Raw genomic sequence first — 57,121 nt, 5'->3', positions numbered from 1 at the left:
GGCGAACTCGGCGCCGACCAGGCCCTGACGTTCCTGCGCGAGGTCGACTCCATCAACATGCGGCGCCGGGCCCACATGGTCGAACTGGCCCGCGAGGCCTGCGGCAGCGGCGGCTTCCTCGGCAAGCGCGTCGCGGTACTGGGCGCGGCCTTCAAGCCGGACTCGGACGACGTACGGGACTCCCCCGCGCTCAACGTCGCCGGGCAGATCCACCTCCAGGGCGGCCAGGTCACCGTCTACGACCCCAAGGCGATGGACAACGCCCGCCGCCTCTTCCCCACGCTCGGCTACGCATCCAGCGCGCTGGAGGCGGTACGCGGCGCCCAGGTCGTGCTGCACCTGACCGAGTGGCAGGAGTTCCGCGAGCTTGACACGGGGGCGCTGGGGGCCGTGGCGGGGCAGCGGCACATCATCGACGGGCGCAACGCGTTGAACGCTGCCGTGTGGCGGGCGGCGGGGTGGACGTTCCGGGCGATGGGCCGCCCCAACGCGTAGCCCTGGCGGGCGGCATGCGGGCCCCTGTCGCTTCCGGTCCGGCGTTCCCTTTTCCCCCGCCCTCCCGCCCGTGTGCCCTGTGAAGTCAGGGCGCCCCGACGCCAGTTGTGGGGGGGGCCGGGTTCGGGGCCTCCGGGGCTGCCATTCTGGACAGCACATTTAGGTGCCTCAGGCACCCTCGGCTGCGTGCCCCCGGGTTGTGCACCCAAATATGCTCCACAGTCCAGAACGCCACCCCTCCGACCCCGCCCCCTCTGTTTCGTATCGCGCCTGATCCCCGGTGGGTGGGTAGAGACGGCACCGTGTCCGGGCACCCATTGGCGCAGCGCCAACAAAGTGCGCAGCCGTCACCGCCAACAGACACCCCACCGGCCGTAAGTCGCCCCAACGACCCCGGGAGGGGGTGCGCCGGGGTCCGCCCGCAGGCGACGAGCGGCGACCGCGCTGCACAGCACGTTGGCGTAGACCGCGAGCGCCGAGGACGGACTCCGGAGCGGCGCCGACCCCACAACGCACGCAGCGCGGGGCCCGCACATACCGCGCCGGGCAATCGGGCGGGCGGGTGGGGGAAAAACCCAGGCGGCCAGCGCAGCGGAACCGCTAGTGCACGTCGCCCATCAGGGCGACCACCCGCTTGCGGTACAGCACGAACGCGACACCCGCCGCCAGCGCCACGCCGCCCTGGATCGCGAAGGCCGTCTCCGACAGGAACCCCTCCCCGATGACCAGCTGAAGGATCGCCGCCACGCAGTCGCCCGCCGTCACGGCGAGGAACCACAGGCCCATCATCTGGCTGGCGTACTTGACCGGGGCCAGCTTCGTGGTCACCGACAGGCCCACCGGGGACAGGCACAGCTCCGCGGCGGTCTGGATGAGGTAGACCACGGCGAGCCACAGCGGGGTGACCCGGGTGTCGCCGGAGGCGGCGGCCTGGGCCAGCATCATCACGACGAACGAGGCGCCGATGCCGACGAGGCCGAGCGCGAACTTCACGGTGGTGCTGGGGTTCTTCCGGCCCAGCTTCATCCACAGCAGGGCGAAGACCGGGGCCAGGGCCATCACGAAGAGCGGGTTCAGCGACTGGAACCAGCTCTCGGGGAAGTGGAAGCCCCAGAGCTTCGACGCGGTGTGGTCGGAGGCGAAGACCGTCAGGGTCGAGCCGGACTGGTCGTAGATCATCCAGAAGACGGCGGCGACGACGAAGAACCAGATGTAGCCGGTCACCTTGGTCTTCTCGTCCGAGGTGAGCTCCTGGTCGCGGCGGATGCGCATGAAGTAGTACGCCGGCAGCGCCAGGCCCAGCAGTGAGAGCGGCCACAGCACCCAGTTGATCGTGAAGTGGCCGGTGAAGGTGACCACGCCGTAGAAGACGACCGCGGCGGCGAGCCAGAGCAGGGCCTTCTTCATCAGTCCGGCGCGCTCGGCGGTGTCCAGGGGGGTGGGGACCACGCTGGAGACCGGCGCGAGGTGCTTGGTGCCCAGCAGGAACTGGCCGAGGCCGAGGCCCATGCCGACGCCGGCGAGGGCGAAGCCCAGGTGCCAGTCGACGTTCTGGCCGACGGTGCCGATGACCAGCGGCGCGAGGAAGGCGCCGAGGTTGATCCCGATGTAGAAGATCGTGAAGCCGCCGTCGCGGCGGGGGTCGTTCCGGTCCGGGTAGAGCTGGCCGACCATCGTGGAGATGTTGGACTTCAGCAGGCCGGAGCCGACGGCGATGAAGACCAGGCCGACGAAGAACGAGGCCCGGACGGGCACCGCCAGGAGGAAGTGGCCGATCATGATGATCGTGCCGCCGATGGCGACCGTGCGGCGCGGGCCCCACAGGCGGTCGGCGAACCAGCCGCCGGGCATGGCCAGCAGGTACACGGTGGCGGTGTAGACGCTGTAGATGGCGCCGGCGGTGGCGGCCTTCATGCCGAGGCCGCCGTCCGCGACCGAGGCCGTCAGGTAGAGGACGAGCAACGCCCTCATGCCGTAGTAGCTGAACCGCTCCCACGTCTCGGTCATGAAGAGTGTGGCCAGGCCGCGGGGGTGGCCGAGGAAGCTGCCGCCGGAACTGCTGTTCCGTGCGGCGAGGCCCTCAGTCAGGCTGGACGCCATGGGCTTTCCTTGCTGCTCGGGACGCGCCGCGCGAGGGGGGCGCGCCCGGGTGGGGGGTGACCGGCACCGGCGCACGCGAAGGCGCGCCAGGATCCACGGCCACCGCCTTCCCAGGCGGCGGCCCCGGCCTACAGGTCGATGACTGATGCTGGTGGGGACCAGCCCCGCAGCAGTAGGGCCCATCGACGCCACATGAACGTCAAAGGTCCCACGGGGGAACTGATGCGGGCTTTTCGTTACTTTATGACAGCTTCACATGTGTTATATGGGGCGACTTGAGACGCGTCTCACAGCACGCACGGCCCGCCCGGCGTGCGGTTTCTCCGAGCGGACTACCATCAGCGCATGACCCGCGTACTGCTCGCCGAGGACGACGCATCCATCTCGGAACCGCTCGCACGCGCGCTGCGCCGCGAAGGGTACGAGGTCGAGGTGCGTGAGGACGGACCGGCGGCGCTCGAAGCCGCCCTGCTCGGCTCCTTCGATCTGTTGGTGCTCGATCTGGGGCTGCCCGGAATGGACGGGCTCGAGGTGTGCAGGAGGCTGCGCACCGAGGGCCATGGATTCCCGGTGCTGGTGCTGACCGCCCGCGCCGACGAGGTGGACACGGTGGTCGGCCTGGACGCCGGCGCCGACGACTATGTGACCAAGCCCTTCCGGCTGGCCGAGCTGCTGGCCCGCGTGCGGGCCCTGCTGCGGCGCGGCACGGCGGAGGCCCAGCATCCCTCGACCCAGGGGGTGCGGATCGACGTCGAGTCGCACCGCGCCTGGATGGGCGACGAGGAGCTGCAGCTCACGGCGAAGGAGTTCGACCTGCTGCGTGTGCTGGTGCGGGACGCCGGGCGGGTGGTCACCCGTGAGCAGCTGATGCGCGAGGTGTGGGACACCACGTGGTGGTCGTCGACCAAGACGCTCGACATGCACATCTCGTGGCTGCGCAAGAAGCTGGGCGACGACGCGGCCGCCCCGCGCTACATCTCCACCGTCCGCGGTGTCGGGTTCCGGTTCGAGAAGAACTGAGCGAACCGAACACGATGCCCGCGGACCTGTCCGCCCCGGAAAGCTGAGACGCTTCAACCATGCGCCGCCGTCTCATCCAGTCCACGCTCGCCGTGGTGCTCGTCGTCATCGCCGTCTTCGGCGTCTCCCTGGTCATCGTGGAGACCCGGACGATCGAGAACAGCGCCAGGGAGAGCGTGGACTCGGAGGCGGTACGGCTGATCGGCATCGTCGAGAGCCGGATCATCGGCGACGAGCGGATCAGCCGCGCGGTGCTGTCCCAGCAGATCGCGCCGGACCGCTACGCGCGGGTGACGATCCCGGGCGAGACCCCGATCGTCATCGGCACGCGCCCGACGGGCAAGGTGATCTCCTCCCGGCAGACGGGCGAGCACGGCGAGACCGTCGTCGTCCAGGAGTCACGGAGCAAGGTCAGCCAGGAGATCGGCCGCACCCTGCTGATCATCCTCGCGGTGGCGCTGCTGGCGGTGCTGGCCGCCGTGGTGCTGGCGGTGCGGCAGGCGCGGCGGCTCGGCAGTCCGCTGACCGATCTGGCCGAGACCGCGGAACGGCTGGGTTCGGGCGACCCGCGGCCCCGGCACCGCCGCTACGGGGTGCCGGAGCTGGACCGGGTCGCCGACGTGCTGGACCGCAGCGCCGAGCGGATCGCCCGCATGCTGACCGCGGAACGGCGGCTGGCCGCGGACGCCTCGCACCAGCTGCGGACCCCGCTGACCGCGCTGTCGATGCGGCTGGAGGAGATCATCGCCACCGCCGACGACCAGGAGACGGTCAAGGAGGAGGCGACGATCGCGCTCGGCCAGGTCGAGCGGCTGACCGATGTCGTGCAGCGGCTGCTCACCAACGCGCGCGACCCGCGGACCGGTTCCGCGGTGGTCTTCGACATCGACGACGTGATCAAGCAGCAGGTCGAGGAGTGGCGCCCGGCCTACCGCAGCGCGGGGCGGGTCATCACCACGGGTTCCGACCGGATGCGGGCGGTGGGCACGCCGGGCGCGGTCGCGCAGGTGCTGGCCACCCTGCTGGAGAACGGGCTGATGCACGGCGCGGGCACGGTGGCGATCTCCACCCGCGTCACCGGAAACCAGGTGGTGGTGGAGGTGACGGACGAGGGCCAGGGCGTGCCGCCGGAGCTGGGGGCCCGGGTCTTCGAGCGCACGGTCAGCGGGCGCAACTCCACGGGCATCGGTCTGGCCGTCGCGCGGGACCTGGCCGAGGCGGACGGCGGCCGGCTGGAACTGCTCCAGCAGCGTCCGCCGGTCTTCGCGCTCTTCCTGGCCCGCCAGGAACCGCCGCTGTGACGTCAGGGGCGGCGGTCAGCCCGCGCGTCCGACCGGGGCGCCGGGCGCCTCGCCGACGGTCTCGCCCTCGGCTTCGACCAGGAACGATTCTGCCTGCCGTACGGCGCCGTGGCTCGGCAGGGCCTTGAAGACCCAGCTGCGGTAGGACCAGAAGCGGAAGAGGGTGGCGACCCCGATGCCGAGGAACTTGAAGACGTTGCTCTGCAGCGGGCTGTCCCAGTGGAAGCCGTAGGTCGCCATGTAGAGCAGGCCGTTCTCGATCACCAGCCCGATCGCGCTGAAGAGCAGGAAGAGCCCCAGCTCGCGGGTGCGGCCGCCCTTGTCGCGGTCGCGGTAGGTGAAGTAGCGGAAGCCGACGTAGTTGAAGACGATGGCCACGACGGTCGCGATGACGCTGGCACGCACCACCTGGAGGTCCGTGAGGTGCCGGACGAGGTTGAAGACGCCGATGTTGACCAGCACACCCGCGCCGCCGACCGCGCCGAACTTGGCGACCTCGCGCGCTATCCCCCACAGGCGGTCGGTGAGCACCGCCGGCCGGCCGGTGTGCCCCGTCGCTTCGCCCATGTGATCGCCCGGTCCCGTCTGTCTTCGGTCAGAGGCCTTCATGCTAGCCGGGGGGCCGCTGGGACAGGGGTCGGGGCGTCATTCGTACCCAGATATCCTGGTGACTGTGACATTCCCGGTAGTCGGCATGATCGGCGGCGGCCAGCTCGCCCGTATGACCCATGAGGCGGGCATCCCGCTCGGCATCAGATTCAAGCTCCTCAGTGACACGCCCGTGGACTCCGCGGCCCTGGTGGCGGGAGACGTCGTCGTCGGCGACTACCGCGACCTGGGGACGCTGCGCGCGTTCGCGGCGGGCTGCGACGTGATCACCTTCGACCACGAGCACGTACCCACCGAGCACCTGCGGGCCCTGGAGGCCGACGGCATCGCCGTCCGCCCGGGGCCGGACGCCCTGGTGCACGCCCAGGACAAGGGCGTCATGCGGGCGAAGCTGGACTCCATCGGCGTGCCGTGCCCGCGGCACCGCATCGTGGCCGACCCGGCGGACGTGACGCGCTTCGCGGCGGAGGGCGCCGGTTACCCGGTGGTGCTCAAGACCGTGCGCGGCGGCTACGACGGCAAGGGCGTGTGGGTGGTCCGCGACGAGGCGGGCGCCGCCGAGCCGTTCCGGGCCGGGGTGCCGGTGCTCGCGGAGGAGAAGGTCGACTTCGCGCGGGAGCTGGCGGCGAACGTCGTGCGGTCCCCGCACGGGCAGGCGGTGGCCTACCCGGTGGTGGAGTCGATCCAGGTCGACGGCGTGTGCGACACCGTGATCGCGCCCGCCCCGGACCTGCCCGAGGCGCTGTCGGCGCAGGCGCAGCAACTGGCCCTGACCATCGCCAGGGAACTCGGTGTCGTCGGCCACCTGGCGGTCGAGCTGTTCGAGACCCGGGACGGCCGGATCCTGGTCAACGAGCTGGCGATGCGCCCGCACAACAGCGGCCACTGGACCCAGGACGGCGCCGTGACCTCGCAGTTCGCCAACCACCTGCGGGCGGTGCTGGACCTGCCGCTGGGCGACCCGCGCCCGCGGCAGCCGTGGACGGTGATGGCGAACGTCCTCGGCGGCGACTACCCCGACATGTACCAGGGCTATCTGCACTGCATGGCCCGGGACCCGCAGCTGAAGATCCACATGTACGGCAAGGACGTGAAGCCCGGCCGCAAGGTCGGTCACGTCAACACCTACGGCGCCGACCTGGCCGACGTGCGCGAGCGCGCCCGGCACGCCGCCGACTACCTGCGAGGGACGATCACCGAATGAGCAGCAGCCCCCTGGTCGGCATCGTGATGGGTTCCGACTCCGACTGGCCGGTCATGGAGGCCGCCGCCCAGGCACTCGACGAGTTCGAGGTGCGCTACGAGGTCGACGTCGTCTCCGCGCACCGCATGCCGCGCGAGATGGTCGCGTACGGCGAGCAAGCCGCCGGGCGCGGCCTCAAGGCGATCATCGCGGGCGCCGGCGGTGCCGCCCACCTGCCGGGCATGCTCGCCTCGGTGACGCCGCTTCCGGTGATCGGCGTGCCGGTGCCGCTGAAGTACCTGGACGGCATGGACTCGCTGCTGTCCATCGTCCAGATGCCGGCCGGGGTGCCGGTCGCCACGGTCTCGGTGGCCGGTGCGCGCAACGCGGGCCTGCTGGCGGTGCGGATGCTCGCCGCGCACGACACCGAACTGCTGGAGCGGATGCGGCACTTCCAGGAGGAGCTGAACCAGCAGGCGACCGACAAGGGCAAGCGCCTGCGTGCCAAGGTGGAGGGGGCGGCCGGCTTCGGGTTCGGAGGCAAGTAGATGAGCGCGGAGGACGAACTGCTCGCGCGGGCACGGGAACTGCTCGACGCCCATCCCGTCGTGGACGGGCACAACGACCTCCCCTGGCGGCTGCGCGAGCAGGTGCGCTACGACCTCGATCTGCGGGACATCGCCGCGGACCAGTCGGCGCACCTGCACACCGACCTCCCGCGGCTGCGGGCCGGGCGGGTCGGCGCCCAGTTCTGGTCGGTGTACGTGCGCAGCGGCCTGGCCGGCGGGGACGCCGTCGCCGCCGTGCTGGAGCAGATCGACTGCGTCCGGCGCCTGATCGGGCGCCACCCCGGCGACCTGCGGGCCGCGTTCACCGCCGACGACATGGAGTCCGCCCGCACCGAGGGCCGCATCGCCTCGCTGATGGGCGCCGAGGGCGGGCACTCCATCGCCAACTCCCTCGGTGTGCTGCGGACGTTGTACGCGCTGGGTGTGCGCTACATGACGCTCACCCACAACGACACCATCGACTGGGCGGACTCGGCCACCGACGCGCCCCGGCACGGCGGTCTGACCCCCTTCGGCGAGGAGGTCGTCCGCGAGATGAACCGCCTCGGCATGCTCGTCGACCTCTCGCACGTCTCGCCCGACACGATGCGCGCAGCACTGCGGGCGTCGCGGGCACCGGTGCTGTTCTCGCACTCCTCCGCGCGGGCGGTCTGCGACCACGTGCGCAACGTGCCCGACGACGTCCTGGAGCGCCTGCCCGGCAACGGCGGGGTCGCCATGGCGACCTTCGTGCCGCAGTTCGTGCTGCCCGCAGCCGCCGAGTGGATCGTCGGAGCCAACGCCGAGATGACCGCGCACGGTCTGCACCCGCTGGACCAGACGCCGCAGGCGCTGGCGGTCCAGCGGGCCTACGAGCAGGCCAACCCCCGGCCGGTCGCGACCATCGGCACCGTCGCCGACCACCTGGACCACATGCGTGAGGCCGCCGGTGCCGACCACATCGGGCTCGGCGGCGACTACGACGGCGTCTCCTACCTGCCCGAGGGCCTGGGCGACGTGTCCGGCTACCCGCGGCTCTTCGCCGAACTGCTGCGCCGCGGCTGGTCGCGGGAGGACCTGGCGAAGCTGGCGTGGCGGAACGCGGTGCGCGTCCTGCGGGACGCGGAGTCGGTGGCGGCGGACCTGCGGGACGAGCGGCCGTCCAACGCCTCCATCGAGGAACTGGACGCCTCCGCCGCCCACGACGGGGAATGACCACCGGACCTGACGGATGGTCAGGCAGGCGGGGGCGCACGAAAACCGACGCACCGTGGGATGCGCCGGGACAGCAGCGGTGGAGGCCGGGGGACCGGCTACGCGGGAGCCGCGACCTCGGCCCAGACCGTCTTGCCGGGCTGCCCGTCCATGCCGCGCAGCACACCCCAGTCCAGGCAGAGCCGCTGCACGATGAACATGCCGTGCCCGCCCGGCCGGCCGGCGCGGTGCGGGGTCCGCGGGGCGGGGTCGCCCACGCCGCCGTCGGCGACCTCCAGACGGAGCGACTTGGGCTGCCGGTGCAGCCGCAGTTCCTCGGGGCCGCCCGCGTGCAGGCAGGCATTCGTCACCAGCTCGGAGACGACCAGCAGGACGTCCTCGGCGGCGGCCCGCCGGTCCGCGGAGTCGGCCGGGAGCCAGCCCCAGTCGTTCAGTGCCTGCCGCGTGAAGTCACGTGCCATGGGCACGGCACCCGCGACACCCGACAGATGGAGCCTGCGCACCTGGGCCTCCCCCGGTCCGGAGGGCAGCGCGTCCGCGCCGCCCGGGTCGCGGTCGTCCGCCGCAGGGGGCCGCGTGGTGCTCATCAGCGCCTCCACTCACCGATGTCCGCCAGTGTCAGATGTGATCCCGAGGTGTCTCCTGCCCTGCCCTCCCCGCGGGACACATCCCGATTGCCGGACGATCAGGGCACACCTCACGGGCCCCGCGCGGGGCCCGCCGGAGGATCACTCCTTGAGCGCGTCGTCCAGCGTGTCGTGCACGGTGAACACGGCCTCGGCACCGGTGATCGAGAAGACCTTGGCCACGGCCGGCCGCATCCCCGCCAGGTGGACGGAACCTCCGGCCGCCTCCGCCTTCAGACGGGCGCCGAGCAGGACGTTCAGTCCGGTGGAGTCGCAGAACTCCAGACCGGTGCAGTCCACGACGAGCGTGCTGTGACCGTCCTCGACGAGCTGGTCCAGCGGCTCCCGCAGCAGGTCTGCCGTGTGGTGATCGAGCTCACCGGTGGGCGCGACGACCGCGCTCGTGCCCGAGCGGCTCACAGCGACACGCAGCCGGTCACGGCCGGTCGTCCCGACCATCTCGCGGTCCATGCGCACTCCTCCCGGATGAATCGGCCATGCGCATCTCGCACCCTACGCGCTTTCCTGACCTCGGTGGTAGTCGCTCCGGGAGACCCGCGGCCCCTGCCGGGACCGCGCCAGGACCGGACCGGTCCGAGTTGCAATATCCGCGCCAAACGGGGTAGGCGTGGAGTGTGGGCTGAATTCCTGGTTCCGCATGCCCCCGTCACCGCACCGAGGGAGGAGAGCATGGCATCCCGGCTCGACGCGCGCGACGCGTCGGCGACTACGGAGACCACCGTTCACAAGGAGTACGGGACCCCGGAGGGCCTGGAGGACCTGCCGGAGATCCCGCCTTACGACGAGGTGGGGCCGGTGGACGCACGGGCGCTGTCCAAAACGCTCTTCCAGCGGCTGGAGACGCTGGAGGAGGGCACCCACGAGTACAGCTATGTGCGCAACACCCTGGTCGAGCTCAATCTCGCCCTGGTGAAGTTCGCGGCGTCCCGGTTCCGCTCCCGCAGCGAACCGGTCGAGGACATCGTCCAGGTCGGCACGATCGGGCTGATCAAGGCCATCGACCGCTTCGAGATGAGCCGCGGCGTCGAGTTCCCCACCTTCGCCATGCCGACGATCATCGGTGAGATCAAGCGGTTCTTCCGCGACACCTCCTGGTCCGTGCGCGTCCCGCGCCGGCTGCAGGAACTCCGCCTGGACCTGGCCAAGGCCGGTGACGAGCTGGCCCAGAAGCTGGACCGCGCGCCCACCGTGGCGGAACTCGCCGAGCGGCTTCAGATCAGCGAGACCGAGGTCGTCGAGGGCATGAGCGCCAGCAACGCGTACACCGCGAGCTCGCTGGACGCCCAGCCCGAGGAGGACGACTCCGAGGGCGCGCTCGCCGACCGGATCGGCTACGAGGACCACGGTCTGGAGGGGATCGAGTACGTGGAGTCCCTCAAGCCGCTGATCGCCGAGCTCCCCTACCGCGACCGGCAGATCCTGTCGCTGCGCTTCGTGGGCAACATGACACAGTCCGAGATCGGCCAGGAGCTGGGCATCTCGCAGATGCACGTGTCCCGGCTGCTGACCCGCACCCTCGGACGGCTCAGGCGCGGCCTCCTCGTAGAGGACTGACCCCCTCCGCCTCTCCCCTCCGAAACGGCCCCCGCCCCTCTCACCAGGCGCGGGGGCCGTTCTGCGCCATGACCGCCGGTAGGGCTTCAGCGCGGCCTTTGCGCCCGCCCGGACCGCCCTCACACCCCCCACCGGGGATCAGGCGCATGACGAAACGGAGGGGGCGGGGTCGCAGGGGTGGCGTTCTGGACACTGGAGCATATTTGGGTGCGTGACCCGGGGTGCTCAACGAAAAGCGCCTGAGGCACCTAAATGTGCTGTCCAGAATGGCAGCCCCGGAGGCCCCGAACCCGGCCCCCCAACAACGCGCGTCGGGGCGCGTGACCTCGCCGGGCACACGGGCGGGAGGGCGGGGGAAAAACCCGGTGCAGCGGAGCGCAGCGCTACGCCGGGACCCGCACCCCCCGCCGCCACACGCCGGCCACCAGCGGCACCCCGGGCCGGTAGGCCAGGTGCACGTGCGAGGGCGCGTCCAGCAGCACCAAGTCCGCCCGCGCCCCCGGTGCCAGGTGCCCGACGTCCTCGCGCCGCAGCGCCCGCGCCCCGCCCCACGTGGCCGCCCGCACCGCCTCGTCCGGGGTCATCCGCATGTCGCGCACGGCCACGGCCACGCAGAAGGGCATCGAGCTGGTGAAGGAGGAGCCGGGGTTGCAGTCCGTGGACAACGCGACCGTGACGCCCGCGTCGATCAGCCGCCGCGCGTCGGGATAGACCGCGCGGGTGGAGAACTCGGCGCCTGGCAGCAGCGTGGCCACCGTGCGGCCGCTCGCCAGGGCATCGACGTCGGCGTCGGTGAGGTGCGTGCAGTGGTCCGCCGAGGCGGCGTCCAGCTCCACGGCGAGCTGCACACCGGGGCCGTGGCCGAGCTGGTTGGCGTGGACGCGCGGGACCAGGCCGCGGGCGGCGCCGGCGGTGAGGATCGCGCGGGCCTGGTCGCCGTCGAAGGCGCCGCGCTCGCAGAAGACGTCGACCCAGCGGGCGTACGGGGCGCAGGCGTCGAGCATCGGGCCGGTGACGAGGTCGACGTAGCCGGCGGGGTCGTCGGCGTACTCGGGGGCGACGATGTGCGCGCCGAGGTAGGTGACCTCGTCGGCGTGCGCGCCCGCGATCCGCAGTCCGCGGGCCTCGTCGTGCGGGGTGAGGCCGTAGCCGGACTTGGTCTCGATGGTCGTGGTGCCCTGGCGCAGCGCCTCGGCGACGTAGCGGGCGACGTTGGCGTGCAGTTCCTCGTCGCTCGCGGCCCGGGTGGCGGCGACGGTGGTGCGGATGCCGCCCGCGGTGTAGGCCTGGCCGGACATGCGGGCGTTGAACTCGCGGGTGCGGTCGCCGGCGAAGACCAGGTGGGAGTGGGAGTCGACGAAGCCGGGGACGACCGCCCGTCCCGCCGCGTCGTACGCCTCGTCGGCGGCGGGCGCCTGCGCGCTGGGGCCGACCCAGGCGACGTGCTCCCCGTCGATGACGACGGCGGCGTCCTCCAGCAGGCCGAGCGGGCCCTCGCCGAGTGCCGGGTCGTTGGTGACCAGGCTGCCGATGCCGGTGATGACACTGCTGCTCATGAGGGGTTTCCTTCTGCGGCGGAGACTTCGGCGATCGCGGCGGCGAGCGCCCCGCCCACGTCGCGCACGAACTGGTGGGCCCCGTCGCGCACGATGTGGCGCCCGCCGACCACGGTGTGCCGGACATCGGCGTTGGTGGCGGCGAAGACCGCCGTCTCCACGCCCAGCCGGGGCGGCGGTCCCGCGGTGCGGACGGAGTCCAGCGCGACGGTGGTGAAGTCGGCGAGGGCGCCCGGCTCCAGCCGGCCGCCGTCCGCCCAGCCGAGCGAGGCGTGGCCGTCGGCGGTGGCGGCGCCCAGCAGGGCGGCGGCCGTCCAGTGGCCGCGGGTGCGGGTGCGCAGGCGCTCGTCGAGCTCCATCGCGCGCGCCTCCTCGAACAGGTCGATCACCGCATGGCTGTCGCTGCCCAGGCTGAGCGGGCTGCCCGCCTCCTGGAGCGCCCGGGCGGGGCCGATGCCGTCGGCGAGGTCGCGTTCGGTCGTGGGGCACATGCAGATCGTCGTGGCGGAGCCGCCGAGCAGTGCGATGTCCTCGTCGGTGAGGTGCGTGGCGTGCACGGCCGAGGTGCGCGGGCCGAGCACGCCGTGGTCGGCGAGCAGCCGTGTGGGGGTGACGCCGTGCGCGGCCAGGCAGGCCTCGTTCTCCGCGGGCTGCTCCGACAGGTGCACGTGCAACGGGGCCTGCCGGTCCCGCGCCCAGCGCACGACGGTGCCCAGCTCCCCGGCGGGAACGGCCCGCACCGAGTGCACGGCGGCGCCGATCCGCACCTGCGGGCCGTCGCGCAGCACGGCGGCGCGCTCGGCCCAGGACTCGGCGTCGCCGTCGCTGAACCGCAGTTGGTGCGGCTCGGGGGCGGCGCCGAAGCCCGAGGAGAGGTAGACGGTGTCCAGCAGCGTGATGCGGATGCCGGCCTCGTGAGCGGCGGCGATCAGGGCCTGACCCATCGCGTTGGGGTCGGCGTAGGGGGCGCCGCCGGGCCGGTGGTGCACGTAGTGGAACTCGCCGACGCAGGTGATGCCGGCCAGCGCCATCTCCGCGTACGCGGCCTTGGCGAGGGCGAAGTAGTTCTCGGGCGTGAGCCGCCCGGCGACGCCGTACATCACCTCGCGCCAGGTCCAGAACGTGCCGGCGCCCGCCTGCACGGTGCCGCGCAGCGCCCTGTGGAATGCGTGGCTGTGGGCGTTGGCCAGGCCCGGCAGGGTCAGCCCGCGCAGCGTGACCGCGCCCACCGGCGGGGCCGGGACACCGGTGCGCAGCGCGGCGATCCGGCCGTCGGCGGTGGCCTCCACGACCACGCCCGCCCGGACCCGGCCGCCGGTCCAGGCGTACTCGGCCCAGTAGCTCTGCGGGGTCAGTGACACGCCAGGCCCTCCAGTACGTCGGCGAGTGCGGTCACCCCGGCCGTGCAGTCGTCCTCGGCCGCGGTCTCCGCCGGGGAGTGCGAGACCCCTGTGGGGTTCCGTACGAACAGCATGGCGGTCGGGACCGCCTCGGAGAGGATGCCGGCGTCGTGTCCCGCGCCGGTCGGAAGCACGGGGGCGCCACCGAGCAGCTTGGCGAGTGCGTCGCGCAGGCCGTGGGCGAACTCCACGACCGGGGTGAACGACTCGCGGGTCACGCCGACGGCGACGCCGTCCCGCCCGCCCCGCTCCACCGCGGCCCGCTCGATCTCGGCGACGAGTGCGGCGAGGGTCGCCTCGTCGGCCGCGCGGGAGTCCAGCCAGCCGCGGACCAGGGAGGCGATGGCGTTGACGCCGTTGGGTTCGACGCCGACCTTGCCGAAGGTGGCCAGGGCCCCGGCGGACCGGGCCTGTTCGCGGGCCGCGAGCACGGTGGCGGCGTACGTCAGCATCGGGTCGTGGCGGTCGTCCAGGCGGGTGGTGCCCGCGTGGTTGGCCTCGCCGTGGAAGTCGAACCGCCAGCGGCCGTGCGGCCAGATCGCGGAGGCGACGCCGACCGCGTGCGGGGTGTCGGCGAGGAAGCGGCCCTGCTCGACGTGGAGTTCGACGAACGCGCCGATCCGGGCGAGGCGTTCGGGGTCCGGGCCGATCGCCTCGGGGTCGTGCCCGGCGCGTTCCATGGCCTGCGCGAGGGTGACACCGTCGCCGTCGCGCAGCTGCCGGGCCTTGTCGGGGGTGAGCTGCCCGGCGGTGAGCCGGGAGCCGACACAGGCCAGTCCGAAGCGGGCGCCCTCCTCGTCGCCGAAGTTGACGATCGCCAGGGGCTTGTCCGGGCGGGCGCCGCGGGCGCGCAGCTCGTCCAGCGCCGCGAAGGACGACACGATGCCGAGCGGGCCGTCGAAGGCGCCGCCGTCCGGCACCGAGTCCAGGTGCGAACCCGTGACGACGGCGTCCCCGGCAGTGGGATCGCCGAGCCAGGCCCACTGGTTGCCGTTGCGGTCCAGCTCGTACGCCAGGCCCCGGCTCTCGGCCTGCGCCCGGAACCAGGCGCGGCAGTCGGTGTCCGCGCCGGTCCAGGCGTGGCGGCGGTAGCCGCCGGAGCCGGAGTCGCGGCCGATCGGCCGCAACTCCGCCCACATCTCGTGGAACGAGGAGGTCACGCGGTTCCGTCCTCGCGCATCGGGACGCGCACCCCGCGCTCGGCCGCGACCTCCTCGGCGCGGTCGTAGCCCGCGTCGACGTGCCGGATGACGCCCATGCCGGGGTCGTTGGTGAGCACGCGGCGGATCTTCTCGCCCGCGAGCTTGGTGCCGTCGGCGACGGTGACCTGGCCGGCGTGGATCGAGCGGCCGATGCCGACGCCGCCGCCGTGGTGGATGGAGACCCAGGAGGCGCCGGAGGCGACGTTGACCATGGCGTTGAGCAGCGGCCAGTCGGCGATGGCGTCGGAGCCGTCGAGCATGGCCTCGGTCTCGCGGTACGGGGAGGCCACCGAGCCCGCGTCGAGGTGGTCGCGGCCGATGACCACCGGGGCGGCCAGGGTGCCGTCGGCGACCATCTCGTTGAAGCGCTCACCGGCCTTGTCGCGTTCGCCGTAACCGAGCCAGCAGATGCGCGCCGGCAGGCCCTGGAAGTGGACGCGCTCACCGGCCATCTTGATCCAGCGGGCCAGGGACTCGTTCTCCGGGAAGAGCTCCAGGATCGCCTTGTCGGTCTTGGCGATGTCGGCCGGGTCGCCGGACAGCGCCGCCCACCGGAAGGGGCCCTTGCCCTCGCAGAACAGCGGCCGGATGTAGGCGGGGACGAAGCCGGGGAAGGCGAACGCCCGGTCGTAGCCCGCGAGCTGGGCCTCGCCGCGGATGGAGTTGCCGTAGTCGAAGACCTCGGCGCCGGCGTCCATGAAACCGACCATCGCCTCGACGTGCTTGGCCATCGCCTCGCGGGCCCGCTGGGTGAACTCGGCGGGCTTCTCGGCCGCGTAGGAGGCCATGTCCGCGAAGTCGACGCCGATCGGCAGGTACGCCAGCGGGTCGTGCGCGGAGGTCTGGTCGGTGACGATGTCGATGGGCGCGTCCATCGACAGCAGCTGCGGCACGAGTTCGGCGGCGTTGCCCAGCACGCCGATGCTGAGCGCCTTGCGCCGGTCGCGGGCCTCGGTGGCCAGGGCGAGGGCGTGCTCCAGGGAGTCGGCCTTCACGTCCAGGTAGCGGTGCTCGATACGGCGCTCGATGGCGCGCGGGTCGACGTCGATGCAGATGACGACGCCGCCGTTCATGGTGACGGCGAGCGGCTGGGCGCCGCCCATGCCGCCGAGCCCGGCGGTGAGGGTGATGGTGCCCGCGAGGCTGCCACCGAACTTCTTCTCGGCGACAGCGGCGAAGGTCTCGTACGTGCCCTGGAGGATGCCCTGGGTGCCGATGTAGATCCACGAACCGGCCGTCATCTGGCCGTACATGGTCAGGCCCAGCGCCTCCAGGCGGCGGAACTCCTCCCAGGTGGCCCAGTCGCCGACCAGGTTGGAGTTGGCGATGAGCACACGCGGCGCCCACTCGTGGGTCTGCATCACGCCGACCGGGCGGCCGGACTGGACGAGCATCGTCTCGTCCTGCTTCAGCCCCTGGAGGGTGCGGACCATCGCGTCGAAGGAGCGCCAGTCGCGGGCGGCCTTGCCGGTGCCGCCGTACACGACGAGCTTCTCGGGGTGCTCGGCGACCTCGGGGTCGAGGTTGTTCTGCAGCATGCGCAGCGCGGCTTCCTGCTGCCAGCCCTGTGCGGTGAGCGCGCTTCCGCGCGGTGCGCGCACGGTCCTCGGTCCGCTGCCGGTTGCGGTCATGCCCCTGCCTCCTCGCGACTGGATTGAATCATTCACATCCTTGCCTGGTGAATAGCCCCAGTCAACCGGGTCTCTTCCCCTGAGGGAATTGTCCGCCCGCGCCACCATGGAGGCATGAGCCGACGGGGGAACGTCCTGCGCGCCGCCGTGGAACACGGACTGGTCGGACCGGAGCAGCCGCTGGCCGGCCTGCTGGACCTGGACGGGATCCGCGCCTCCGCCGCGGCCCTGCGGGAGGCATTCGCCACGCCCGGCACCGAGGTCACGCACACCTTCGCCGTCAAGGCCGCCTCACTCGTACCGGTACTGCGGCTGCTGGCGGAGGAGGGCATCGGGGCCGAGGTCGCCAGCCCCGGCGAACTCGCCCTCGCCCGGGCGGCGGGCGTCCCCGCGGACCGCACCGTCCTGGACTCCCCCGCCAAGACACCCGCCGAACTCGCCGAGGCCCTCGCCCTCGGTATCGCCGTCAACGCCGACAACTTCCAGGAACTCGCCCGGCTGGACCGGCTCGTACGGCCCGGAACGGCCACCCCCCTGGGACTGCGCGTCAACCCGCAGGTCGGCGGCGGCAGCATCGGCGCGATGAGCACCGCGACCGCCACCTCGAAGTTCGGCGTCGCCCTGCGCGACGAGGGCGCCGCCGACCAGGTCGTCCAGGCCTTCCTCGACCGCCCCTGGCTGACCCGCCTCCACACCCACACCGGCTCCCAGGGCGTCCCCCTGGAACGCATGGCGGCCGGCGTCCGCGCCACGTACGAACTCGCCGAGCGCGTCAACCGCGCGGCCGGACGGCAGCAGGTCCGCGTCATCGACATCGGCGGCGGCCTGCCGGTCGACTTCACCACCGACGAGGTACGGCCCACCTTCGCCGAGTACGCCGGGATGCTGCGAGCCGCCGTCCCCGGGCTCTTCGACGGGCGCTACGGGCTCGTCACCGAGTTCGGCCGCTCGCTGCTGGCCCGGCACGGCACGGTCCTCGCGCGGGTCGAGTACACCAAGTCCGCGGGCGGCCGGGCCATCGCGGTCACCCACGCCGGCGTGCAGGTCGCCACCCGCACCGTCTTCGCCCCGCAGTCCTGGCCGCTGCGGGTACTGGCGCTCGACGGCAAGGGCGTCGCGAAGCGGGGTGAGCCCGTCCTCCAGGACATCGCCGGCCCCTGCTGCTTCGCGGGCGACCTCGTCGCCTCCGCACGCGCCCTCCCCCTGCTGGAGGAGGGCGATTTCGTCGCCCTCCTCGACACCGGCGCCTACTACTTCTCCACCCACTTCGCCTACAACTCCCTCCCCCGCCCCGCCGTCCACGGCCACACCGGCGACCCCCCGCACTTCCGCACCCTGCGCCGCGCCCAGACCCTCGCGGAACTCGTCGCGGAGTCCGGCGGCTGAGCGGCGGCGCGGGGCGCCGCACGACCGGGCCGACCCCGGCCACGTTCCCCTCGCCCCCACCGAACTCGCGCCTGCGGCGCCCGGCCAGCGGGCCGCAGCCGCGCCACGCGGAACGCCACCGCGGCCGAGCCCGACCCGGCTCGGACGGCTGCGCCCGGGCCGAAGCCGCCGCACGCCCGCCGGCATCGCCCGGTCGACGTCGCGCAACTGCGCCGCTGGGCACGGCCCCGGGGAACACCGCCGTGGCCTGGCGGGTCGGCTGAGCGCCGGAACTGCACGAGCGCGGGACGAGCCCGACCCGGACCGCCGCACGACCACGGCTGCGCGCGCGCCGGCCCCGAGCCGCACGCAACACCACAGGGCCCGAAGCGGGCGCGGGGCCGGACGACCGCACCAGGGCACCCCGGGCCGAAGCCTCCACACACACCCGGCAACCCCGCCACGACCGCACCGCACCGCACCAGCGCCTGCCTCTCGGACTGCCGCACCACAGGGCCCTCCGCCACCCGTCAACGACTCCCCGTCCGCACCGAACTCGTGCCCGCGCCCCGCGCCCCGCGCCACCAGGGCCGGGGACGCACACGAACTGGACGACCAGATCGACACGACGGGCGGACTGCGCCTGCGCCGCCCAAGCGGGCGCGGGGCCGGACGACCGCACCAGGGCACCCCGGGCCGAAGCCTCCGCACACACCCGGCAACCCCGCCACGGCATCGCCCGGCCAACGGACGACAGCCGAGCCGCACAGACCCCGCGGAGCGATGCCGGGGCCGAACCGCCCAGGCGTCCGGCGGCAGCACTCACACCTGTACGGCCAGGTCGACGGCCGACGGCTGAGCCGCACAGGATGCCGCACCATGGGGCCCTCCGGGCCGAACGCCCGCCCACCCGGCCGGACGGCGCGTGCCGCCGCACCCCCACGGCGCACCGGGCCGAACCGCCCGCGCGGTCGGCGACGTCACCCTGCCCAAGGCGACCCGGCGATCGTTGCGAAGGCCCGCACAGCAGGCCGCACGGAAGGCGCGGCCCCCGCGGCCGAATCAGCGGCCGAAGGCAACGCCCGCCCGCACGGGACGCGCGCCCCCGCGGCAAGAGCCGGTCAGCGGCGGGTGCCGCCGGGGGCGGCGTCGCCGGCGGCCGGGCCGGTGGTCTCGTAGGACGGGACGGACGGCGCGGCGGGGCCGCGGCCCGCGTGCTCGGGGCGGACCCAGACCAGTTCGTCGTGCGCGCGCTCCCAGCGGCCTATGCCGACCGCCTTGGCCCACAGGCCCGCGCCGAGGCCGGCGAGCAGCATGCCGCCCGCCGCCGGGACTGCGGCGCTGGACGCGAGGGCGACGGCGAAGGCGCCCAGCAGCCACCAGCGGCGGGAGCGCGCCCAGCCGCGGGCCGTGACGCGGCGGTCCTGGAGGAACACGGACCTCGGGGCCCGCTCCGCCCGCCCGGCCAGGGCCGCGTACCGGCGGCGCCGGACGAGGAAGGCGGCGAAGGCGGCCACGACGAACAGGACGGCGCCGCCGAGGACGCCGATGCGCCGCCCGGTCAGGCCGGGGACGAAGACCCCGGTGCCCGCCGCGACGACCCCGAGCCACCACAGCCAGCGTGCTTCCGTCCGCACCAGGACCGCGACCCTTGCCAGCACATACGTTCCGCGCACCACGTCCTGCCCCTCCCTCGCGCTCCGTCACATGTCGAGGGGGGAGATTACTCGGCGAACTTCAAGATTCCGTGAGGAGAACGGGAGCCTTTTCCGGGGCCGCCGTCATTCCGCGAACAGCCCCGCGGCCGCCGCCTTCGCGTCGAACTCCTCCAACCGCGCCTGGGCGTCGGGCAGCCCGTCGCACATGGCCTCCAGCAGCACCCGCCCGAGCAGCATCGGTGCGCACGCGGTGTCGAAGGCGAGGCCGGTGCCGACCGCCGCCGGGAGCAGGATGTCGGAGTGCGCGGCGACCGGCGCGAACGCGCTGTCGGCCACGGTCACGACGGTGAGCCCCGCCCCGCGGGCGTACGCCAGCGCCTCGACGACCTCGCGCGGGTGCCGCGGCAGGGCGAAGCACAGCAGCGCGCTCGCCCCGGCCAGCACCGCCGCGTCGACGCGGTCGGCGAGCATGCTGCCGCCCTCGTCGAGCAGGCGCACGTCGGGGTGGACCTTGCCCGCGAAGTAGCCGAAGCCGCGGGCCTGGGCGGCGGCCGCGCGCAGGCCGAGCACGAGCAGCGGCCGCGATCCGGCCAGCAGCGCGCCGGCCCGGGCGACGGGCGCCGGGTCGGCGAGGAGGGCCGCGAGGTGCCGCAGGTTCTCGATCTCGGCCTGGACGGCCTCCTGGTACTCGTTGTACGTGTCGCCCGCCGGCCGGCCCTCGGGCACCGCGGCGGGGACGACCTCCCGCAGGTGGCGGCGGAGCGCCGGGTAGCCGTCGAAGCCGAGGGCGACGGCGAAGCGGGTCACGGAGGGCTGGCTGACGCCGGCGAGTTCGGCGACCTCGACGCTGGACAGGAAGGGCGCGTCGGCGGCGCGCCGCACCAGGCAGTGGGCGATGCGGCGCTGGGTGGGCGTGAGGCGGTGGGCCTCGAACAGCTTCATCAGGCGCGCCGACGCGGTGTCGTTGTCCGTCGACATCTGGCTCTCCCCGTCCGTTCCCGCTCCTCCGGCAAGCGTGCCATGCCGTGCGGCCCGCGCACCTACGCGGGCGGCAGCAGCTTCTTCTGGGGCTTGCCCATCGCGTTGCGCGGCAGTTCGGCCAGGAAACGCACTTTGCGGGGGCGCTTGTGGACCGACAGGTGCCCGGCGACGAAGTCGATCAGCTCCCGCTCGGTCACCCCGTCGGCGACGACGTACGCGACGATCTCCTGGCCGAGGTCCGCGTGCGGGGCGCCGACCACCGCCGCCTCCCGCACCGCGGGGTGGTCCAGCAGCGCGTTCTCGACCTCGCCCGCGCCGATGCGGTAGCCGCCGGACTTGATCAGGTCGGTGGAGGCCCGGCCGACGATGCGGTGCATGCCGTCGGGGTCGACCGCCGCGATGTCGCCGGTGCGGAACCAGCCGTCCTCGGTGTAGGAGGCGGTGGTGGCCTCCGGGCGTCCGAGGTAGCCGTCGAAGAGCGTCGGCCCGGTGAGTTGCAGTTCCCCGATCTCCTCGCCGGGCTGGGCCGCGATCCGGGTGCGGATGCCGGGCAGGGGGAGGCCGACGGACCCGGGCCGCCGCTCGCCGGAGGCGCGGGTGCTCACCGTGATCAGGGTCTCCGTCATGCCGTAGCGCTCGACGGGCCGCTGCCCGGTCAGCGCCTCCAGGTCCCGGAAGACCGGCGCGGGCAGCGGCGCGCTGCCGGACACCAGCAGCCGGGCGCCGGCGAGCGCCTTGGCCGCCTCCGGTTCGGCGGCCACGCGGCCCCAGACGGTGGGGACGCCGAAGTACAGGCTGCCGCCCGCCTCCGCGTACGCCTGCGGGGTCGGGCGCCCGGTGTGGACCAGGCGGCTGCCGGTGCGCAGGGCGCCGAGGACGCCGAGCACCAGGCCGTGCACGTGGAACAGCGGCAGGCCGTGGACGAGGGTGTCCTGCGCGGTCCACTCCCACGCCCCGGCGAGCGCGTCCAGGTCGGCGGCGATCGCGCGGCGCGGTACAAGGACGCCCTTGGGGGCCCCGGTGGTGCCGGAGGTGTAGAGCACGAGGGCGGTGGTGTCCGGTCCCGGCTCGGGGCCGTCGAAGGCGGCGCTCTCCGCGAGGTCGACCGGGGGTGCCTCGACCGCCCCGGAGTCGCCAAGGATGTGCCCGCGCTCGGCCGGGCCCGCGTCGGGCGGCACCGGCACCACCGGCACTCCCGCGAGCAGCCCGCCGACGACCGCGACGACCGTCTCCAGGGTCGCGGTGGCGTGCACGGCCACCGCGGGCGCCCCCGCGATCCGCCGTGCCACGGCCCCGGCCGCGGCCAGCAGCCCTTCGCGGGAGCTGGCCGCCCCCGCGACGACGAGTGCGTCGGGGCGGTCGCCGTGGTCGCCGTACAGCGCGGTCAGCAGGGGCCTGGGTGCGGTCACGGCACGACCCTACTGGGGAGGGGGGAGCGCCCCTGAGGGAGTTCGGGGGTTTCCCCCAGTGCCCCGGCGCGCCGGTGTCCGTACGGTGGCGTCATGGACGCCCGCGACCCAGAGCTCAAAAAGGAATTCGCCGCCACCCTTCAGGCGCGCAAGGACCTCGGTGAGGAGTACGAGTCGGCGCTCGTCGACTCCTTCCTGGAGAAGATCGACCAGCGCATCGACGCCCAGGTCGAACGGCGCGTGCGCCGCGAACTGGCCGAGCACCAGACGGCGTTCGCCCGCGCCGGCCGCCAGGTCGGGCCGAACGGCGACGAGGGCCGCAGCCGGTTCGGCGCGCGCTACGGCTTCGCCGGCTTCTCCCTCATCATGGCCATCCCGCTCTCCGCGATCGGCGCGAACGAGCACCTGCCCGGGCTGCTCATCGCCTGGGCCGGGATCGTGGGCGTGAACGTCGCCCAGTCGATGGGGTTCCTGTTCGCCGAGCGCGAGCAGGACCGGCGCGCCCGCCGCAGGAACCCGGACGCCTGGGAGGACTGACCCCGAGGAGCGTCAGCGCGCGAACAACGCCACGACCCGCTCCGCCACCGCCTTGCCACGGGCCGCCGCGAACCGCTGCGGCCCGCCCGCCTGGCGACGAGGTCGTGGGCGTGAACGCCGCCCAGTTCGCCGAGCGCGAGCAGGACCGGCGCGCCCGCCGCAGGAACCCGGACGCCTGGGAGGACTGACCCCGAGGAGCGTCAGCGCGCGAACAGCGCCACGACCCGCTCCGCCACCGCCTTGCCACGGGCCGCCGCGAACTGCTGCGGCCCGCCCGCCATACGGAACGGCAGCCCGTCCGCGGACAGCACGGTGCCGCCCGCCTCGGCGACGAGGAGCACGCCCGGGGAGTGGTCCCACGGGTTGTCGTAGGCGTACGTGGCCGCGTCGAGCCGGCCCAGGGCCACGTCGAGGTAGTCGCAGCCGGCGGAACCGCTCGCGCAGGGCTTGATCCCCTGCGCGGGGCCGAGGTCGTACAGGGCGCGGTGCTGGCCGGGGGTGAGGTTCGCCGGGCGGGCCCCGGCCACCAGCAGCACCTCGTCCGGTGCGCCGGGGGCGGCCGGCAGCCGCAGCGGGCGCCCGCCGGACCACGCGCCCTCGCCGCGCCGCGCGGTGGCGAGGACACCGTCCACGGGCCGGTAGACCCAGCACGCCAGCAGCTCGCCGCGGGCGGCGAGCGCGACCTGGGTGACGAAGGAGGTGTCGCCGCGGACGAAGTTGGAGGTGCCGTCGACCGGGTCGACGATCCAGACCGGGGCCTCGCCCAGCCAGGCGTCCAGCAGCCCCGGGTCGCCGTGCACGGCTTCCTCGCCGATCACCGCGGAGCCGGGGAGCAGGTCGGTGAGGATCCGCGTGAGGCGTTCCTCGACCCGGCGGTCGGCGACCGTGACCAGGTCCCGCGGCCCCTTCTTCTCGCTGATGTCGCCCGCGGCGAGTCTCCCGAAGCGGGAGAGCGCCTCCTCGTCGGCGACGGCGCGGACGGATTCCTCGACGGCGGCGAACACGTGTGCGTTGATCACGCGGTCTCTTTACCAGAAGAGCGGCCCGCGTCGTGACGCGGGCCGCTCCTGGACGCCTTGCGCGGGGACCGCCGCACCCCCGGTCGCCCGGGGGGCGGGACGACGGCGGTCCCCGCGAGGGACGCGGGCCGGATCAGGGCCTGGCCGCACGTCCTGGGGTCACCAGGGAGGTCCGGGAGCCGCTCCGGAGGTCCTTGGCGCCACATCCACGCCGCCGGCGGGCCGTCCGGGGGCTTCCCGTCCGTCCTGCCGACATCCACCAATGTGCCGGAGCCGTGTTAAGACCGTGCTGCGCGGACGTGACGCGGATGTACCACTTCTGCGAAACCCTCGCCGCTCCCGCGGAAGGCCCCCGCGATGCGGCTACTTGGCGGTCCCGGCGAGGAACGCCAGCAGGTCCTGCCTGCTCACGACGCCCGTGGGCTTGCCCTCGACCAGGACGACGGCCGCGTCGGCGGTGCCGAGGACGGCCATCAGGTCGGCGACCGGCTCGCCCGAGCCGACCTGCGGCAGCGGCGCGCACATGTGCCGCTCCAGCGGGTCCTCGAGGGTGGCGCGCCCGGTGAACAGCGCGTCCAGCAGCTCGCGCTCCACGACGGAGCCGATGACCTCGGCGGCCATGACGTCGGGGTGGCCGGCGCCCGGCTTGACGATCGGCATCTGCGAGACGCCGTACTCGCGCAGCACCTCGATGGCCTGGCCGACGGTCTCCTCGGGGTGCATGTGCACCAGGTGCGGCAGGCCGCCGTCCTTGCGGTCCAGGACGTCGGCGACGCGGGCCTGGCCGCTGCCCTCCTCCAGGAAGCCGTAGTCGGCCATCCACTCGTCGTTGAAGATCTTCGACAGGTAGCCGCGGCCGGAGTCCGGCAGCAGCACGACGACCACGTCGTCCGGGCCGAGGCGCTCGGCGACGCGCAGCGCCGCGACGACCGCCATGCCGCAGGAGCCGCCGACCAGCAGGCCCTCCTCCTTGGCCAGGCGCCGGGTCATCTGGAAGGCGTCCTTGTCGGAGACGGCCACGATCTCGTCGGCGACGGTGCGGTCGTACGCGGTGGGCCAGAAGTCCTCGCCGACGCCCTCGATCAGGTACGGGCGGCCGCTGCCGCCGCTGTAGACGGAGCCCTCGGGGTCGGCGCCGACGACCTTGACCGCGCCGTCGGAGGCGTCCTTGAGGTAGCGGCCGGTGCCGGAGATGGTGCCGCCGGTGCCGACGCCCGCCACGAAGTGCGTGATCCGGCCCTCGGTCTGCTCCCACAGCTCGGGGCCGGTGGAGTGGTAGTGCGAGGCCGGGTTGTTGGGGTTGCTGTACTGGTCCGGCTTCCAGGCGTTCGGGATCTCACGGACCAGGCGGTCGGAGACGTTGTAGTACGAGTCGGGGTGCCCGGGGTCCACGGCGGTGGGGCAGACCACGACCTCGGCGCCGTAGGCGCGCAGCACGTTGATCTTGTCGGTGGACACCTTGTCGGGGCAGACGAAGACGCACTTGTAGCCCTTCTGCTGGGCCACGATCGCCAGTCCCACGCCCGTGTTGCCGGAGGTCGGCTCCACGATCGTGCCGCCCGGCTTGAGCTCGCCGCTCTTCTCCGCGGCCTCGATCATGCGCAGCGCGATCCGGTCCTTCACCGAGCCGCCCGGGTTGAAGTACTCGACCTTGGCCAGGACGGTGGCCTGGATCCCTGCGGTCACGCTGTTGAGCCTCACGAGCGGGGTGTTGCCGACGAGGCTGATCATCGAGTCGTGGAACTGCACCATTGTCTCCGGGTTCTCCGAGATTGTGAGGCCAGGGTAAGCGGTTTTCGGGCGTGGCGGCCGCTCCCGGGGGAGGCGGTCGCCGCACGCTTCACACGGGTGTTACGTACGCCCCGGAAGGTCCGGAGGTAGAGTCGCACCGTGGCGCGATCACGACACGTCGCACCTACGACACCGGGCCAGTACAACCGGGGGGTGAGCCATGACCGAGCGGCACCCGAACCGCACCGGGGCCGGCCCGGACACCGCCGACTACGCCGCCGCGCTCAGCGGTCTGGCCGCGGTGGAGTCCGGCCTCGCCGCAGTGCGCGAGCGGCTCACCGCGCTCGCCGCCGCCCGTCCTTCGCGACCGGCCGAACCGGTGATGCCCGGCGGCATCGCCGAGGTCGTCCACGGCGAGGCCGAGCAGCAGCACATCATCGAACAGCTCCAGCGCGAGGCGCGCAAGGAGGTGCTGACCTTCGTGCGGCCGCCGTACGTCTCCTCCGAGGGCAACTTCGTGCAGAAGGAGCGGCTGGCCTCCGGGGTCGAGTACCGCTCGCTGTACGAGACGACGGCGCTGGTCTACCCGGGCGCCGCCGACATGCCCGGCTTCGTCGAGCCCGGCGAGCTGGCGCGGGCCGCGCCGACCGTGCCCATGAAGCTGATGATCGTCGACGCGGAACGGGCGCTGCTGCCGCTGTCCGGGGGCCGCGACCGGTCGGTGGTCTCCTCGGCCGGGCTGCTGCTGCTGCACCCGTCGGTGCTGGTGGACGCCCTGCTGGAGCTGTTCGAGGACCGCTGGCTGCGCGGCACGCCGCTGCGGATGCCGGTGGTGGGCGACGCGGAGGAGGACCCGGAGTTCCCCGGCTCCCCCGAGCTGGACGAGCAGCTGCTCTCCCTGCTGATGTCGGGGCTGCCCGACAAGGCGATCGCCTCGCAGCTCGGCATATCCCTGCGCACGCTGCAGCGCAGGATCCGGTCGCTGATGGAGTCCACGGGCACCGCCAACCGCACCCAGCTGGCCTGGTTCGTCGCGCAGCAGCGCCTCACCTGAAGAACGGTTGCGCCGGGCATCGGACGGGGCAACAAGGTGTTGTAAGCAATGCGGGCCGACGGGGGCCCGTGCGCGGCACGGGAGGTGGACCTTGTCCAGGGCAAGGGTGGCGCGGCGGATCGCGACGGCCGCCGCGTACGGAGGAGGCGGGATCGGGCTCCTGGGCGGAGCGGCGGTCGGCCTGGTGCTGACCGAGGCCGCGCTCGCCCGTCGCGTCGTCGGCGGCTCGGACGCCATCCCCCCGCGGGCGGGCGGTCACTACGGCGCCGCCTTCGCACTGAGCAGCGACGAACGGCCCATCGTGCTCGCCCTCACGGGTGATTCGACGGCGGCGGGCCAGGGCGTCCACCGGGCGAGCCAGACGATCGGGGCGCTGCTGGCGTCCGGGCTGGCCGCGGTGGCGGAACGGCCGGTGCGGCTGGTCAATGTGGCCAACCCCGGTGCGAAGTCCGACGACCTGGCCCGCCAGGTCGATCTGCTGCTGGCGCAGGACGCGGGCCCGCCGCCCGACCTGTGCGTGGTGATGATCGGCGCGAACGACGTGACGCGGCGGATGCCGCTGGCGGTGTCGGTGCGGATGCTGTCCGACGCGGTGGGGCGGCTGCGCGAGGCCGGCGTCGAGGTGATCGTGGGCACCTGTCCCGACCTCGGCTCGGTCGAGCCGGTCTACCAGCCGCTGCGGTGGATCGCCCGCCGCCTGAGCCGGCAGCTGGCCGCCGCGCAGACCATCGCGGTGGTGGGCCTGGGCGGCCGTACGGTGTCGCTGGGCGACCTGCTGGGCCCCGAGTTCGAGTCGCGGCCGCGCGAGATGTTCGGCCCGGACAACTACCACCCGTCGGCGGAGGGGTACGCGACCGCCGCCATGGCGATGCTGCCGACCCTCTGCGCGGCGCTCGGGCTGTGGCCCGAGGAGGACGAGCGTCCCGACGCCCGCCGCGGCGAGGGCTTCATGCCCGTCGCCCAGGCCGCCGCCGAGGCGGCCGGCGAGGCCGGCACCGAGGTCGCCGCCGCCTCCGGCAGCGTCTCCGGGCCCCGCGGCCGCTGGGCCCTCATCAAGCGCCGCCGTCGCCGCCGGCTGCCCGACACCACCGATCCCACGCTCGCCGCCGAGGCGGCCGAAGCCGCCGCGGCGGCGGCCGAGGCCGCCCAGAACTGACGCCCGCCCCGCGCGGCGCCTCCCGGGGCGCCTCAGCGGGGCTGGTTGAAGCGCAGGAGGTTGCCCGAGGGGTCGCGGAAGGCGCAGTCGCGGACGCCGTAGGGCTGGTCCATGGGCTCCTGGAGGACCTCGGCGCCCGCGGCGCTGATGCGTTCGAACGTCGCGTCGCAGTCGGGGGTCGTGAAGATGACGCCGCGGAGCATGCCCTTCGCCATCAGCTCGGACATGGCCTGCTTGTCGGCGGGCGAGGCATTGGGATTGGCGAGCGGCGATTCCAGGACGATGGTGACGTCCGGCTGCGCCGGGGAGCCGACGGTGACCCAGCGCATGCCCTCGAAGCCGACGTCGTTGCGGACCTCCAGGCCCAGGACGTCGCGGTAGAAGGCGAGTGCCTTGTCGTGGTCGTCGACGGCGATGAAGCACTGTGAGAGCGTGATGTCCATGGCCCTCACGCTAGGGCTTGTTTCACGCCGAGGCGCTGCCCGCCGCCGTGTTCCTGACGGGGCGGGTGAACATCTTGGCCACGCACGCCGGGATCGGCGCGCCCTGCGCGTGGTCGCGGGCGCGGTAGGCGCTCGGGGTCTCGCCGACGAGTTCCGTGAAGCGGGAGCTGAAGGAGCCCAGCGAGGTGCAGCCGACGGCGAAGCAGACCTCGGTGACCGACAGGTCCCCTCGCCGCAGCAGCGCCTTGGCGCGCTCGATCCGGCGGGTCATGAGGTAGCTGTACGGCGTCTCGCCGAACGCGGCCCGGAAGCTGCGGGCGAAGTGACCGGTGGACATCAGGGCCCCGCGGGCCAGCGCGGGGACGTCCAGGGGATCGGCGTAGTCCCGGTCCATCGCGTCCCGCGCCTGCCGCAGCCGTACCAGGTCCTCGGAGTTCACCCCGACAGCATCGCATGCGCGCCGCGGGCTAAGCGGGCGCTCAGAAAGAGGCCCGGGTCACAGCGCACAAGACGTGACTGAGTGCTCTACGTACAGGTAACTTCCCCAGGAGTACAGCCGTTCCGACGCCGCCTCGACGAGGAGTCGCGATGCCCGAAGCCGTGATCGTCTCTGCCGCCCGCTCCCCCATCGGCCGGGCCGTGAAGGGGTCCATGAAGGACCTCCGCCCCGACGACCTCACCGCCACCATCATCCAGGCGGCGCTGGCCAAGGTCCCGCAGCTCGACCCGCGGGACATCGACGACCTGATGCTCGGCTGCGGTCTGCCCGGCGGCGAGCAGGGCCACAACCTGGGCCGGATCGTGGCCGTGCAGATGGGCATGGACCACCTCCCGGGCTGCACCGTGACCCGCTACTGCTCCTCCTCGCTGCAGACGACCCGGATGGCGCTGCACGCCATCAAGGCGGGCGAGGGCGACGTCTTCGTCTCGGCGGGTGTCGAGACGGTGTCCCGCTTCGTCAAGGGCAGCTCCGACGGCATGCCCGGCACCCACAACCCGCTGTTCGCGGAGGCCGAGGCCCGTACCGCGGCCCGCGCCGAGCAGGGCGGCGGCGAATGGCACGACCCGCGCGAGGACGGCCTGGTCCCGGACGCGTACATCGCGATGGGCCAGACCGCGGAGAACCTGGCCGCGCTGAAGGGCATCACCCGCGCCGAGCAGGACGAGTTCGGCGTGCGCTCGCAGAACCTGGCCGAGGAAGCCATCAAGAAGGGCTTCTGGGAGCGCGAGATCACGCCCGTGACGCTGCCCGACGGCACCGTGGTCTCCAAGGACGACGGCCCGCGCGCCGGCGTCACCCTGGAGGGAGTGCAGGGCCTGAAGCCGGTCTTCCGGCCCGACGGCACCGTCACCGCCGGCAACTGCTGCCCGCTGAACGACGGCGCGGCCGCACTGGTCGTCATGAGCGACACCAAGGCCCGCGAGCTCGGCATCACCCCGCTCGCCCGCGTGGTGTCCACCGGTGTGTCGGCCCTGTCCCCGGAGATCATGGGCCACGGCCCGGTCGAGGCCTCCCGCCAGGCGCTCAAGCGGGCCGGGATGACCATCGGCGACATCGACCTGGTCGAGATGAACGAGGCCTTCGCCGCGCAGGTCATCCCCTCCTACCGGGACCTGGGCGTCGACATCGACCGCCTGAACGTCAACGGCGGCGCGATCGCGGTCGGCCACCCGTTCGGCATGACCGGCGCCCGCATCACCACGACGCTGATCAACTCGCTCCAGTGGCACGACAAGCAGTTCGGCCTGGAGACGATGTGCGTCGGCGGCGGCCAGGGCATGGCCATGGTCATCGAACGCCTGTCGTAATGCCCGTGTGCGTGTCCTAAGTCGCAATCGAACCGCCCCCGGGATGTGACCTTCCCCCGGGGGCGGTCGTTTGCCCAGGTCAGGAGTGCATCACTCGACCGGCCCAAGACTTTGGACCTGCTCATATCGTGACGTTCCGCACTGCGAAGGCCATGGATTTGAGTGCACAGTGGTGTGTACAGGGGGCCAGGCTCGGGAAAGCACAGTCGGGAGTACGCCAGTGAGCGCCATGTTCCTCGTCCTGCTGACGGGTGCGGCAACCGCCGTGGCCGCCGGCTCCGCCGCGCTGTTCGCCACGCGCGGCGTTCGTCGTGACGTCGCCGCCCTGCGCGCGGACCTGGCGGCGGCCACGGCCGCTCATGCCTCCGTGCCGGCCGCGCGCGCGGCCGCGGAGACCCCCGGCGTCGAGGCCATACGCACCGCTGTCGCGGACGCCCTCGCCGACGAGCGCGAGCGGGAGCTCGCCGAGGCGCGGGCCTTCTGGGCCGCCCAGGAGGCACCCCTGGCCTACGGCGCCGGCGAGGCGGGCGACGCGGTCGCCGATGCCCAGCTGGACGTCCAGATCTTCGGCGGCACCGGTTCCGGCCCGGGCGCCGCGGGCTCGGACTACGAGGTCCTGCCGTACGGCCCGTTCCTGCCCCGCCAGGCGGACCTGACCGGACTGGAGCCCGGCCCCGTCGGCCCGGTGCCCTTCCGGCACCCCTCCGACCCGGACTTCGCCGTCCCGGCCCCGGTCGTGGCCAACCAGGAGCAGACCGCCGAGCGCCTCGGCGAGCTCGCCGACCTGCGGATGCCGCTGGCCGACGTACGGCCCGGCCCGCTCGGCACGCTGGACGTGTACGTCTTCGCCGACGGCACCACGCTCTGCATGACCCCGGGCGACCGCGAGACCGCGGACCGGCTCTGCGACGCCCTGGACCGCGGCGAGTCCCCGGTCCTGCTGGGCGGCTCCGCGGTGGCCGGCGGCTACGCGCTCACCTTCACCTTCGGCGAGGAGTCGGTGTACGTCCTGGCCGACCGGGTGGTCGCCTCCCTCTGACCGGCGACAGCCGCTACAGACCGCAGCGCGAGGCCGTGTCCCGGATCAGGGACACGGCCTCGTCGCGTACCGCGGCGAGGTCCGGGTGCGGCTCCAGCGCCGCGGCCAGCTCGTGGGCGGCCACCGCGATCTGGTCCCCGACGGCGAAGACGCCGTCGTCCGGCATGAGCAGCGGCTCCCGCCCGGGGAACTCGACTCGCTGCGCCCGCACGGCCAGCTCCCGGGCCAGCCCGAGTCCCGCGGCCGCCACCTCGCCGCGCAGCCTGCTCTGCGGCAGGGAGCGGTAGCGTCCGGCCAGGGCCCCGGCGGCCTCGCGAAGCGTCGTACAGTCCAGCACGGCCGGGAGCCTACCGGTACGTACACAGAACCGACGCATCGCACTGTTGCCATCGGGAGAAGCCTCAGGCACGGTGGGGTGACCGGAACGCATACCGGAGGCGCCGATGTCCCAGACCTTCTCTGAAGAGACCCACCGGAACCTGCTCTCCCACATCCCCCACTGCACCGGCCGCGAGATCGGCGAATGGCTTCGCACGGTCGACGAGGGCCCCGCCTTCCTCCGCTTCGACGAGAAAGTCAGCTGGCTCCGCAGCGAGCACGAGCTGTCCTACGGGCACGCCAAGGCGATCGTCCACGAGTACGACCTGAGGCGCGCCGCCCGGAGGCTCGGCTAGCGTCCTCCCCCGCGCATGCGAACGGGCCCCGAAAGGCACTGCCTCCGGGGCCCGTTGAATGCCCGCCCGGCCGGGCGGGCGCTGTTCGCGTCAGTCGTCGCCGCGCAGGATGGCGATGAGGCGCAGCAGCTCCAGGTAGATCCAGATGAGGGAGAGGGTCAGGCCGAAGGCCGCCCACCACGCCTCGTTGGCCGGGGCGCCGTAGCGCACGCCGTCCTCGATCTCCTTGAAGTTCAGCGAGAGGAAGAAGGCGCCGAGCAGCACGCCGATGACGCCGACCGCGATGCCCAGGCCGCCGCTGCGCAGGCCCAGCCCGTCACCGCCGCCGATCGCGGCGGCGATCAGGTTGATGACGATCAGGATGAGGAAGCCGACGGCGATCCCCATACCGATGCGGTAGTAGCGCCGGGTGACCCGGATGAGCCGGGTGCGGTACGCCACGAGCATGCCGGCGAAGACCGCCATGGTGCCCAGCACCGCCTGCACGGGGGCGCCGCTCCAGACCGTGTTGTACATCTCGCTGATGATGCCGAGCGCGATGCCCTCGAAGGCCGCGTAGCCCAGGATGAGGCCGGGGACCGGACGGCGCTTGAACATCAGGATCACGTAGAGGACCAGCGCCACGAGTCCGGCGCCGCCCGCGAGGGTCCAGCTGCCCTGGCTGACCGGCAGGACGAACCAGGCCAGCAGCGCGCCGACCACGACCGTGCCCAGGGTGATCGCCGTCTTGGAGACGACGTCGTCCATCGTCATCCGCCCGGTCTGCACCGGGGCGGCGGGCGGGGCCTGGTAGGTCGCCGTGTCGTAGGGGTTGGTCCCGGCGTACGGGTTCCCGCCCGCGTACGGGTTGCCCTGCGGCTGCGTCTGCGCACCGCCGAAGCCCGCGTAGCCCTCCCCGCGGGAGAACCCCCGCCGGGAGAAGACCGGGTTGCTGCTCCTCATCTGTCACTCCTCCATGCCGTGCGATACGGCTTCGCACCCAGAGTAATGGCATGGCAAAGCGGGCGGTCTAGTCCTCAAGGAGGATCTTCTTCCGTTCTTCACCCCGATGCCGCCCACGGGGACGGTCCGGACGGGTGAACCGCGCGCGGCGGCGACGGCGGAGCCCCGGGGCGTGATCGCCCCGGGGCTCCGGTGTCAAGCGCGTCAGCGCGTCAGCGCGTCAGCGCGTCAGTCGCCCGGGTGCGCATCGCTCAGCGGCGCGTCAGGGCCTGGCGCAGCACGTCGTAGACGTAGGTGTTGGCGTGCTTGCCGGTGAAGCGGTCGGACAGCGGACCGGCCGCGGTCACGGGCACGTCCACACCGGTGTGACCGGAGGTGGTCCAGTCCATGTAGAAGGTCTTCTCGCTGCCGCGGATGCTGAACGGACCGTCCTCGGCGGAGATGCCGTCGCCGGACTCGTCGGCGGCGTCGGCCTCCTCGACGGCCAGGCCGCCGGTCTCGTGGTCACCGGTGACGACCAGCAGGGTGTCGGGGTGGGTGGCGACGTACGCACGGGCCACGGCCACGGCCTTCTCCAGCTCCTGCATGGACTGCAGGGTGCGGGTGGCGTTGTTGGAGTGCGCGAACTCGTCGGTGCCCTCCTCCTCGACCATGAGGAAGAAGCCCTTCTTGTTCTTGTCCAGCGTGCTGAGGGCCTTGCTGGTCATCGTGGACAGACCGACGACCGGGCTGTACACGTCGCCCTGGCCCTCGGGACGCTGCTGGAACATCTCCTCGTTGGCGAAGAGGCCGAGCAGCTTGCCGCCCTTGGCGCGGCTGAGCTGGTCCGCGCTGTGGACGTAGGAGTAACCGGCCTTCTGGGCCTTCTTGATGAGGTCGCCCTTGGTGCCCTTGCTCGCCTCGGACGTGTCCTCGGCGGGCTTGTCCTGGAACGCGCCGGCGCTGCCCGCGGGCAGCCACCAGTCCTCGCCGCCGCCCAGGATGACGTCGGGCTTGCTGACCTCGATGTACTGGCGCGCGATCTCGTCCTGCGCCGAACGGTTGGCGGTGTTCGAGAAGAACGCCGCCGGCGAGGCGTCGGTGACCTGCGCGGTGGTGACCAGGCCGGTGGCCTTGCCGGCCGCCTTGGCCTGCTGGCCGAGGGTGGCCAGCGGGTTGCCGTCCACGTCGACGCTGATCGCGCCGTTGTAGGTCTTCTCGCCCGTGGCCCACGCGGTCGCCGCGGCGGCCGAGTCGGTGATGACGGCCTTCGGGTCGTCCGGCTCGGTGGTCAGCTGGCCCGAGACCGGGAGCTTGTCCATGGCGAGCTGGCCGTTCAGGCCCGAGAAGTGCAGGCGGGCGGCCTGACGCAGGGCCGGGCCCATGCCGTCGCCGTTGATGAAGATGACGTTCTTGGCGGTCGGGGTCTTGGCCTTGGCCGCCGGCGGCGCCGTGGCGGAAGCGCCCAGCGTCGGGTTGACCACCATCGTCACGACCGCGGCGGCTATGGCAGCGACTGCGGGAGCGGCGAACCGCCGGGCCCTACGAGCATCCAGGGACACAACGTCCTCCGTTGTAGTTCTTGCCCATTACTTGACCGCGACCATAGGAGCCCTCGGGGGGAGGTTGACCAAGAGCAGATGACCAGTACGCAACGAGATCTTCAGGGGGAAGTAAAGGCGCAGGCCCCGCACTTGTCCGGACAGGTAGCGCAGGGGCGGAATCCGGCCGCCCGGCGGCCGCGCGCCGCGGGTGCCGAAGGGGAGGCCGCCGTACCGCTCCCGCCGTCGGTCATCGCCCCGGCAGGGGCCCGGTATTCGGCCGCCGGGGGCCGGTCTGCGGGTGCGGGGAGCGGTGGCCGGGCATCCGGGCCGCCCATGGGACCGCCCGCTCCGGGAGCCCGGCGCGGTACCGGTCCTGCGTACAGATGCGCGCGTCCCACGGGGTGGCGGAAGGGCCCGGACCGGCGGATTCCACCGGTCGCGGCGGCCTCCGGGGCTTTGCCGCGGCGTTGCCCTTCGTATACCGGCGGCAGGGCGGCTCATGGGCCCGGGCGGTCCCCGGCAGCGTGGTCGGCGGGGATGAGCCGGCCGCGGCCGGCCAGGCGGAAGAGGAGCACGAGGGAGGGGAGGATCAGCAGCCCCGCCACGATCGCCACGCCGACCGTCACCCACAGCGTGGCGGTGGGCGCGGCCGCCTGGGGGATCTCCAGGTGGGTGCCGAGGAGGTACGGGTACTGGGCGACGCCCCAGCCGAGGACGACCAGGGCCACCGCGGCGGCGGCGAGCGCCCGCAGGCCCGTCGTCCGGGTGCCGCGCAGCAGGACCAGGCCGGTCGCGCCGCAGAGGGCCGCGGCCAGGACCAGGGGCAGCGCGCGATGGCTGAGTTCGTGGAAGAGCCGCGGGGAGTCGTGCCGGAGCACGAAGATCCCCGCGATGCTGACGGCCCCGGTCAGCAGGCCCGCAAGCAGGGCCCGGTCGCGGAAGTACCGGGCGAGCCCCGGCTCGTCCTGCCGCCCGGCGGCCACGTGCAGGTAGACGGCGGCCAGGTAGGCGCAGACCAGGACGGCCAGGACGCCGCCGAGGACGGAAGTGGGGTTGAGCCAGCTGCCGAGCGCGTCCCCGTTGCCGCCGGCGGGCACCCGTCCCGAGGCGATGCCTCCGGCGACGGAGCCGAAGCAGTACGGGGCCAGCAGGGACGACAGTGCGAAGGCGGCCCCGTACACGCGCTGTTCGGGCGTGCGCAGGGAGGCCTTGCGGAACGCGAACCCCGCCCCGCGCAGCACGATGCCCAGCGCGGCGAGGCCGAGCGGCAGGTAGAGGGTCGTGGTGATGGCGGTGTACGCGGTGGGGAAGCCCGACCAGAGGAACACCAGGCAGTACACGAGCCAGGTGTGGTTGGCCTCCCACACCGGCCCGAGCGAGGTGTCGACCAAGTGCCGCGGCTGCCTGCCCCGCTCGGCGCCGCCCGCCGTGAGGTCCCAGAAGCCGGCGCCGAAGTCGGCACCGCCCAGCACGGCGTAGGCGATGACCCCGATGAACAGGAAGACGGAGACGAGTTCGGGCATCACTGCCCCGATCCGACGCCGGCGCCCGCGCGGTCCGGGCCGGTGCCGGGTCCGTAGGGCACGGGCACCTCGTCGCCGCCCTCGGCCTGCCAGCGGCGCTTCATCGACAGCAGCACTCCCACGGCGCTCGCCCCGACGGCCGCGTAGATGACCAGCACCGCTCCGAAGAACGGCCACAGGTTCCCCTGGGTGGTCACCGCGTCCCTGGTGAGGAGGTACCCGACGACCGTCCAGGGCTGGCGCCCCAGCTCCGTGACGATCCATCCGGTCTCCAGGCACGCCACCGCGGCCAGGCCGCTGACCGCGCAGCACCGCAGGAACCAGCGCCGGCCGTCGACGCTGCGGTGCCGCCACCACAGCCAGGCGAACCACAGGACCAGCAGCATCAGCACGGAGGACAGTCCGACCATGACGTCGAAGGCCAGGTGCACGGTGCTGACGGCCTGGTCGGAGGGGCGCACGTCCGGCGGGATGGCATCCAGCCCGCTGATCCTCGTGGAGGGGCTGAACGCCGCCAGCAGGGACGCCACGTCGGGGAGGGGCAGGCCGTAGCGGACCTCGCCGTCGACGAGGATGCCGCCGAGGGTCTCGGGGACGTGGGTGCCGGTGGTCGGCAGGAGTTCGATCGCCGCGAACTTCGCGGGCTCCGCCTCGAAGACGTACCGGGCGATCGTGTCCCCCACGATCATCTGGAAGGGGAGCACGACCGCCGCCGTGACGAACCCGATGAGGAACCCCAGCCGGTGGTAGCGGGAGGTCCGCCCGCGCAGCATGCCCACCGCGTAGACGCTCGCCACCCCGAAGCCGGCCACGATGTAGGCGGCCAGCAGCATGTGGAGCATCTCCCACCAGAAGGCCCCGTTGAAGAAGACCTCGGCGGGGCGGACGGCGACCACGCGGCCGTCCCGCAGGGTGAACCCGCCGGGCTGGTTCATCCAGCTGTTGGCGGCGATGACGGCGGCCGCACCGCCGATGCTGGACAGGGCCACCGGCACACCGGTCCAGAAGTGGGCCCACGGCGCCATGCGGTCCCAGCCGTAGATGTAGATCGAGACGAAGATCGCCTCGAGGAAGAAGAAGAGTCCCTCGATCGCGAAGGGGAAGCCGAAAGCGGCCCCGTAGCGGCCCATCAGGCCGGGCCACAGGATGCCGAGTTCGAAGGAGAGCACGGTGCCGGTGATCGCACCGACGGCGAACAGCACCGCGGCGACCTTGGACCAGCGGCGGGCCAGGAGCAGGGCGTCCTGGTCGCCGCGGCGCAGCCCGCGGTGGTTGGCGACGAGCATCAGGGTGGTGAGCGCGACACCGAAGGGCACCAGGATGATGTGGAAGCCCAGGGTGAAGGCCATCTGCTGACGCGCCGGCAGGAGCTGGTCGGGGTCACCCGCGGCAGCCAGGCTCCGCACGGCATCGAGCGCGAGGGTCATGACGGACCCCGCCGGTGGACTGTCACCATGCATCACCTTGGGATTATTTGCCCGGTTTCGTGGTGACACACGGTAGGTGACGGCGCCGCCGCCGCCCGGTATTCGGCCGTTCCCGGGACCGGCGGCGCCGCACCCCAGCCGGACTCAGCCGACGCACTCGTTCTTGTCGGCCTGCGCCTTCTGGATGTCGGCCGGGGGCTTGTCCGGGTCGGCGAGCGGAACGCCCGCGCCCTGGTAGTCGCCGCCGAGTGTGAGCGTCATGGCCTTGCCGGGACCCGCGGCGTCCGTACCCGGGCGCAGCGCCGAGGCGGGCAGGCCCATCATCGCGGCCAGTGCCCGGGCCTGGGCGGCCTGGTCGGGCCCGTAGACCAGGGTCGTGCGGGCCTGCTTCCCGCCGGGCGCGTTGCCGCCGTTGGTCGCGTGGCCGACGCCCTTGGTGTTCTGCAGCCACTCCGACGTCGTCTTCGCCGCGCCCTGCGGGCCGCCACCGTTGTAGACCTCGACCCGCACCTGCGACGGGTCGGCCTTCGTGCCCTTGAGCTTGGCATCGGCGGCCGTGGGCTTCTTCTTCGTCCCGCCGGACAGCGAGACGTCGTTCTTGATCGCCGAGAAGACCTGGGGCGCCCTGGTCTCGTCGACCATGACCGTCGCGTGGAAACCGATCTCGTACGGGTTGTCCTTGACCGGCAGCGTCGTGAACGTGATGTGCTTGGGGTCGACCGCGCTCAGGTCCTGTGCGAGGCCGGTGAGCTTCGTGACGCTGCCGATGCCGGTGTCCACGGTGAGCGCCTTGGTGGCGGCGTTGGCGAGCTTGAAGAGCTTCGTCGGGTCAGTGAGCGTGTTGCCGGACTTCATCTCCCGGATCATCGAGCCCAGGAACTGCTGCTGGAGATGGATGCGGTCCAGGTCGCTGCCGTTCGTCAGCGAGTGGCGGGTCCTGACGAACTGCAGGGCCTGCTCGCCCTCCACGCGGCTCGGTCCCTTGGGCAGCTTCAGGTGCGAGCCCTGGCCCTTGGAGTCGGTGTCGTCGATGGCGTGCGTGAGGCAGATCGGGACGCCGCCCACGGCGGTGGACAGGGTCTTCACGGCCTCGAAGTTGACCATCATGAAGTGGTCGATCGGCAGGCCGGTGATCTCGGTGACGGTCCGCATCGTGCAACCCGGGTCGCGGCCCTCCTGGCCGAGGCTCTCGTTGAAGCGAGGGCTGAACTTGGCCTGGGCCGTGGCGGGGATCGTCTTGGTGGAGCCGTCCTTCTGCTTCGTGGGGCAGGCCGGGATGCCGATGATCATGTCGCGCGGGATGCTCATGACGGTCGCGTTCGACCGGTCCTTCGCCACGTGCACGAGGAGCGTGGTGTCGGCGTGGCCGATGTTGTCGGAGTCCCCGTACTTCCCGCCGAGGCCGACCCGGCTGTCGGTTCCGATCACCAGGATGTTCACCGCGTCGTGGCTGGTGGCGTTCTTGTTGCCCGCCGTGCCGACGTCGACCGTGGAGATGTTGCCGTCGAAGTGCCGGTACAGGAAGTACGCGCCGGCGCTGCCCGCGAGCAGCACGAAGCCGAGCGTGCCCGCGGTCCACATCAGGACCCGGCGCTTCGTGGACCGCTTGGCCTTCCGGGACGCCTTGGCCCCGCCGCGGCGACGGCCCTCGGGGGCCGGTTCCGGGGCGGAGCGCTGCTCCTCGCGGCGCGCCCTGCGCCCGCCCTGCGGCGGGACCGTGGCGGCCTGGGCGCCGACAGGTCTGTCCGGGCCGCCGGGGCCGTTGGGTCCGTCGGGGTCCAGCCGCAGCCGGTAGGTACCGGTCTCCGGGTCGAGGACCCACTGGTCCGCGGGGTCGATGTGACGGCCGTCGTGCGTGTCCACGGTCGTTCGGGCCCTCCGTCCGCGCCCGCGGCCCCGCCCCTTGGCGCTCGATCGTCGTCTGTCCTGTCCCGGACGCCCCGTTGCCGCAGCGGGACATGGGTTCAGACATACGAGTCACGCGCATGGTTGCGCTCAGGAACGGTCAACTTGCGCTCCTCAAAGCGCATTTACCTGCACCGATGGGCCCATCCCGGACCAACGGACAGGCCCGGAGGGCCCCTTCCTCCCCGGAGTCACCTCACTTGAGGATCTCCAGCAGCCGGTCGGCCAGCACCCCGGCGGAGTGGGGGTTCTGGCCGGTCACCAGATTGCGGTCCTCGACCATGTAGGGCTCCCAGATCGGGCCCCGGCTGTACTCGACACCGACCTGCTCCTTGAGGGCCGTCTCCAGCAGCCAGGTCGCCCGCGGGGCGAGTCCGACGGCCGCCTCCTCCTCGTTGGTGAAGCCGGTGACCCGGTAGCCCTTGAACGGCGATACGCCGTGGATGCGGGTGGCCAGCAGCGAGGCGGGGGCGTGGCACACAATGAAGAGCGGCTTGCCGGAGGCGAGTTGCGCCGTCAGCAGCCGGCCGACGTCGGCGTCCCACGCCAGGTCCGCCATCGGGCCGTGGCCGCCCGGCAGGTACACCGCGTCGTAGTCCTCCAGCCGGACGTCCGACAGCGCCAGCGGCCGCCGCATCACCTCGGCGGAACGGATGATCTCCTCGAGCTCCAGGGCGCCCTCCTCGCCACCCGCCATGGAGGGGCGCAGGCTCATCATGTCGACGTTCGGGACCACACCGCCCGGCGTCGCCACGACCACCGCGTGACCGGCTTCCGTGACCTTCTTGTACGGCACCGCGAACTCCTCGGCCCAGTAGCCGGTCGCGTGCCTGGTGCCGTCGTTGAGCACCCAGTACGTCGCTCCGCTCACGATGAAAAGCACCGTCGCCATCGGGTCCACCTCCTGGCTCGCCCCCTACCAAAAGCGTAGGTAAGCCATGAGGACGGCGCATGCGCGTGAGCAGCGGGACGTCCCCGTCACCCGAACGGCCGCTCTCCGCGTGCGCACCCGGCGGGGGCGGCTCAGGCTGGCCACGGCAGAGGGCGGCGCCACGGAACCCGCCGGACCTCACCGCCATGGGCAAGCCCCCGCCGCCCCGTCGCGGCGGGGGCTGCTCCTCGCAGGCAGCAGCGCCGGAGCGGCTACATCTTCATGCCCTTCATGCCGCGCATGCCCGATCCGCCGTTCATCTCCATGATCATGTGGTGAATGTCGTGCACGGCGGGCGGCATGATCACGAAGGGCCGCATCATGCCCTCGTCCTCATGGTCGAGGAGATGACAGTGGTACATCACCTTGCCGGTCTGGTCCGCGAGCCGTCCGGCGACGGTGACGAGGGTGTTGGCGTTGACGGTGATGGTGTCCTTCCAGCCGGATTCCTCCGGCGCGACCGGTACCGGCCCGCCCACCGTCAGGGGCCGCACGGTCCGCGCCGCGGCGAAGTCCATTCCGGACGCGTCGACCGTCCGGCGGTCGACCACCTGGAAGTTCATCAAGTGGATGTGCATCGGGTGGTAGATCGGAACGCCGGCGGGCGCGGCGCTGATGAAGTGCCACTTCTCCCAGGTGCCGGACGCCGCGAAGAACGTGGTCGTGTCCTCGAACATGGTGCCGGTGCGCCGCAGGGTCCGCGTGCCGCCGGGCATGTCGACGGTGACGACACCGGTGCCCGGCGCCGTCCCGGCGGGCACCTCCTGCATCTCCCAGATCTGCGGCATCGCACCGGTCTTGTCGAAGCCGAGGACGACGAAGCGCTCGGTGGCGGTCCGGGGAACGTCGGCGAGACCGATCCTGCGGAAGGACGCTGACAACGTTGTCGGCATGCGGAACGACGCGTGGCGCTGCTTCTCCACGCGGAACTGCATCACCTCGGGGTGCGGGACCATGAAGTCCGGCAGGGCGGCGCCGGGGGTCTGGCCCTCGACGGTGTTGACGAGCGTGAGCTTCTTGCCGGGGTGGGCGGCGAAGTCGATGACGACGTCCGCGCGTTCCGCGGGCGACAGGGACAGTGCCTCGTCGATGGTCTGCACCTTGCCGAGCAGGCCCATGTCGGTGCCGATGAGCTTCATGGCGCCGCGGACGGGCTTGCCGGTCTCCTCGTCGACGACGACCAGACGGTAGATGCGGGCCCCGGAGACGTTCACCAGCCGGAGGCGGTAGGCGCGGGCCTCGACGTCCATGTGGGGCCACACAACGCCGTTGACCATGGTGAACGGGGCAAGGGAGGCCAGCGACGGCGGTATGGAGCCCGGCATCGGCATGGCCCCGCCGCCGACGATGCGCTTGGCCAGGATCTGCCCGGTGAGCCGGCCCTGCGCGTCCGTGTCGAAGTTGGCGTCCTGGATCGTGAGGGGGATCTCGTACTTGCCGCGGGGCAGGTCGAGCCGGTCCTCCTCCGCGTCGCGCACGATCCAGTTGCCGATGAGGCCGGCCGTGACGTTGAGCGAGGTCACCGCCATGGCGTGGTCGTGGTAGAAGAGGTGCGTCGCCGCCTGGTCGTTGGCGTACTCGGCCAACTGGGAGCTGCCGGGGGCGACTCCGTACTCGGCGGCCCCGTCGTTGAGGGCGTTCTGGTGGCCGCCGTGCACATGGACGGTGGTCCATGCGGTGAGCCGGTCGACCTCGGGACGCGGGACACCCCCCGGCGCACCCGGGCGGTTGTAGGGCAGCAGGCCGGGCCCGGGGCCTTCGGGCTGCACCCACACGGCCTTGACGGGCGTCGTGCCCCTGAGCCTGTTGTTCCAGGCGACGCGGACCTGGTCCCCGCTGCGCACCTCGACGGTCGGGCCGGGGAAGTGGCCGTCGTATGTCCACATCCGCGTGCGCGGCATCTGGGAGTGCAGCCGCACCGGCGACTCGACCAGATCGATCTCCGTGATCCGGTGGCCCTTCGCGCGCAGCGTCGGCGGTACGCGCAGCGGGTCCCGGAACGGCGTCAGCTCGGTGAACGTGGGCTCGTTGACGCCCTCCAGCGCGTCGGCCGCTTCCGCCTTGCGCTGGAAGGCGCCGGTGCCACCGAGGACTCCCGTGCCGGCCACGGCCACGGCTGCGGCAGTGGCCCCGGCCATGCCGAGAACGGTCCGCCTGCTGGTCGTTGACATGAAGGTGTTCCTGTTCTTGGTGCTTGTCGATGAGGGGACGCAGCACCGGAGGGGGCGCCGGCGGACCGGCGGTGAGGGGAGCCGCGCGTGAGGCGGGCCGGATGGATTCCCCGTCGTCGCGGGCGGAGGTGTCGCCGGTTCGGTGCGCTCGGCGCCTGCGGACTCGCGGTGGGATCGCCACGCGAGGTCACGCCCCCGATGTCCGGCAAGGTGCGCCCCCATCCGCAGCGCTTGCTGCGTCAATCAACTAGTACAGGAGGTGTATTTGTACGTGCAAGTAGCCTGACCGGCACTTACCTATAGATCCGCACTCCAGGGTCTCCGGCCGCGTCACCCATGAGCCTGTGGAGAACGGCGAGGTCGGCCGCGGACAGCCGCAGGCCCGCGGTACCCGCGTTGTCGAAGAGGTACTCGGGGGTCTTCGTGCCGGGGACCGGGACGACGTGCGGTCCCTGGGCGAGCAGCCACGCGAGGGCGACCTGCGCCGGGGTGGACGGCACCGCCGGCCACCGCCTTGTCGCCCACTACGCGGACGCCGCGAGCCCCGACCACGACGCCATGGTGCTCCTGGACATGCTCGGCGGCCCGCACAGCCCGCAACCGACGCGGTCGGGCGCGACCAGGCGGGCCGACCGACCGGCGGACGCGCCGCGTCGGGCCGGGCTGTCACGTGTCACGCGTACGCCCCGGACACGGGCCCGGTCACGCCGGTGGGTAGTCTCGGCGGCCGATGCGGCCTTCCACCGCATCGCCACGGGCTCCTCGGCGATCTCCCCGCTGCGAGATCCGCGAGCCGACGCAGCGAAAAGGACACGGCATGGCCAGAATCGAACGCGCGGCCCTTGCGCCGCGCCCCTCGTACGGGTCGGCGGACGGACAGGCCGCCACCGCGGGGAGCGGTGCGCTGTGACGCTGTCGGACACGGCCCTCATACCCGCCGGCACCGGCGACACGACCGCCGCGCCAGGACCGGGTGCGGGGACAGGGGCAGGGACAGGGACGAAGCAGGGCCGCGGCGGGCAGCGCCTGTACGCGCTGGACGGGCTGCGGCTGCTGGCGGCGCTGTCGGTGCTGTTCTTCCACTACCTCTCCCGCGGTGGGGAGGCCTCCGACGCCTGGGGGCAGCCGAGCCGCGAGATCCTGCCGTCGGTGACCCCGTTCACGGACTACGGCTGGCTGGGCGTGGAGTTCTTCTTCCTCATCAGCGGATTCGTGATCTGCATGAGCGCCTGGGGCCGCGGCCTGGGGCAGTTCTTCCGCTCCCGGATCACCCGGCTCTACCCCGCCTACTGGGCGGCCATCGTGCTGCTCAGCGTGGCGACGGCCGTCTTCCCCGTCCTGGCGCACCGCCCCGACGTCCACAGGGTCCTGCTGAACCTCACGATGCTCCACGAGCCGCTCGGCACGCCGGCCGTGAGCGGTGTCTTCTGGAGTCTCTGGGTCGAGCTGCGTTTCTATCTGCTGTTCGCCCTGGTCGTGTGGAGGGGCGTCACCTACCGCAGCACCGTCGCCTTCTGCTGCCTGTGGACCGTCGGCACCGTGATCACCCACGCCGCCAACGACAGGCTGCTCAACAACCTGCTCGTGCCGACGTACTCGGCCTACTTCATCGCCGGCATCGGCTTCTACCTGATCCACCGCTTCGGCTCCCACGCGATGGCGTGGGGCATCGTGGGCGTCTCCTGGCTCATCGCGCAGGAGACGGTGCTCGCGGAGACGGAACGTTTCAGCAAGATAATCCACGCCGATCTGTCCGGTGGGGTGGCCTCCGCCGTGGTCACCGCGTGCTTCGTGGTCATGGCCGGCGTCGCCCTCGGCTGGTTCCGGCACCTCAACTGGCGCCGGCTCACCTTCGCGGGCACCCTGACCTACCCCCTGTACCTGGTCCACGAGAGCCTCGGCCACCTGATGATCTACGGCCTGCACGACCACCTGAGCCCCGCCACGACTGTCGCCGCGACGACGGTCGCGATGCTGGTCCTCGCCTGGCTGCTGCACGTCCTCGCCGAGAAGCCGCTCGCGCGCCGCCTCAAGCGCACCTTGGAGCGCCCTCTCCCGAGCAGCGGCATCGGCCGACGCGCGAACGCGCAACCGCCGTCGTGAGCGGCCTCTCGGCGCGGATGGGCGGGTGGACGGGTTCGGCCCGGTGATTCCACGGATCACGGCGAGGCGGTAAGACGTCGGGCAATGCCGGGGCCGGCTTGACCGGGCAGCACATCGGCTCGGCAATTCAGAGTTTGCGAACGGCGAGGTGCCCAATGGCACGCGACCACCCGTTCCCGCGGGTCGGCGCCGCGGTGAAGGGTGGTGCCCGGAACCGGACTCGAACCGGTACGCCCGCAAGGGGCAGCGAGGTTTAAGCTCGCCGTGTCTGCATTCCACCATCCGGGCGGGGCGGCGCCGAAGCGCAGCACGAGCCTATCCGGGAAGGTGGGTGGGAAGCGGCCCGGGATTCGTCATGTTGTCTGATTCTATTGCTCCCTGACGGAACATCAGATGACCTCGGACACAGCGAAACCACAGGCCCGGGGCGGTACCCGGCGTGTTCGGCGCCGCCTGCATATGACGCGAAATAGTTCCGCCGCAGGACGGGCGCATCGGGGTGGGTGTCATCCCCTGGTATGACCCGGGGGTCCCCGGATACCTCTTGCGACTGCCTCAGGAACCAGGTCAGGGACGGATTACCGCGGCCGTTCACGCCGGGACGATGGACGGAGTCCGCACCACCTCCCCCAGCGTTTCCGACAGGAGCAGCCTGCCGTGACCACCACCACCGCACCCCCGACCGCCATGGCCACGGCCGCGCGGGCCACCGACCTGAGCAAGGTGTACGGCGAGGGCGAGACCCGTGTGGTCGCGCTCGACGCGGTCACCGTGGAGTTCCGCAGCGGCGAGTTCACCGCGATCATGGGCCCCTCGGGTTCCGGCAAGTCCACGCTGATGCACTGCATGGCGGGTCTGGACACGGTCTCGTCGGGCTCGGCGCGGATCGGCGACACCGAGCTGGCCTCGCTGAAGGACAAGCAGCTCACCAAGTTGCGCCGCGACAAGATCGGCTTCATCTTCCAGGCGTTCAATCTGCTGCCCACGCTCACCGCGGCCGAGAACATCACGCTGCCGATGGACATCGCCGGCCGCAAGGCCGACCAGGAGTGGCTGGGCCGGGTCGTGGAGACCGTCGGCCTCGGCGACCGCCTGAGGCACCGGCCGTCCCAGCTGTCCGGCGGTCAGCAGCAGCGTGTCGCGGTCGCGCGGGCGCTGGCGAGCCGGCCCGCGATCATCTTCGCGGACGAGCCGACCGGCAACCTCGACTCCCGTTCCGGCGCGGAGATCCTGGGCTTCCTCCGCAACTCCGTGCGGGAGCTCGGCCAGACGGTCGTCATGGTCACCCACGACCCGGTCGCCGCCTCCTACGCCGACCGCGTCGTCTTCCTGGCCGACGGCCGCATCGTCGACGAGCTGCACGGCCCGACCGCGGACTCGGTGCTGGAGCGTATGAAGCGCTTCGACGCCAAGGGCCGTACGAGCTGACCGTCCGACGCCACCGAGACCACCGAGAGACCACGCCTGCCATGTTCCGTACCGCCCTGCGCAACGTCCTCGCGCACAAGGCCAGACTGCTGATGACCGTGCTCGCCGTGATGCTCGGCGTGTCCTTCGTCTCCGGCACCCTGGTCTTCACCGACTCCATCGGCGACGCCCTCCGCAAGGCGTCCTCCAGGAGCTACGCCGACGTGTCGGTCGCCGTCACCTACGGGGATCCCGACCACCGGCTCCCCCAGCGGCTGGTGGACGAGATCGGCGGCCTGCCCGGCGCCGGGTCCACCACCGCGACCGTCACCGGCTTCACCGCTCTCGCCGACAAGCAGGGCAGGCTGGTCGGCGACGGCTGGTCCACCCGCGGCGGCAACTACGCCGGGGCGAACCGCTATCCGATACGCGAGGGACGCGCACCGTCCGACTCCTCCGAGGTCGCGCTGGACTCCAGGACGGCCGAACGGACGGGCTACGGGGTCGGTGACACCGTCCGGATGTCCATCGACGGCCCGGTGATGCGGCAGAAGGTGACCGGCGTCTTCACCACCGACGACGGCAACGTCGCCGCCGGCGGCAGCCTGGTGCTCTTCGACACGGCCACGGCCCAGAAGCTCTTCGGCACGCCGGGCACGTTCGAGGAGATCGACGTCAAGGCGGCCCCCGGCACCGCGCAGGCGACGCTGAGGTCCGCGATCGAGAAGCTGCTGCCGCGGTACGCCAAGGACGCCACGGCGACCACCGGGCAGCAACTGGCGGACGACGAGGCACGGCAGATCGCCGCCGACCTCAGCAACTTCAACACCACGCTGCTCAGCTTCGCCGGCATCGCGCTCTTCGTCGGCATCTTCATCATCGCCAACACCTTCACGATGCTCGTCGCCCAGCGCACCAAGGAGCTGGCGCTGCTGCGCGCCGTCGGCGCCAGCCGCCGGCAGGTGACCCGGTCGGTGCTGGTCGAGGCCCTCGTCGTGGGCGCGGTGGCCGGGGCGACCGGCTTCCTGCTGGGCATCGGCATCGCGGCCGTCATGCGGGCGGTCCTCGGCTCGGCCGGGGCGGAACTGCCCGACGGCCCGCTGTCGGTGCAGCCGGGCACCGCGGGCGCGGCGCTCGCGGTCGGTGTCGGCATCACCCTGCTCGCCGCGTGGCTGCCGGCCCGCCGCGCCGCCAAGATCCCGCCGGTCGCGGCGATGAGCAGCGTGCACGCCCCGGCCACCGTCAAGGGCCTGCTGCTGCGCAACACGTTCGGCGCGCTGCTGTCGGCCGCCGGTGTCGTCCTGGTGCTGGCCGGCTCGGGCATGAAGAACGACGGCAACATGGTGCTCGGCGGCGGCGCGGGACTGCTGCTGATCGGGGTGTTCGTCCTCACCCCCCTGCTGTCCCGGCCGGTGGTCGCGGCGGCCGCGCCGCTGCTGCGGCCCCTCGGTGTCACGGGCAAGCTCGCCCGGCAGAACTCGGTGCGCAACCCCCGGCGCACCGCCGCCACGGCTTCCGCCCTGATGATCGGCCTGACTCTGATCACCGCCCTCACGGTGGTGGCCATCTCGGTGAAGACCACGGTGGACGAGCTGGCGGCCGCCCATCTGAGGGCCGACTACCAGATCACCATGGCCACCGGCCAGAACCTCTCCCCCGAGGTGGCGAAGCAGGTCGCGGGGACCGAGGGCGTCAGCGACTCCAGCGCCGTGCGCGACGCGCACACCGAACTGGACGGCGAGGACGAGTGGGTCACCGGCGTCGACGCGCCGCAGATCGAGCGGCTGCTCGCCCTGGACTTCACCCACGGCTCCCTGGCCGCGGCGCACGGCGACTCGGTGGTCGTGGACTCCGACACCGCGAAGCGGCACGGCTGGCACCCCGGACAGAGCCTGCCTGTGCGCTACGACGACGGCGCCAAGGGGCGGCTGACGATCGGCGGTGTCTTCGTGGGCGGTGACCTCATCAACGGCGTGATCATGGACAACGCCACGGTGACCCCGCACACCCCGGAGGCCGGGGACATGCGGGTGCTGGTGAAGATGGCCGGCGGCCCCTCCGAGGCCCACCAGGACGCGCTGGTGAAGGCGCTCGGCGAGAACCCGGTCGTCAAGGTGCAGGACAAGGCCGACATCTCCCGGGAGCTCAGCGCCACGATCGACCTGATGCTGAACATCCTCTACGGGCTGCTCGCGATGGCCGTGCTGGTCGCCGTGCTGGGTGTGATCAACACGCTGGCGATGTCGGTCTTCGAGCGCAAGCACGAGATCGGCATGCTGCGGGCGATCGGCCTGGACCGTGCCGCGGTCAAGCGGATGATCCGGCTGGAGTCCCTGGTGATCTCGCTCTTCGGCGCGGTGCTCGGCCTGGGCCTGGGAGTCTTCCTCGCCTGGGCGGTCGGCGGGCTGATCAGGCCGAACCTGCCGAGCTACGCGCTGGTGCTGCCCTGGGACCGGATCGCGGTGTTCCTCGCGATGGCCGCCGTGGTGGGCATGCTGGCGGCGCTGTGGCCGGCCCGGCGGGCGGCCCGGCTGAACATGCTGGAGTCCATCAAGGCCGAGTGACGGACCGGCCGGGACGGCGTGACACGGCGGGGCGAGGGCCGCGGCGGCCCCCGCCCCGCCGTGTCACGCCGTCCCGGCGGAGCCCAGCCAGGCGGAGCGGGTCGACGGCATCCCGGAGCCGCCCGACTCCCGGGTGCGCACCGCGAGGATCTGGTTGACCCCGATGCGGTTGTGCTCGAAGGCCAGCGCGGAGGCCGCCATGTACAGCCGCCACACCCGGGCCCGCCCGGCGCCCGCGAGGCGGACGGCCTCGCCCCAGTGCGCCTCCAGGTTGGCGACCCACTCGCGCAGCGTCAGGGCGTAGTGCTCCCGGATCGCCTCCACGTCGCGGACCTCCAGCCCCGCCTCCTCCAGCCGGGAGACGGTGGCGCCGACAGGGGCCAGCTCCCCGTCGGGGAAGACGTACCGGTCGATGAACTCGTCGACGTGGTAGGCGTCCTCGTCCTCCCACGGGCGGCGGGCGATCTGGTGGTTGAGCAGCCGGCCGCCCGGCCGCAGCAGCCCGTACAGCACGCGCGCGTACTGGAGATAGCGCTCGCGGCCCACGTGCTCGGCCATGCCGATCGACGAAATGGCGTCGTACGGGCCGTCGTCGACCGCCCGGTAGTCCTGGACGCGGATCTCGACGCGGTCGGTGAGCCCCGCCTCGGCGATCCGCTTGCGGGCGTAGGCGGCCTGCTCGGTGGAGAGGGTGACGCCGGTGGCGTGCACCCCGTACCGCTCGGCGGCGTGCATGACCATCGAGCCCCAGCCGCAGCCGACGTCCAGCAGCCGCTGTCCGGCCTTGAGGTCCAACTTGCGGCAGATGAGGTCGAGCTTGGCCTCCTGGGCGTCCTCCAGGGTCGCGTCGGGCCGCTCCCAGTAGGCGCAGGAGTAGACCATGGACGGGCCGAGCACGAGCTCGTAGAAGTCGTTGCCGACGTCGTAGTGGTGGCTGATGGCCTGCCGGTCGCGGACCGGGCTGTGCAGGACGCCGCCCCGTCTGCGGACCTCCTCCGGCGGCGGGGGCGGCGGCAGTCCCGGACCCGCGAGCGAGAGCACCTCGCGGGCGATCAGCGCGGTCGACGGGTCCCGGAGCCGGGCCAGCAGACGGCGGTGGGCCGGCTCGTCCTCCTCGGGCGGGCGGTTCCAGACGACGCCGGACAACCGGTGCAGCGCGTCGTACAGGTCACCGTCGACGTCCAGTTCACCGGCCACCCACGCGCGCACCAGTCCCAGCTCGCCGGGCTTGAACAGCATTCGGCGCAGCGCCCTGCGGTGCCTCACGACCAGGGCCGGCGCGTCCGGGGGCCCGGTCTCGCTGCCGTCCCACGCGCGGATGCGCAAGGGGAAGGGAACGCCGAGCGCCTGCTTGGCGAGAGCGGTCAGTCGTCCGGCCGTATCGGCCATGGCGCGTACCTCCGTGCCTCCATGAAGACGGGTCCACTGCGCAGCAAAAACAGATGGGGACTACAACCACATTCCCGGGATCATTGTTCCTCTCCTACCCATCTCATGTTTGATGTCCGCACGGCCAGGACACGGGCATGCCGAAGGGCGCCCGCCCCACGGATGGCGGACGCCCTTCGGCTGCAACGGGTGAACGGGCCCTGCGGCCCGCCGGCGGCTAGGCCTTCGCCTTGGCCGGGGAGGCCTCGGCCGCGACCACCGGCGCCGGCACAGGCTTGGCGGCCTCGTAGAACTCCTCGCGGGGGTTCTCGATGGCGCCGAGGGAGACGACCTCGCGCTTGAGGAAGACCGCCAGCGTCCAGTCCGCGAGGACCCGGATCTTGCGGTTGAAGGTCGGGACCGCCATGCCGTGGTAGCCACGGTGCATGTACCAGGCCAGGCGGCCCTTGAACTTCAGCTTCATCTTGCCGAAGCGGACCAGGGCGACGCCCTTGTGCAGGCCGAGGCCGGCGACGGCGCCCTTGTTGGCGTGCTTGTACTCCTGCTGCGGGAAGCCCCGCATGCCGGAGACCACGTTGTCGCCGAGGACCTTGGCCTGGCGCAGCGCGTGCTGGGCGTTGGGCGGGCACCAGGCACCGGGGCCGGAGGCCAGGTCGGGGACCTGGGCGTTGTCGCCGGCGGACCAGATGTAGTCGGTGCCCTGGACCTGGAGGGTCGGGGCGGTGTCGACGTGGCCGCGCGGGCCGAGCGGCAGGCCGTACTTGGCCAGGACCGGGTTGGGCTTGACGCCGGCGGTCCACACGATGGTGGAGGCGTCGACCTCGAGGCCGTTGGCGAGCACCACGTGCTTGTCGACACAGGACTTCATCGACGTGCTCAGGTAGACCTCGATGCCGCGCTCGCGCAGGTGCTCCAGACCCCACGTGCCGAGCTCGGGGCCGACCTCGGGGAGGATCTTGTCGGCGGCGTCGACCAGGATGAAGCGCATGTCCTCGCGCTTGACGTTCGCGTAGTACTTGGCCGCGTCGCGGGCCATGTCCTCGACCTCGCCGATCGTCTCGGCACCGGCGAAGCCGCCGCCGACGAAGACGAACGTGAGGGCCTTGCGGCGGACGTCCTCGTCCGTCGTGGAGGCGGCCTTGTCGAGCTGCTCCAGCACGTGGTTGCGCAGGCCGATGGCCTCCTCGACGCCCTTCATGCCGATGCCGTTCTCGGCCAGGCCGGGGATCGGGAAGGTGCGGGAGACGGCGCCGAGCGCGACGACCAGGTAGTCGAAGGGCAGTTCATAGGACTCGCCCACGAGCGGTTCGACGACCGCGACCTTGCGGTCCTGGTCGATGGTGGTGACCCGGCCGGTCAGAACCTCCGCCTGGGGGAGAACGCGGCGCAGCGGCACCACGACATGGCGGGGGGAGATGCTGCCGGCCGCGGCTTCCGGCAGGAAGGGCTGGTACGTCATGTACGAACGCGGGTCGACGACCGTGACGGTCGCCTCCGCATAGCGCATCTTCTTGAGGATGCGCCGGGCCGCGTACAGGCCGACGTACCCACCGCCTACTACGAGGATCCTGGGACGCTCCGTGGTGCTCATGCTTCGAGTATTCACCACGGCCCGGGGGGTACCTCGTGAGCCCCTTCACAAGGTTTCCGGCACCCTCTGCTACACTGCGCCGCTTCGTGATCAGGACCACAGCCGCCAGGGGGAACCCGGCGCCGGTCACGGGCGTTGAGCGCCTGGCCCCACCAGCGACGATCGGCATCCGGGGGGCCCGCTCCGCACTCCCGCAACATGGGTGAAACACAAGCCCGTCAAGGGCTTTGGGGGTCACCGGGGGGCCTCACCCCGGGCAGTTGGGCCGTCCGGCGGGAACTTTCATGTGAAGAAATTCACGAACCTTCTTGCGCAGGCGTGTCGGACCCGCCGCGGGGGCCCGCTCACCTGACAAGCGCCCTGCTCAGGCGATACTCCACGCGATGCCGTCGAGGATGTCGTGCTCGCTCACGACGACCTCCGCGGCACCCGTGCGCTCCATGATCCGCAGCAGCACGAGCGCCCCCGCGCCGATCACGTCGACCCGCCCCGGATGCAGCACCGGGATCGCCGCACGCTCGGCGTGCGTGGCGGCCAGCAGCCGGGCGGTGACCTCGCGGACCTGCTCCACCGGAATGCGGGCGTGGTGGATCGCGGCCGGGTCGTACCCGGGCAGGCGCAGCGCGATCGCGGCGACGGAAGTCACGGAACCGGCCAGCCCGACAAGCGTGCGCGCCTCGCGCAGCGGCACGGTGCTCTCCGCCAGGTCCAGCGCGGCGTCGATGTCCCGCGTCATGGCGGCGATCGCCTCGGGCGTCGGCGGGTCGGTCACGGCGCCGTCGTGCACCAGGTGCCGCTCGGTCATCCGCACGCAGCCGACGTCGACCGAGCGGGCCGCGGTGACCTCGGTGTCGCCGACCACGAACTCCGTGGAGCCGCCGCCGATGTCGGTGACGAGGAAGGGGCGCTCCAGGTCGGCACGGCCGGCCAGTTCACGGGTGGCGCCGGTGAAGGAGAACTCGGCCTCCTGGTCGCCGCTGATCACCTCGGGCTCCACGCCGAGGATGTCCACCACGCCGCGCACGAAGTCCTCGCGGTTGGAGGCGTCGCGGGACGCGGAGGTGGCCACGAAGCGGACCGCGTCGGCGCCCAGTTCGCGGATGACGCCCGCGTACTCGCGGCAGGCCGCGAAGGTACGCTCCAGCGCCTCGGGGGCGAGGCGGCCGGTGCGGTCGACGCCCTGTCCGAGCCGGACGATGGTCATCCGGCGGTCCAGGTCCTTGATGGCGCCGGTCGCGGGGTCCGCGTCGGCGACCAGCAGGCGGATCGAGTTGGTGCCGCAGTCGACGGCGGCGACGCGGGTCACTTGTCGTCCCCCTGCACGGCGCAGGGGTCGACGCACGGGCCCTTGCGCCACCACTCCGGCAGCATCGCGAGGGCCTCGTCGCCGAGCGGGTTGACGCCGGGACCGGCCGCCAGGGAGTGGCCGACCAGCACGTGCAGGCACTTGACCCGGTCGGGCATGCCGCCCGCGCTGGGGAAGCCCTCCAGCACCTCGATCGCGTCGCGGCGGGCGAGGTAGTCCTCGTGCGCGGCCCGGTAGCCGGCGGCGAGTTCCTCGTCCTCGGCGAGGCGGGCGGTCATGTCCTTCATGACCCCCTCGGCCTCCAGGGTGCCGATCGCGGACGCAGCGCGCTGGCAGGTCAGGTAGTACAGCGTCGGGAACGGTGTGCCGTCCTCCAGCCGGGGCGCCGTCTCGACGACGTCCGGGTTGCCGCAGGGGCAGCGGTGCGCGACGGCGCGCAGACCGCGCGGGACGCGGCCCAACTGCTCCCCGACGGCGGCGACATCGCGCTCCGTCGGCGGGGCGTGCTCAGTGGAGGGCGGGGGCGTTTCCATGCCTGGGTGTGTCTCTTTCAGCGGTGTGCGGGGGCGGCGGCGTCGGCGTGGTCGACGCCGTCCCACAGGTTGGCGTACCAGGGGCGGCGAGCGGCGTTGTCGCTGTCGCCGCGGCGCGGGCCGGCGGCCTCGTCACCCCGTGCGGCGGCCCCGGAGGGAGTCACCACCGTATACGCCGTCTCGCCGGGCAGGACGTAGTGGAGCCGGGTGCGGGCCTGCGTCTTGACGTACTCGGGGTCCTGCCAGCGCGCCTTCTCCTCGCGCAGTTCCTCGACCCGCTTGCGGGCCTGTTCGGCCTGCTTGCGCTGGTCGGCGATCTGCGAGCGCTGGGCGACGTACTGGCGAGTGGGGTAGGCCAGGGCGACCACCAGCCCGCACACCACGAGGGCGAGCAGCGCGGCCCGCCCGGTCAGCCGGTTGCGGCCGCGCGGCAGCACGGGCCGCCGCGGGCGCCCGGTCGCGCGGTAGACGCGGGCCTGCGCCTGTGCCCCGAGGGCACGGATGCGCGTCGCGGTGGAGAAGCGATCCGGCACGTGCACCTCCGGTGGGGGGTTCGCGTTCGTCATTGCCTCGGGGCCGGGGACCGGCGTACCGGTGACCGGGAACCGCTGCCGCCCGCCGCGGGCGCAGCGGGCGGCAGCGGTGAGGCGTCAGCCCTTGAAGCGCGGGAACGCCGAGCGGCCGGCGTACACGGCGGCGTCGTCGAGGATCTCCTCGATGCGCAGGAGCTGGTTGTACTTCGCGACGCGCTCGCTGCGGGCGGGGGCGCCGGTCTTGATCTGGCCGCAGTTGGTGGCGACGGCGAGGTCGGCGATGGTGACGTCCTCGGTCTCGCCGGAGCGGTGCGACATCATGCACTTGTAGCCGTTGCGCTGCGCCAGCTCGACCGCGTCCAGGGTCTCGGTCAGCGAGCCGATCTGGTTGACCTTGACCAGCAGAGCGTTGGCGGTGTTGTTGTCGATGCCGCGCTGGAGGCGCTCGGGGTTGGTGACGAACAGGTCGTCGCCGACGAGCTGGACCTTGTCACCGAGCTGGTCGGTGATGGTCTTCCAGCCGTCCCAGTCCTCCTCGTTCAGCGGGTCCTCGATGGAGACCAGCGGGTACGCCGCGACCAGCTCGGCGTAGTACGCGGTCATCTCGGCCGCCGACAGGGACTTGCCCTCGAAGGAGTAGCTGCCGTCCTTGTAGAACTCGGTGGCGGCCACGTCGAGCGCCAGCGCGATGTCCTGGCCGGGCTGGTAGCCGGCCTTCTTGATGGCCTCGACGATCAGGTCGAGGGCGTCGCGGTTGCTCGGCAGGTTCGGGGCGAAGCCGCCCTCGTCGCCGAGGCCGGTGGACAGGCCGCGCTCCTTCAGGACGCCCTTGAGGGTGTGGTAGACCTCGGCACCCCAGCGCAGGGCCTCGGAGAAGGACTCCGCGCCGATCGGGGCGATCATGAACTCCTGGATGTCCACGTTGGAGTCGGCGTGCGAGCCGCCGTTCAGGATGTTCATCATCGGGACCGGCAGCACGTGGGCGTTCGGGCCGCCGAGGTAGCGGAAGAGCGGGAGGTCGGAGGCCTCGGACGCGGCGTGGGCCACGGCCAGCGAGACACCGAGGATGGCGTTGGCGCCGAGGGAGGACTTGTCCGGGGTGGCGTCCAGGTCGAACATCGCCTGGTCGATCAGCCGCTGCTCGGTGGCGTCGTAGCCGACCAGCTCCGGGCCGATCTGCTCGATGACGGCGAGCACCGCCTTCTCCACACCCTTGCCCAGGTAACGGCTCTTGTCACCGTCACGGAGCTCAAGGGCCTCGAACGCTCCGGTGGACGCTCCGGAGGGCACGGCGGCACGGCCCGTGCTGCCGTCGTCGAGGCCGACCTCGACCTCCACGGTGGGGTTGCCTCGCGAGTCGAGGATTTCCCGGGCTACGACGACGTCGATCGACGGCACGTGAGTCTCCTTCTGATGTCTCTTCGTTTCGGGCATGAGCCTAACCGACCCGAAAAGCCCCGTCCGGGCACGCTCCGGGGAAGTCCGCACCGGACCGCGAACGGAAGGGGGCACCGAGAAGAACGATCGGGGACGGACGCCCGCCGGCCGGCACGGACACGCGGACACGGACCGCAGCGCGCGGACGCCCTGCCGGGCGCCCGCGGCCGGCGGCACCGGGTCAGCGGCGGCCGAGCTCCAGCGTCTCACCGGCCACGATCCGGTCCGGGTTGTCGCCGATGACGTCCTTGTTGGCGGCGTACAGCCCGCGCCAGCCGCCCGGCAGGCCCTGCTCCATGGCGATCCCGCACAGCGAGTCGCCCTCCTGCACCACGTAGCGGCCGTCGCCGGTGCCCTTGGTGGAGGTGTCCTTCGCCGCGCCGCGGTCCGCGCCGCGGTCCGAGCGCTCGTCCGCGCCGCGCGTGGTGTCGCGGGAGATGGCGCCCCAGGCGGCGTCGCCCTCGACGACCTGCGGCGGCACCGAGGTCGCGCCGTGGCTGCCGCTGCCGGTGCCCGTCGTGCCGCCGGGCAGCCGCGGGGTGGTGCCGGCCTCGGGCTTGCGGTGCTTGCCCGGGATCTTGACGGCCGTGCCGGTGGAGGTCTCCGGGTCGGGCGTGGCGGTGGAGCCAGGGACGGCGGTCGAGTCGTCGCCGTTGTCGGAGGACCCGGCGGTCCCGTCCGTGCCGGAGTCCGTGCCGGTCCCGGTGCCCGTGCCGTCGGAGGAGCCGCCGGTGCCGGCGTCGTCGTGGTCCGAGCCGGTGTCCGTCCCGGAGTCGGTGCCGTTCCCGTTGCCGTTGCTGTTTCCGTTGCCGTTGTTGCCGTTGCCGTCGGAGTTGCCGCCGAGGAGGTCCTGCAGCACCTCGCCCAGGCCGCCCTGGTCGGCGCAGCCGGACCAGGCGTCGGGGCCGAGCACGGAGAGGATCTTCTCCGCGACGGTTATCTGCTCGTTGCGGCTGGCGAGGTCGGGGCGCTCGGCGTAGGCCGTGCCGCCGTACTGCTGCCAGGTCTCCTCGGTGATCTGCAGACCGCCGTAGAACCCGTTGCCGGTGTTCGAGCTCCACAGGCCGCCGCTCTCGCACGCGGCGACCGCGTTCCAGCTGGTGCCGGCGTCCGCGGCGCTCGCGCCGCTCGCTGCGAAGAGGGGGAGCGTGAGGCCCGCCCCGGTCGCCGCGACCGCGACCATGGCGGTCGGGGCCTGACGCGGCTTGCGGTGTCGGCCGTTCCCGGACTTCAGCATGCGCTATCGCCTTTCACATCCGAATATCGCGATGGCGCCTGACCGTAGTGGCCTTGGCCCATGCATCACAAGTCGATGTCTCGCGGATCACGTGAAGATCACGTCGTGACGCTCAGTCAGTCACGTTCCGGTGTGAAGGAGACGGGCAATGCACGCAGACCGCGCATGATGAGCCCGCCGCGCCAGCGCAGTTCCGCGGGATCCGCGGCGAGCCGCAGGTCGGGCAGCCGGGTCAGCAGCGTGGCGAGCGCGGACTGCGCCTCCAGCCGGGCCAGGGGCGCACCCAGACAGTAGTGGATGCCGTGACCGTAGCCGAGGTGCTGGTTGTCCCTGCGTGAAAGGTCCAGTGTGTCCGGCTCGTTGAAGCGCGCGGGATCACGGTCGGCGGCGGCGAGCACCACCAGGACGGGGTCCCCGGTCGCGATGTCCCGGCCGCCGACGGTCAGCGGTTCGGTCGCGAAACGCCAGGTCGCCAGTTCCACCGGCCCGTCGTAGCGCAGGAGTTCCTCGACGGCCGTGCCGAGCAGGGCGTGGTCGCCGCGGACCAGCCCGTCCTGCAGCAGCCGGCGCGGCCCGGGGTTGCGCAGCAGCGTGTACATCCCGTTGCCGATGAGGTTGACGGTGGTCTCGAACCCCGCGAAGAGCAGGATGAACGCCATCGCGGCGGCCTCGTTCTCCGTGAGGTGCTCGCCGTGGTCACTGGCCCGGATCAGACCGGAGATCAGGTCGTCGCCGAGGTCCGCGCGCTTGCGGTGGATCAGCTCCAGCAGATATCCGCGCATTTTCTTCACCGACCGGCCGACCCCGCCGCGGGGACCGCCACCGTGCCGGATCATCATCCCGGCCCAGTCGCGGAAGTCGTCCTGGTCCTCGGCCGGGACGCCGAGCAGGTCGCAGATCGCGTAGATCGGCAGCGGGAAGGCGAACTCATGGATGAGATCGGCCTCCCCCTTCGCGGCGAAACCGTCGATGAGCCGGTCGGTCAGCTCCTGCACGCGCGGGGCGAACTCGGCGACCCGGCGCGGGGTGAAGGCCTTGGAGACCAGCCGGCGCAGCCGGGTGTGGTCCGGCGGGTCGATGTTGAGCAGGTGCGTCATCAGGTCGGCGCTGCGCTCGCCCGGGATGCCCACCTTCCCCTTGGCGTGGGCGCGTTCGGAGTGGTGGACCGGGTTCTTGCTGAGCCGCGGGTCGGCCAGCGCCTGCCGCGCGTCCGCGTACCGGGTCACCAGCCAGGCGTCCACACCGCTGGGCAGCGTGGTGCGG

At 72.4% G+C, this 57,121-nt stretch carries 48 protein-coding genes, 1 tRNA gene and 1 pseudogene (2 of these 50 cut by a window edge); 17 read left to right on the top strand and 33 right to left on the bottom strand.

Annotation, left to right across the window (positions count from 1 at the left end):
• Positions 1-495 carry the final stretch of a UDP-glucose dehydrogenase family protein gene (locus ACIP64_RS19200; protein WP_401587882.1) on the top strand. Its footprint begins 849 nt before the window's first position, so 495 of the gene's 1,344 nt are visible here — the last part of the coding sequence; the start codon falls outside the window, past its left edge; it ends in the stop codon at positions 493-495.
• A gap of 600 nt (positions 496-1,095) precedes the next feature.
• On the opposite strand, the gene ACIP64_RS19195 is transcribed toward ACIP64_RS19200, so the two are convergent.
• Positions 1,096-2,595: a peptide MFS transporter gene (locus ACIP64_RS19195; RefSeq protein ID WP_401587879.1), complete on the bottom strand. Its 1,500-nt coding sequence runs from the start codon at positions 2,593-2,595 to the stop codon at positions 1,096-1,098.
• Positions 2,596-2,940: 345 nt separating this feature from the next.
• Here ACIP64_RS19195 and ACIP64_RS19190 point away from each other — a divergent pair, with 345 nt between their 5' ends.
• Positions 2,941-3,615 (top strand): response regulator transcription factor, encoded by a 675-nt coding sequence (locus ACIP64_RS19190; protein WP_018559726.1) that lies wholly within the window; start codon positions 2,941-2,943, stop codon positions 3,613-3,615.
• A gap of 59 nt (positions 3,616-3,674) precedes the next feature.
• The gene (locus ACIP64_RS19185; protein WP_401587876.1) at positions 3,675-4,916 is read left to right on the top strand and encodes an ATP-binding protein; all 1,242 of its coding nucleotides are present in this window, start codon (positions 3,675-3,677) and stop codon (positions 4,914-4,916) included.
• Between the two features lie 15 nt (positions 4,917-4,931).
• Here the strand turns inward: ACIP64_RS19185 and ACIP64_RS19180 are convergent, their stop codons facing one another.
• Complete coding sequence (locus tag ACIP64_RS19180; protein WP_401587874.1) at positions 4,932-5,483, bottom strand: GtrA family protein; 552 nt, start codon at positions 5,481-5,483, stop codon at positions 4,932-4,934.
• 106 nt (positions 5,484-5,589) lie between these two features.
• Here ACIP64_RS19180 and ACIP64_RS19175 point away from each other — a divergent pair, with 106 nt between their 5' ends.
• The 3 genes from ACIP64_RS19175 to ACIP64_RS19165 are packed head-to-tail and all read left to right on the top strand — an operon-like array spanning position 5,590 to position 8,471.
• Positions 5,590-6,729 carry a 5-(carboxyamino)imidazole ribonucleotide synthase gene (locus ACIP64_RS19175; RefSeq protein ID WP_401587871.1) on the top strand — a complete coding sequence of 380 codons (1,140 nt, stop codon included), beginning with the start codon at positions 5,590-5,592 and terminating at the stop codon, positions 6,727-6,729.
• Positions 6,726-7,256 carry a 5-(carboxyamino)imidazole ribonucleotide mutase gene (purE, locus tag ACIP64_RS19170; RefSeq protein WP_401587869.1) on the top strand — a complete coding sequence of 177 codons (531 nt, stop codon included), beginning with the start codon at positions 6,726-6,728 and terminating at the stop codon, positions 7,254-7,256. The genes ACIP64_RS19175 and purE overlap by 4 nt, the downstream gene beginning before the upstream one ends.
• Complete coding sequence (locus ACIP64_RS19165; RefSeq protein ID WP_401587866.1) at positions 7,257-8,471, top strand: dipeptidase; 1,215 nt, start codon at positions 7,257-7,259, stop codon at positions 8,469-8,471.
• A gap of 98 nt (positions 8,472-8,569) precedes the next feature.
• Here the strand turns inward: ACIP64_RS19165 and ACIP64_RS19160 are convergent, their stop codons facing one another.
• Both ACIP64_RS19160 and ACIP64_RS19155 read right to left on the bottom strand, forming a co-directional pair.
• On the bottom strand, positions 8,570-9,058 hold the full coding sequence (locus tag ACIP64_RS19160; protein WP_401587863.1) for an ATP-binding protein: 489 nt from the start codon (positions 9,056-9,058) through the stop codon (positions 8,570-8,572).
• 141 nt (positions 9,059-9,199) lie between these two features.
• Entirely contained in the window at positions 9,200-9,568 is a 369-nt protein-coding gene (locus ACIP64_RS19155) for an STAS domain-containing protein (RefSeq protein WP_360910935.1), read from the bottom strand.
• Between the two features lie 219 nt (positions 9,569-9,787).
• On the opposite strand from ACIP64_RS19155, the gene ACIP64_RS19150 reads away from it, so the two are divergent.
• Positions 9,788-10,672: an RNA polymerase sigma factor SigF gene (locus tag ACIP64_RS19150; protein WP_360910933.1), complete on the top strand. Its 885-nt coding sequence runs from the start codon at positions 9,788-9,790 to the stop codon at positions 10,670-10,672.
• 383 nt (positions 10,673-11,055) lie between these two features.
• On the opposite strand, the gene hutI is transcribed toward ACIP64_RS19150, so the two are convergent.
• Genes hutI through hutU form a run of 4 tightly spaced genes read right to left on the bottom strand, consistent with a single transcriptional unit; the run spans position 11,056 to position 16,461 of the window.
• Entirely contained in the window at positions 11,056-12,228 is a 1,173-nt protein-coding gene (hutI, locus tag ACIP64_RS19145; protein ID WP_401587859.1) for an imidazolonepropionase, read from the bottom strand.
• The gene (locus ACIP64_RS19140; protein WP_401588019.1) at positions 12,225-13,583 is read right to left on the bottom strand and encodes a formimidoylglutamate deiminase; all 1,359 of its coding nucleotides are present in this window, start codon (positions 13,581-13,583) and stop codon (positions 12,225-12,227) included. Before ACIP64_RS19140 ends, hutI begins: the two co-directional genes overlap by 4 nt.
• The gene (locus tag ACIP64_RS19135) at positions 13,580-14,767 is read right to left on the bottom strand and encodes an allantoate amidohydrolase (RefSeq protein WP_401588017.1); all 1,188 of its coding nucleotides are present in this window, start codon (positions 14,765-14,767) and stop codon (positions 13,580-13,582) included. The genes ACIP64_RS19140 and ACIP64_RS19135 overlap by 4 nt, the downstream gene beginning before the upstream one ends.
• Positions 14,768-14,784: 17 nt before the next feature.
• Complete coding sequence (gene hutU, locus ACIP64_RS19130; protein ID WP_401587857.1) at positions 14,785-16,461, bottom strand: urocanate hydratase; 1,677 nt, start codon at positions 16,459-16,461, stop codon at positions 14,785-14,787.
• Between the two features lie 114 nt (positions 16,462-16,575).
• Here hutU and ACIP64_RS19125 point away from each other — a divergent pair, with 114 nt between their 5' ends.
• Positions 16,576-17,847 carry a diaminopimelate decarboxylase gene (locus ACIP64_RS19125; protein ID WP_401587854.1) on the top strand — a complete coding sequence of 424 codons (1,272 nt, stop codon included), beginning with the start codon at positions 16,576-16,578 and terminating at the stop codon, positions 17,845-17,847.
• Between the two features lie 1,100 nt (positions 17,848-18,947).
• Here the strand turns inward: ACIP64_RS19125 and ACIP64_RS19120 are convergent.
• The 3 genes from ACIP64_RS19120 to ACIP64_RS19110 all read right to left on the bottom strand — a co-directional run bounded on the left by ACIP64_RS19120 (position 18,948) and on the right by ACIP64_RS19110 (position 21,874).
• A complete protein-coding gene (locus ACIP64_RS19120) occupies positions 18,948-19,505 on the bottom strand; it encodes a hypothetical protein (RefSeq protein WP_401587851.1) in 558 nt (185 codons plus the stop codon).
• A gap of 102 nt (positions 19,506-19,607) precedes the next feature.
• Positions 19,608-20,462 carry a MurR/RpiR family transcriptional regulator gene (locus ACIP64_RS19115; RefSeq protein ID WP_401587848.1) on the bottom strand — a complete coding sequence of 285 codons (855 nt, stop codon included), beginning with the start codon at positions 20,460-20,462 and terminating at the stop codon, positions 19,608-19,610.
• A gap of 62 nt (positions 20,463-20,524) precedes the next feature.
• On the bottom strand, positions 20,525-21,874 hold the full coding sequence (locus ACIP64_RS19110) for an AMP-binding protein (protein ID WP_401587845.1): 1,350 nt from the start codon (positions 21,872-21,874) through the stop codon (positions 20,525-20,527).
• Between the two features lie 93 nt (positions 21,875-21,967).
• Between ACIP64_RS19110 and ACIP64_RS19105 the strand changes: the two genes are divergently transcribed.
• On the top strand, positions 21,968-22,411 hold the full coding sequence (locus ACIP64_RS19105; protein WP_401587842.1) for a hypothetical protein: 444 nt from the start codon (positions 21,968-21,970) through the stop codon (positions 22,409-22,411).
• A 200-nt stretch (positions 22,412-22,611) separates the two neighbouring features.
• On the opposite strand, the gene ACIP64_RS19100 is transcribed toward ACIP64_RS19105, so the two are convergent.
• Positions 22,612-23,430 (bottom strand): inositol monophosphatase family protein, encoded by an 819-nt coding sequence (locus tag ACIP64_RS19100; protein ID WP_401587839.1) that lies wholly within the window; start codon positions 23,428-23,430, stop codon positions 22,612-22,614.
• 363 nt (positions 23,431-23,793) lie between these two features.
• A complete protein-coding gene (locus ACIP64_RS19095) occupies positions 23,794-25,179 on the bottom strand; it encodes a cystathionine beta-synthase (RefSeq protein ID WP_360911037.1) in 1,386 nt (461 codons plus the stop codon).
• Between the two features lie 202 nt (positions 25,180-25,381).
• Here ACIP64_RS19095 and ACIP64_RS19090 point away from each other — a divergent pair, with 202 nt between their 5' ends.
• Complete coding sequence (locus ACIP64_RS19090; RefSeq protein WP_360910912.1) at positions 25,382-26,215, top strand: LuxR C-terminal-related transcriptional regulator; 834 nt, start codon at positions 25,382-25,384, stop codon at positions 26,213-26,215.
• A 106-nt stretch (positions 26,216-26,321) separates the two neighbouring features.
• A complete protein-coding gene (locus tag ACIP64_RS19085; protein WP_401588014.1) occupies positions 26,322-27,371 on the top strand; it encodes an SGNH/GDSL hydrolase family protein in 1,050 nt (349 codons plus the stop codon).
• Positions 27,372-27,403: 32 nt separating this feature from the next.
• On the opposite strand, the gene ACIP64_RS19080 is transcribed toward ACIP64_RS19085, so the two are convergent.
• Both ACIP64_RS19080 and ACIP64_RS19075 read right to left on the bottom strand, forming a co-directional pair.
• A complete protein-coding gene (locus ACIP64_RS19080) occupies positions 27,404-27,814 on the bottom strand; it encodes a VOC family protein (RefSeq protein ID WP_401587836.1) in 411 nt (136 codons plus the stop codon).
• 22 nt (positions 27,815-27,836) lie between these two features.
• Positions 27,837-28,253 carry a helix-turn-helix domain-containing protein gene (locus tag ACIP64_RS19075; protein WP_401587833.1) on the bottom strand — a complete coding sequence of 139 codons (417 nt, stop codon included), beginning with the start codon at positions 28,251-28,253 and terminating at the stop codon, positions 27,837-27,839.
• A 149-nt stretch (positions 28,254-28,402) separates the two neighbouring features.
• Here ACIP64_RS19075 and ACIP64_RS19070 point away from each other — a divergent pair, with 149 nt between their 5' ends.
• Complete coding sequence (locus tag ACIP64_RS19070) at positions 28,403-29,623, top strand: acetyl-CoA C-acetyltransferase (RefSeq protein WP_401587830.1); 1,221 nt, start codon at positions 28,403-28,405, stop codon at positions 29,621-29,623.
• Between the two features lie 220 nt (positions 29,624-29,843).
• Positions 29,844-30,662, top strand: coding sequence for a hypothetical protein (locus ACIP64_RS19065; protein ID WP_401587827.1), 819 nt, complete (start codon positions 29,844-29,846; stop codon positions 30,660-30,662).
• Positions 30,663-30,675: 13 nt separating this feature from the next.
• Here the strand turns inward: ACIP64_RS19065 and ACIP64_RS19060 are convergent, their stop codons facing one another.
• Positions 30,676-30,999 (bottom strand): hypothetical protein, encoded by a 324-nt coding sequence (locus ACIP64_RS19060; RefSeq protein ID WP_401587824.1) that lies wholly within the window; start codon positions 30,997-30,999, stop codon positions 30,676-30,678.
• Between the two features lie 106 nt (positions 31,000-31,105).
• Here ACIP64_RS19060 and ACIP64_RS19055 point away from each other — a divergent pair, with 106 nt between their 5' ends.
• A complete protein-coding gene (locus ACIP64_RS19055) occupies positions 31,106-31,336 on the top strand; it encodes a DUF4287 domain-containing protein (RefSeq protein ID WP_360910902.1) in 231 nt (76 codons plus the stop codon).
• Positions 31,337-31,426: 90 nt separating this feature from the next.
• Here the strand turns inward: ACIP64_RS19055 and ACIP64_RS19050 are convergent, their stop codons facing one another.
• The 8 genes and pseudogenes from ACIP64_RS19050 to ACIP64_RS19015 form a co-directional block, all read right to left on the bottom strand.
• On the bottom strand, positions 31,427-32,278 hold the full coding sequence (locus ACIP64_RS19050) for a Bax inhibitor-1/YccA family protein (RefSeq protein ID WP_401587821.1): 852 nt from the start codon (positions 32,276-32,278) through the stop codon (positions 31,427-31,429).
• A 251-nt stretch (positions 32,279-32,529) separates the two neighbouring features.
• Complete coding sequence (locus ACIP64_RS19045) at positions 32,530-33,744, bottom strand: alkaline phosphatase (RefSeq protein WP_401588012.1); 1,215 nt, start codon at positions 33,742-33,744, stop codon at positions 32,530-32,532.
• A 554-nt stretch (positions 33,745-34,298) separates the two neighbouring features.
• Positions 34,299-35,324, bottom strand: coding sequence for a cytochrome d ubiquinol oxidase subunit II (locus ACIP64_RS19040; protein WP_401587818.1), 1,026 nt, complete (start codon positions 35,322-35,324; stop codon positions 34,299-34,301).
• Positions 35,324-36,751 (bottom strand): cytochrome ubiquinol oxidase subunit I, encoded by a 1,428-nt coding sequence (locus ACIP64_RS19035; RefSeq protein ID WP_401587815.1) that lies wholly within the window; start codon positions 36,749-36,751, stop codon positions 35,324-35,326. Before ACIP64_RS19035 ends, ACIP64_RS19040 begins: the two co-directional genes overlap by 1 nt.
• A 144-nt stretch (positions 36,752-36,895) precedes the next feature.
• A complete protein-coding gene (locus tag ACIP64_RS19030) occupies positions 36,896-38,614 on the bottom strand; it encodes an LCP family protein (RefSeq protein ID WP_401587813.1) in 1,719 nt (572 codons plus the stop codon).
• 238 nt (positions 38,615-38,852) lie between these two features.
• Positions 38,853-39,548, bottom strand: coding sequence for a type 1 glutamine amidotransferase domain-containing protein (locus ACIP64_RS19025; RefSeq protein WP_401587810.1), 696 nt, complete (start codon positions 39,546-39,548; stop codon positions 38,853-38,855).
• 251 nt (positions 39,549-39,799) lie between these two features.
• A complete protein-coding gene (locus ACIP64_RS19020; RefSeq protein WP_401587808.1) occupies positions 39,800-41,758 on the bottom strand; it encodes a multicopper oxidase family protein in 1,959 nt (652 codons plus the stop codon).
• 293 nt (positions 41,759-42,051) lie between these two features.
• Positions 42,052-42,249: pseudogene (locus tag ACIP64_RS19015) on the bottom strand (aldo/keto reductase); the annotation flags it as partial.
• 415 nt (positions 42,250-42,664) lie between these two features.
• On the opposite strand from ACIP64_RS19015, the gene ACIP64_RS19010 reads away from it, so the two are divergent.
• A complete protein-coding gene (locus tag ACIP64_RS19010) occupies positions 42,665-43,861 on the top strand; it encodes an acyltransferase family protein (protein ID WP_401587805.1) in 1,197 nt (398 codons plus the stop codon).
• A 202-nt stretch (positions 43,862-44,063) separates the two neighbouring features.
• On the opposite strand, the gene ACIP64_RS19005 is transcribed toward ACIP64_RS19010, so the two are convergent.
• Positions 44,064-44,149, bottom strand: a tRNA-Leu gene (locus ACIP64_RS19005).
• Positions 44,150-44,548: 399 nt separating this feature from the next.
• Between ACIP64_RS19005 and ACIP64_RS19000 the strand changes: the two genes are divergently transcribed.
• Positions 44,549-45,289, top strand: a complete 741-nt coding sequence (locus tag ACIP64_RS19000) for an ABC transporter ATP-binding protein (RefSeq protein ID WP_401588009.1) — start codon at positions 44,549-44,551, stop codon at positions 45,287-45,289.
• A gap of 41 nt (positions 45,290-45,330) precedes the next feature.
• Complete coding sequence (locus ACIP64_RS18995; RefSeq protein ID WP_401587803.1) at positions 45,331-47,832, top strand: ABC transporter permease; 2,502 nt, start codon at positions 45,331-45,333, stop codon at positions 47,830-47,832.
• A 63-nt stretch (positions 47,833-47,895) separates the two neighbouring features.
• Here the strand turns inward: ACIP64_RS18995 and ACIP64_RS18990 are convergent, their stop codons facing one another.
• The 8 genes from ACIP64_RS18990 to ACIP64_RS18955 form a co-directional block, all read right to left on the bottom strand.
• Positions 47,896-49,221: a class I SAM-dependent methyltransferase gene (locus tag ACIP64_RS18990; RefSeq protein ID WP_401587799.1), complete on the bottom strand. Its 1,326-nt coding sequence runs from the start codon at positions 49,219-49,221 to the stop codon at positions 47,896-47,898.
• A gap of 217 nt (positions 49,222-49,438) precedes the next feature.
• A complete protein-coding gene (locus ACIP64_RS18985; protein ID WP_401587796.1) occupies positions 49,439-50,812 on the bottom strand; it encodes an NAD(P)/FAD-dependent oxidoreductase in 1,374 nt (457 codons plus the stop codon).
• Positions 50,813-51,176: 364 nt separating this feature from the next.
• On the bottom strand, positions 51,177-52,118 hold the full coding sequence (locus tag ACIP64_RS18980) for an exopolyphosphatase (protein ID WP_401587793.1): 942 nt from the start codon (positions 52,116-52,118) through the stop codon (positions 51,177-51,179).
• Positions 52,115-52,651, bottom strand: a complete 537-nt coding sequence (locus ACIP64_RS18975) for a DUF501 domain-containing protein (RefSeq protein WP_401587791.1) — start codon at positions 52,649-52,651, stop codon at positions 52,115-52,117. Before ACIP64_RS18975 ends, ACIP64_RS18980 begins: the two co-directional genes overlap by 4 nt.
• A gap of 17 nt (positions 52,652-52,668) precedes the next feature.
• Entirely contained in the window at positions 52,669-53,217 is a 549-nt protein-coding gene (locus tag ACIP64_RS18970; RefSeq protein ID WP_401587787.1) for a septum formation initiator family protein, read from the bottom strand.
• An 84-nt stretch (positions 53,218-53,301) separates the two neighbouring features.
• Positions 53,302-54,582: a phosphopyruvate hydratase gene (eno, locus tag ACIP64_RS18965; RefSeq protein ID WP_401587784.1), complete on the bottom strand. Its 1,281-nt coding sequence runs from the start codon at positions 54,580-54,582 to the stop codon at positions 53,302-53,304.
• A gap of 220 nt (positions 54,583-54,802) precedes the next feature.
• A complete protein-coding gene (locus tag ACIP64_RS18960; protein WP_401587782.1) occupies positions 54,803-55,858 on the bottom strand; it encodes a transglycosylase family protein in 1,056 nt (351 codons plus the stop codon).
• A 116-nt stretch (positions 55,859-55,974) separates the two neighbouring features.
• Positions 55,975-57,121, bottom strand: partial view of a cytochrome P450 gene (locus ACIP64_RS18955; protein WP_401587780.1) — the 3' portion only. It continues 104 nt past the right edge of the window; the window shows 1,147 of its 1,251 coding nt (coding positions 105-1,251); its start codon lies off the right edge, out of view; the stop codon is at positions 55,975-55,977.

The sequence above is a fragment of the Streptomyces sp. NPDC088733 genome (genome assembly GCF_044751185.1).
GTDB lineage: Bacteria > Actinomycetota > Actinomycetes > Streptomycetales > Streptomycetaceae > Actinacidiphila.
Note: the sequence above shows the minus strand (reverse complement) of the source record. Positions and strands in the feature narration are given on the sequence as shown.

Coding starts and splice junctions, on each gene's coding strand:
- ACIP64_RS19150 (WP_360910933.1), top strand. CDS start 9,788: ATGGCATCCCGGCTCGACGCGCGCGACGCGTCGGCGACTACGGAGACC.
- ACIP64_RS19195 (WP_401587879.1), bottom strand. CDS start 2,595: ATGGCGTCCAGCCTGACTGAGGGCCTCGCCGCACGGAACAGCAGTTCC.
- ACIP64_RS19055 (WP_360910902.1), top strand. CDS start 31,106: ATGTCCCAGACCTTCTCTGAAGAGACCCACCGGAACCTGCTCTCCCAC.
- ACIP64_RS18985 (WP_401587796.1), bottom strand. CDS start 50,812: ATGAGCACCACGGAGCGTCCCAGGATCCTCGTAGTAGGCGGTGGGTAC.
- ACIP64_RS19035 (WP_401587815.1), bottom strand. CDS start 36,751: ATGACCCTCGCGCTCGATGCCGTGCGGAGCCTGGCTGCCGCGGGTGAC.
- ACIP64_RS19090 (WP_360910912.1), top strand. CDS start 25,382: ATGACCGAGCGGCACCCGAACCGCACCGGGGCCGGCCCGGACACCGCC.
- ACIP64_RS19045 (WP_401588012.1), bottom strand. CDS start 33,744: ATGGTGGTCAACCCGACGCTGGGCGCTTCCGCCACGGCGCCGCCGGCG.
- purE (WP_401587869.1), top strand. CDS start 6,726: ATGAGCAGCAGCCCCCTGGTCGGCATCGTGATGGGTTCCGACTCCGAC.
- hutU (WP_401587857.1), bottom strand. CDS start 16,461: ATGACCGCAACCGGCAGCGGACCGAGGACCGTGCGCGCACCGCGCGGA.
- ACIP64_RS19135 (WP_401588017.1), bottom strand. CDS start 14,767: ATGTGGGCGGAGTTGCGGCCGATCGGCCGCGACTCCGGCTCCGGCGGC.
- ACIP64_RS19000 (WP_401588009.1), top strand. CDS start 44,549: ATGGCCACGGCCGCGCGGGCCACCGACCTGAGCAAGGTGTACGGCGAG.
- ACIP64_RS19180 (WP_401587874.1), bottom strand. CDS start 5,483: ATGGGCGAAGCGACGGGGCACACCGGCCGGCCGGCGGTGCTCACCGAC.
- ACIP64_RS19040 (WP_401587818.1), bottom strand. CDS start 35,324: ATGCCCGAACTCGTCTCCGTCTTCCTGTTCATCGGGGTCATCGCCTAC.
- ACIP64_RS18960 (WP_401587782.1), bottom strand. CDS start 55,858: ATGCTGAAGTCCGGGAACGGCCGACACCGCAAGCCGCGTCAGGCCCCG.
- ACIP64_RS19155 (WP_360910935.1), bottom strand. CDS start 9,568: ATGGACCGCGAGATGGTCGGGACGACCGGCCGTGACCGGCTGCGTGTC.
- ACIP64_RS18995 (WP_401587803.1), top strand. CDS start 45,331: ATGTTCCGTACCGCCCTGCGCAACGTCCTCGCGCACAAGGCCAGACTG.
- ACIP64_RS19160 (WP_401587863.1), bottom strand. CDS start 9,058: ATGAGCACCACGCGGCCCCCTGCGGCGGACGACCGCGACCCGGGCGGC.
- ACIP64_RS19165 (WP_401587866.1), top strand. CDS start 7,257: ATGAGCGCGGAGGACGAACTGCTCGCGCGGGCACGGGAACTGCTCGAC.
- ACIP64_RS18975 (WP_401587791.1), bottom strand. CDS start 52,651: ATGGAAACGCCCCCGCCCTCCACTGAGCACGCCCCGCCGACGGAGCGC.
- ACIP64_RS19115 (WP_401587848.1), bottom strand. CDS start 20,462: ATGTCGACGGACAACGACACCGCGTCGGCGCGCCTGATGAAGCTGTTC.
- ACIP64_RS19105 (WP_401587842.1), top strand. CDS start 21,968: ATGGACGCCCGCGACCCAGAGCTCAAAAAGGAATTCGCCGCCACCCTT.
- hutI (WP_401587859.1), bottom strand. CDS start 12,228: ATGAGCAGCAGTGTCATCACCGGCATCGGCAGCCTGGTCACCAACGAC.
- ACIP64_RS18970 (WP_401587787.1), bottom strand. CDS start 53,217: ATGACGAACGCGAACCCCCCACCGGAGGTGCACGTGCCGGATCGCTTC.
- ACIP64_RS19080 (WP_401587836.1), bottom strand. CDS start 27,814: ATGGACATCACGCTCTCACAGTGCTTCATCGCCGTCGACGACCACGAC.
- ACIP64_RS19020 (WP_401587808.1), bottom strand. CDS start 41,758: ATGTCAACGACCAGCAGGCGGACCGTTCTCGGCATGGCCGGGGCCACT.
- ACIP64_RS19125 (WP_401587854.1), top strand. CDS start 16,576: ATGAGCCGACGGGGGAACGTCCTGCGCGCCGCCGTGGAACACGGACTG.
- ACIP64_RS19070 (WP_401587830.1), top strand. CDS start 28,403: ATGCCCGAAGCCGTGATCGTCTCTGCCGCCCGCTCCCCCATCGGCCGG.
- ACIP64_RS18990 (WP_401587799.1), bottom strand. CDS start 49,221: ATGGCCGATACGGCCGGACGACTGACCGCTCTCGCCAAGCAGGCGCTC.
- ACIP64_RS19025 (WP_401587810.1), bottom strand. CDS start 39,548: ATGGCGACGGTGCTTTTCATCGTGAGCGGAGCGACGTACTGGGTGCTC.
- ACIP64_RS19185 (WP_401587876.1), top strand. CDS start 3,675: ATGCGCCGCCGTCTCATCCAGTCCACGCTCGCCGTGGTGCTCGTCGTC.
- ACIP64_RS19190 (WP_018559726.1), top strand. CDS start 2,941: ATGACCCGCGTACTGCTCGCCGAGGACGACGCATCCATCTCGGAACCG.
- ACIP64_RS19050 (WP_401587821.1), bottom strand. CDS start 32,278: ATGAGGAGCAGCAACCCGGTCTTCTCCCGGCGGGGGTTCTCCCGCGGG.